This is a genomic window from Streptomyces sp. NBC_00354, assembly GCF_036106915.1.
Classification (GTDB): Bacteria; Actinomycetota; Actinomycetes; order Streptomycetales; family Streptomycetaceae; genus Streptomyces.
In genome coordinates this window covers 2,797,222-2,854,892 of sequence record NZ_CP107983.1, presented here as the reverse complement: position 1 = coordinate 2,854,892, position 57,671 = coordinate 2,797,222, and the positions used below count along the sequence as shown (strand labels likewise).

44 protein-coding genes (2 of these 44 only partly in view) are annotated in these 57,671 nt (G+C 71.7%); 23 read left to right on the top strand and 21 right to left on the bottom strand.

Annotation, left to right across the window (positions count from 1 at the left end; genetic code table 11):
- Nucleotides 1-390: the 5' portion of an ArsR/SmtB family transcription factor gene (locus tag OHT74_RS12425; protein ID WP_328620266.1), read on the bottom strand. Its footprint begins 606 nt before the window's first position; 390 of the gene's 996 nt are visible here — the first part of the coding sequence; it begins with the start codon at nt 388-390; its stop codon lies beyond the left edge, outside the window.
- A 251-nt stretch (nt 391-641) separates the two neighbouring features.
- Between OHT74_RS12425 and OHT74_RS12420 the strand changes: the two genes are divergently transcribed.
- The 4 genes from OHT74_RS12420 (at nt 642) to OHT74_RS12405 (ending at nt 4,657) form a co-directional block, all read left to right on the top strand.
- Nucleotides 642-1,934, top strand: coding sequence for an MFS transporter (locus OHT74_RS12420; protein ID WP_328620265.1), 1,293 nt, complete (start codon nt 642-644; stop codon nt 1,932-1,934).
- A 21-nt stretch (nt 1,935-1,955) separates the two neighbouring features.
- Nucleotides 1,956-2,465 (top strand): MarR family winged helix-turn-helix transcriptional regulator, encoded by a 510-nt coding sequence (locus tag OHT74_RS12415; RefSeq protein ID WP_266663623.1) that lies wholly within the window; start codon nt 1,956-1,958, stop codon nt 2,463-2,465.
- A gap of 74 nt (nt 2,466-2,539) precedes the next feature.
- Nucleotides 2,540-2,869, top strand: coding sequence for a DUF3817 domain-containing protein (locus tag OHT74_RS12410; protein WP_266663621.1), 330 nt, complete (start codon nt 2,540-2,542; stop codon nt 2,867-2,869).
- Between the two features lie 87 nt (nt 2,870-2,956).
- The gene (locus tag OHT74_RS12405; RefSeq protein WP_266663619.1) at nt 2,957-4,657 is read left to right on the top strand and encodes an acyl-CoA mutase large subunit family protein; all 1,701 of its coding nucleotides are present in this window, start codon (nt 2,957-2,959) and stop codon (nt 4,655-4,657) included.
- 90 nt (nt 4,658-4,747) lie between these two features.
- On the opposite strand, the gene OHT74_RS12400 is transcribed toward OHT74_RS12405, so the two are convergent.
- Nucleotides 4,748-5,374 (bottom strand): TetR/AcrR family transcriptional regulator, encoded by a 627-nt coding sequence (locus tag OHT74_RS12400; protein WP_266663617.1) that lies wholly within the window; start codon nt 5,372-5,374, stop codon nt 4,748-4,750.
- 260 nt (nt 5,375-5,634) lie between these two features.
- Here OHT74_RS12400 and OHT74_RS12395 point away from each other — a divergent pair, with 260 nt between their 5' ends.
- The 4 genes from OHT74_RS12395 to OHT74_RS12380 all read left to right on the top strand — a co-directional run bounded on the left by OHT74_RS12395 (nt 5,635) and on the right by OHT74_RS12380 (nt 9,845).
- On the top strand, nt 5,635-6,639 hold the full coding sequence (locus OHT74_RS12395; protein ID WP_328620264.1) for a tetratricopeptide repeat protein: 1,005 nt from the start codon (nt 5,635-5,637) through the stop codon (nt 6,637-6,639).
- A 607-nt stretch (nt 6,640-7,246) separates the two neighbouring features.
- Nucleotides 7,247-7,885: a DUF6230 family protein gene (locus OHT74_RS12390; protein ID WP_266663613.1), complete on the top strand. Its 639-nt coding sequence runs from the start codon at nt 7,247-7,249 to the stop codon at nt 7,883-7,885.
- Between the two features lie 114 nt (nt 7,886-7,999).
- Nucleotides 8,000-8,572 carry a DUF6114 domain-containing protein gene (locus tag OHT74_RS12385; RefSeq protein ID WP_328620263.1) on the top strand — a complete coding sequence of 191 codons (573 nt, stop codon included), beginning with the start codon at nt 8,000-8,002 and terminating at the stop codon, nt 8,570-8,572.
- Nucleotides 8,562-9,845 carry a hypothetical protein gene (locus tag OHT74_RS12380; protein ID WP_443047365.1) on the top strand — a complete coding sequence of 428 codons (1,284 nt, stop codon included), beginning with the start codon at nt 8,562-8,564 and terminating at the stop codon, nt 9,843-9,845. The genes OHT74_RS12385 and OHT74_RS12380 overlap by 11 nt, the downstream gene beginning before the upstream one ends.
- A gap of 156 nt (nt 9,846-10,001) precedes the next feature.
- Here the strand turns inward: OHT74_RS12380 and pyk are convergent, their stop codons facing one another.
- The 3 genes from pyk to pta form a co-directional block, all read right to left on the bottom strand.
- Nucleotides 10,002-11,432, bottom strand: a complete 1,431-nt coding sequence (pyk, locus tag OHT74_RS12375) for a pyruvate kinase (RefSeq protein ID WP_266663602.1) — start codon at nt 11,430-11,432, stop codon at nt 10,002-10,004.
- 61 nt (nt 11,433-11,493) lie between these two features.
- Nucleotides 11,494-12,711: an acetate kinase gene (locus OHT74_RS12370; protein WP_328620261.1), complete on the bottom strand. Its 1,218-nt coding sequence runs from the start codon at nt 12,709-12,711 to the stop codon at nt 11,494-11,496.
- A gap of 71 nt (nt 12,712-12,782) precedes the next feature.
- The gene (gene pta / locus OHT74_RS12365) at nt 12,783-14,867 is read right to left on the bottom strand and encodes a phosphate acetyltransferase (RefSeq protein ID WP_328620260.1); all 2,085 of its coding nucleotides are present in this window, start codon (nt 14,865-14,867) and stop codon (nt 12,783-12,785) included.
- Between the two features lie 308 nt (nt 14,868-15,175).
- Here pta and OHT74_RS12360 point away from each other — a divergent pair, with 308 nt between their 5' ends.
- Nucleotides 15,176-16,201, top strand: coding sequence for an ATP-dependent 6-phosphofructokinase (locus OHT74_RS12360; RefSeq protein WP_266663596.1), 1,026 nt, complete (start codon nt 15,176-15,178; stop codon nt 16,199-16,201).
- Here OHT74_RS12360 and OHT74_RS12355 read toward each other — a convergent pair.
- On the bottom strand, nt 16,198-16,890 hold the full coding sequence (locus OHT74_RS12355) for a helix-turn-helix domain-containing protein (protein ID WP_328620259.1): 693 nt from the start codon (nt 16,888-16,890) through the stop codon (nt 16,198-16,200). The two genes, OHT74_RS12360 and OHT74_RS12355, sit on opposite strands and share 4 nt — an antisense overlap.
- A gap of 348 nt (nt 16,891-17,238) precedes the next feature.
- Between OHT74_RS12355 and OHT74_RS12350 the strand changes: the two genes are divergently transcribed.
- Nucleotides 17,239-17,634, top strand: coding sequence for a MerR family transcriptional regulator (locus tag OHT74_RS12350; protein ID WP_053784736.1), 396 nt, complete (start codon nt 17,239-17,241; stop codon nt 17,632-17,634).
- Complete coding sequence (trxA, locus tag OHT74_RS12345) at nt 17,631-18,008, top strand: thioredoxin (protein ID WP_328620258.1); 378 nt, start codon at nt 17,631-17,633, stop codon at nt 18,006-18,008. The genes OHT74_RS12350 and trxA overlap by 4 nt, the downstream gene beginning before the upstream one ends.
- On the opposite strand, the gene glgB is transcribed toward trxA, so the two are convergent.
- From glgB to OHT74_RS12325, 4 genes are all read right to left on the bottom strand, one after another.
- Entirely contained in the window at nt 17,998-20,325 is a 2,328-nt protein-coding gene (gene glgB / locus OHT74_RS12340) for a 1,4-alpha-glucan branching enzyme (protein ID WP_328620257.1), read from the bottom strand. The two genes, trxA and glgB, sit on opposite strands and share 11 nt — an antisense overlap.
- Complete coding sequence (locus tag OHT74_RS12335) at nt 20,322-21,845, bottom strand: maltokinase N-terminal cap-like domain-containing protein (protein ID WP_266663588.1); 1,524 nt, start codon at nt 21,843-21,845, stop codon at nt 20,322-20,324. The genes glgB and OHT74_RS12335 overlap by 4 nt, the downstream gene beginning before the upstream one ends.
- A 153-nt stretch (nt 21,846-21,998) precedes the next feature.
- On the bottom strand, nt 21,999-23,693 hold the full coding sequence (treS, locus tag OHT74_RS12330; RefSeq protein ID WP_328620256.1) for a maltose alpha-D-glucosyltransferase: 1,695 nt from the start codon (nt 23,691-23,693) through the stop codon (nt 21,999-22,001).
- Nucleotides 23,690-25,684: an alpha-1,4-glucan--maltose-1-phosphate maltosyltransferase gene (locus OHT74_RS12325; RefSeq protein ID WP_266663584.1), complete on the bottom strand. Its 1,995-nt coding sequence runs from the start codon at nt 25,682-25,684 to the stop codon at nt 23,690-23,692. Before OHT74_RS12325 ends, treS begins: the two co-directional genes overlap by 4 nt.
- 962 nt (nt 25,685-26,646) lie before the next feature.
- Between OHT74_RS12325 and glgP the strand changes: the two genes are divergently transcribed.
- The gene (gene glgP / locus OHT74_RS12320) at nt 26,647-29,301 is read left to right on the top strand and encodes an alpha-glucan family phosphorylase (RefSeq protein WP_266663582.1); all 2,655 of its coding nucleotides are present in this window, start codon (nt 26,647-26,649) and stop codon (nt 29,299-29,301) included.
- 21 nt (nt 29,302-29,322) lie between these two features.
- Here glgP and OHT74_RS12315 read toward each other — a convergent pair whose 3' ends face one another.
- A complete protein-coding gene (locus OHT74_RS12315) occupies nt 29,323-30,327 on the bottom strand; it encodes an Lrp/AsnC family transcriptional regulator (RefSeq protein WP_266663580.1) in 1,005 nt (334 codons plus the stop codon).
- Between the two features lie 159 nt (nt 30,328-30,486).
- Here OHT74_RS12315 and OHT74_RS12310 point away from each other — a divergent pair, with 159 nt between their 5' ends.
- Nucleotides 30,487-32,034 (top strand): MFS transporter, encoded by a 1,548-nt coding sequence (locus tag OHT74_RS12310; RefSeq protein WP_328620255.1) that lies wholly within the window; start codon nt 30,487-30,489, stop codon nt 32,032-32,034.
- A 165-nt stretch (nt 32,035-32,199) separates the two neighbouring features.
- Nucleotides 32,200-32,994 carry a hypothetical protein gene (locus OHT74_RS12305; protein ID WP_328620254.1) on the top strand — a complete coding sequence of 265 codons (795 nt, stop codon included), beginning with the start codon at nt 32,200-32,202 and terminating at the stop codon, nt 32,992-32,994.
- Between the two features lie 108 nt (nt 32,995-33,102).
- Here the strand turns inward: OHT74_RS12305 and OHT74_RS12300 are convergent, their stop codons facing one another.
- Complete coding sequence (locus OHT74_RS12300; RefSeq protein ID WP_328620253.1) at nt 33,103-35,370, bottom strand: M4 family metallopeptidase; 2,268 nt, start codon at nt 35,368-35,370, stop codon at nt 33,103-33,105.
- A gap of 381 nt (nt 35,371-35,751) precedes the next feature.
- Between OHT74_RS12300 and OHT74_RS12295 the strand changes: the two genes are divergently transcribed.
- Nucleotides 35,752-37,239 (top strand): sugar transferase, encoded by a 1,488-nt coding sequence (locus OHT74_RS12295; protein ID WP_266663568.1) that lies wholly within the window; start codon nt 35,752-35,754, stop codon nt 37,237-37,239.
- Nucleotides 37,240-37,264: 25 nt separating this feature from the next.
- Here the strand turns inward: OHT74_RS12295 and OHT74_RS12290 are convergent, their stop codons facing one another.
- Nucleotides 37,265-38,209 (bottom strand): GDP-L-fucose synthase family protein, encoded by a 945-nt coding sequence (locus OHT74_RS12290; protein WP_328620252.1) that lies wholly within the window; start codon nt 38,207-38,209, stop codon nt 37,265-37,267.
- Nucleotides 38,210-38,556: 347 nt separating this feature from the next.
- Here OHT74_RS12290 and gmd point away from each other — a divergent pair, with 347 nt between their 5' ends.
- From gmd to OHT74_RS12270, 4 genes are all read left to right on the top strand, one after another.
- Nucleotides 38,557-39,570 (top strand): GDP-mannose 4,6-dehydratase, encoded by a 1,014-nt coding sequence (gmd, locus tag OHT74_RS12285; RefSeq protein WP_266663564.1) that lies wholly within the window; start codon nt 38,557-38,559, stop codon nt 39,568-39,570.
- A 246-nt stretch (nt 39,571-39,816) separates the two neighbouring features.
- The gene (locus OHT74_RS12280) at nt 39,817-42,597 is read left to right on the top strand and encodes a CBM96 family carbohydrate-binding protein (protein WP_266663562.1); all 2,781 of its coding nucleotides are present in this window, start codon (nt 39,817-39,819) and stop codon (nt 42,595-42,597) included.
- Between the two features lie 95 nt (nt 42,598-42,692).
- Nucleotides 42,693-43,370, top strand: coding sequence for a hypothetical protein (locus OHT74_RS12275; RefSeq protein WP_266663560.1), 678 nt, complete (start codon nt 42,693-42,695; stop codon nt 43,368-43,370).
- 120 nt (nt 43,371-43,490) lie between these two features.
- A complete protein-coding gene (locus OHT74_RS12270; protein ID WP_266663558.1) occupies nt 43,491-43,703 on the top strand; it encodes a DUF6458 family protein in 213 nt (70 codons plus the stop codon).
- A 137-nt stretch (nt 43,704-43,840) separates the two neighbouring features.
- Here OHT74_RS12270 and OHT74_RS12265 read toward each other — a convergent pair whose 3' ends face one another.
- Nucleotides 43,841-44,956, bottom strand: a complete 1,116-nt coding sequence (locus tag OHT74_RS12265) for a glycosyltransferase (protein ID WP_328620251.1) — start codon at nt 44,954-44,956, stop codon at nt 43,841-43,843.
- Nucleotides 44,953-45,492 (bottom strand): WcaF family extracellular polysaccharide biosynthesis acetyltransferase, encoded by a 540-nt coding sequence (locus OHT74_RS12260; protein ID WP_030295168.1) that lies wholly within the window; start codon nt 45,490-45,492, stop codon nt 44,953-44,955. The genes OHT74_RS12265 and OHT74_RS12260 overlap by 4 nt, the downstream gene beginning before the upstream one ends.
- Before the next feature lie 109 nt (nt 45,493-45,601).
- On the opposite strand from OHT74_RS12260, the gene OHT74_RS12255 reads away from it, so the two are divergent.
- The gene (locus OHT74_RS12255) at nt 45,602-47,101 is read left to right on the top strand and encodes a hypothetical protein (protein ID WP_443047701.1); all 1,500 of its coding nucleotides are present in this window, start codon (nt 45,602-45,604) and stop codon (nt 47,099-47,101) included.
- Nucleotides 47,102-47,122: 21 nt separating this feature from the next.
- Here OHT74_RS12255 and OHT74_RS12250 read toward each other — a convergent pair whose 3' ends face one another.
- Genes OHT74_RS12250 through OHT74_RS12240 form a run of 3 tightly spaced genes read right to left on the bottom strand, consistent with a single transcriptional unit; the run spans nt 47,123 to nt 51,335 of the window.
- Nucleotides 47,123-48,349 (bottom strand): hypothetical protein, encoded by a 1,227-nt coding sequence (locus tag OHT74_RS12250; protein ID WP_328620250.1) that lies wholly within the window; start codon nt 48,347-48,349, stop codon nt 47,123-47,125.
- Entirely contained in the window at nt 48,346-50,133 is a 1,788-nt protein-coding gene (locus OHT74_RS12245; RefSeq protein WP_328620249.1) for a lipopolysaccharide biosynthesis protein, read from the bottom strand. The genes OHT74_RS12250 and OHT74_RS12245 overlap by 4 nt, the downstream gene beginning before the upstream one ends.
- Nucleotides 50,130-51,335, bottom strand: coding sequence for a glycosyltransferase family 4 protein (locus OHT74_RS12240; RefSeq protein WP_030295159.1), 1,206 nt, complete (start codon nt 51,333-51,335; stop codon nt 50,130-50,132). Before OHT74_RS12240 ends, OHT74_RS12245 begins: the two co-directional genes overlap by 4 nt.
- A 172-nt stretch (nt 51,336-51,507) precedes the next feature.
- Here OHT74_RS12240 and OHT74_RS12235 point away from each other — a divergent pair, with 172 nt between their 5' ends.
- A complete protein-coding gene (locus OHT74_RS12235) occupies nt 51,508-51,978 on the top strand; it encodes an adenylyltransferase/cytidyltransferase family protein (protein WP_266672680.1) in 471 nt (156 codons plus the stop codon).
- A 16-nt stretch (nt 51,979-51,994) separates the two neighbouring features.
- Here OHT74_RS12235 and OHT74_RS12230 read toward each other — a convergent pair whose 3' ends face one another.
- Nucleotides 51,995-52,717 carry a CDP-alcohol phosphatidyltransferase family protein gene (locus tag OHT74_RS12230; protein WP_266663549.1) on the bottom strand — a complete coding sequence of 241 codons (723 nt, stop codon included), beginning with the start codon at nt 52,715-52,717 and terminating at the stop codon, nt 51,995-51,997.
- Between the two features lie 61 nt (nt 52,718-52,778).
- Nucleotides 52,779-53,978 carry an MFS transporter gene (locus OHT74_RS12225; protein WP_266663547.1) on the bottom strand — a complete coding sequence of 400 codons (1,200 nt, stop codon included), beginning with the start codon at nt 53,976-53,978 and terminating at the stop codon, nt 52,779-52,781.
- Between the two features lie 73 nt (nt 53,979-54,051).
- On the opposite strand from OHT74_RS12225, the gene OHT74_RS12220 reads away from it, so the two are divergent.
- Nucleotides 54,052-54,564, top strand: coding sequence for a MarR family winged helix-turn-helix transcriptional regulator (locus OHT74_RS12220; protein ID WP_266625274.1), 513 nt, complete (start codon nt 54,052-54,054; stop codon nt 54,562-54,564).
- Nucleotides 54,565-54,612: 48 nt separating this feature from the next.
- On the opposite strand, the gene glgX is transcribed toward OHT74_RS12220, so the two are convergent.
- On the bottom strand, nt 54,613-56,988 hold the full coding sequence (gene glgX, locus OHT74_RS12215; protein ID WP_443047363.1) for a glycogen debranching protein GlgX: 2,376 nt from the start codon (nt 56,986-56,988) through the stop codon (nt 54,613-54,615).
- Nucleotides 56,989-57,171: 183 nt separating this feature from the next.
- On the opposite strand from glgX, the gene OHT74_RS12210 reads away from it, so the two are divergent.
- Nucleotides 57,172-57,671 carry the beginning of a L,D-transpeptidase gene (locus OHT74_RS12210; protein WP_266672676.1) on the top strand. The gene runs 721 nt beyond the window's last position, so 500 of the gene's 1,221 nt are visible here — the first part of the coding sequence; the start codon lies at nt 57,172-57,174; its stop codon lies off the right edge, out of view.

The window sequence follows — 57,671 nt, the reverse complement described above, 5'->3', positions numbered from 1 at the left end:
GGCCGGATCCGCGAGCATCCGCCGCCCGAGGCCGCTCTCGGCGGCTCCCGGTGTGCAGACGAGGGCGCGCCGCAGGTCCTCGCGCAGCGCCTCCGGATCGGCGGCCGAGGACCGTACCCGGGCCAGCTCCTCCTCGAAGGTGACGGAGGGGCCGACCGGCGGCGGGCTCAGGAAGTCGGGGTTGTGGCCGGTGCGCGGCATCAGCAGCCACAGCGGCCGCAGGTCCAGCCCGTCGGCGGCCGCGCGGATCTGCCGCAGCCAGGGCAGGTGGTACGCCTGCCGGGCGGGCATCATCAGGGTCCGGACCGCCTCCTGGGTCTCCCAGCGGGGCGAGATCGAGAACCGGCAGCGCAACAGGTCCCCCGGCCCGAACCGGAAATGGAACACCATGCCGCTCCCTCCGGGGTGGTCTGCGGTTTCCGCTGCGCGGAGCCTCTCCCCGCCCCGCCCTTTCGCCGTTTCCCGGGGCACGGCCCCGGGCCCCGCGCCCGGCCGCGGCGCCGCTGTCGGGGGTGCCGGCCCCGAACCCCCGCGCCTCAAACGCCGGCGGGGCTGGTCGGTGGCGGGCGAGGCTGGGCCCAGTGATTCGGCAGAGGACGAATCACTGTTGCACCCCCACTGTAGCCCCGCAGGGTCAGCGCATGTCCACCGCCAACGAGGCCTCGTCCGGACCGTCCGCCGGACCGTCTGCCCAGCCCGCCCCGACCGGCCCCACCGCCGGCTACCGGTCCGTCTTCCGGGTCCGGGAGTTCCGGCCCGTCTTCGCCGCGCACCTCATGTCCGTCCTCGGCATCGTCGTCGCCGAGATCGCCCTCACCGTCCTCGTCTTCCGCACCACCGGCTCGCCCCTGATGAGCGCGCTCACCTTCGCCCTGGGCTTCCTCCCGTACGCCCTCGGCGGCACGCTCCTCGCCGGGATCGCCGACCGACGGCCCGCCCGCCGGGTCCTCGTCGGGTGCGACCTCGTCTGCGCAGCCTGCGCGGCGGCCATGGTCCTGCCCGGCACCCCCGTCGCGGGGCTCCTCGTCCTGCGCTGCGCCATGGCCTTCGTCGCACCGCTGTTCCAGGGCACGCGCAACGCCTCCCTCGCCGACATCCTCGGCCCCGGCGACGCCTTCGTCCTCGGCCGCTCGCTGATGCGCATGGTGGCCCAGAGCGCCCAGCTCATCGGCTTCGGCCTCGGCGGGCTGCTGCTCACCGTCCTCGCCCCGCGCGCGGCCATCGCGCTGACCGCCGCCGGGTTCCTGTGCTCGGCCCTGCTGCTGCGCTTCGGCACCCGGGCCCGGCCGGCCCGCGCCGCCGCCGACCGCACGTCCCCGCTCGCCGGGCTGCGCGCCGTCCTCGGCGACCGCCGGCTGCGGGCGCTCACCCTGCTGTTCTGGCTGCCGCCCGTCTTCGTCATCGCCCCCGAGGCGCTGCTCGTCCCGTACGCCGACGGCATAGGCGCCGGCACCGTCGCGCTGGGAGTGATGATGTGCGCCCTGCCCGTCGGCACCATCGCGGGTGAACTGTGGGCCGGCTCGGCGCTCGGCCCCCGTGCCCGCTCCCGGCTCGTGGCCCCGCTCGCCGCCGCCGGCCTGCTGCCGCTGCTCGTGTACGCCGTCCGGCCCGGGGTGGTGACCGTACTGGCCGCCCTGCTGCTCGCCGGTCTGGCGCACGCGTACACCCTCGGCCTCGACCAGTGGTACGTCGACGCCGTCCCGGACGAGCTGCGCGGCCGGGCGATGACCCTGCTGAGCACCGGTCTGATGACCCTCCAGGGCGTCGGCATGGCCCTGGCCGGGCTGGCCGCCGAGTTGCTGCCGGTGCACGTGGTCGTCGCCGGCGCCGCGGTGCTTGGCACGGCGGTGGTCCTGCTCCTCCTCGCCGAACTGCGGTCCGCGAACCGGCGGGAGGGCGGACCGAAGAATGAGACGGGGCCCACGGCCAAATGACCGCCCGGTAGGGTCGGGTACGTGTCCAAGCCGCTCAGCCTCCCCTTCGACCCCATCGCCCGCGCCGACGAACTGTGGCAGCGCCGCTGGGGGCCGGTGCCCTCGATGGCCGCCATCACCTCGATCATGCGCGCGCACCAGATCCTGCTCGGCGAGGTCGACTCGGTGGTCAAGCCGTACGGGCTGACCTTCGCGCGCTACGAGGCGCTGGTCCTGCTCACCTTCTCCAAGGCCGGCGAGCTGCCGATGTCGAAGATCGGCGAGCGGCTGATGGTCCACCCGACGTCGGTGACGAACACGGTGGACCGGCTGGTGCGGTCCGGGCTGGTGGCCAAGCGGCCGAACCCGAACGACGGCCGCGGCACGCTCGCCTCCATCACGGACAAGGGCCGCGAGGTCGTCGAGGCGGCGACGAAGGACCTCATGGCGGTCGACTTCGGGCTGCGCGCGTACGACGCCGAGGAGTGCCAGGAGATCTTCGCGCTCCTGCGCCCCCTGCGGATCGCCGCCGCGGACTTCGACGAGCAGTAGCAGCCGGGCAGTAGCGGCCGCCGTCACCGGGCCCCCGTCAAGATCGCGCAAAACGGATCGTTACGCTCGTATCCATGAAACGAAGCGTGCTGACCCGCTACCGCGTCATGGCCTACCTGACCGCGGTCATGCTGTTGATCCTCTGCACCTGCATGGTTTTCAAGTACGGCTTCGACACCGGCGCCGACCTGACCCTGGCGGTCTCCCAGGTGCACGGTGTGCTGTTCATGATCTACCTGGTGTTCGCCTTCGACCTGGGCTCCAAGGCCAGGTGGCCGTTCCCGAAGCTGCTCTGGGTGCTCGTCTCCGGCACGATCCCGCTGGCCGCCTTCTTCGTCGAGCGCAAGGTCCGCGCCGAGGTCGAGCCGCTGGTCGTGGACGCCGTGGCCACCGTCGACGCCTAGAGCGCCGCTCGCCCATCGGGTACCCCGGGGATACTCCCCGGGGTTTCCCATCGACATTTACTAGGACGTCCTAGTAAATTCGTGGGTATGGACGCTGACGCCATCGAGGAGGGCCGCCGCCGCTGGCAGGCCCGTTACGACAATGCCCGCAAGCGCGAGGCCGATTTCACCACGCTCTCCGGGGATGACGTCGATCCCGTCTACGGGCCCCGGCCCGGTGACTCGTACGAGGGATTCGAGCGCATCGGCTGGCCGGGGGAGTACCCCTACACCCGCGGCCTGCACGCCACCGGATACCGCGGCCGGACCTGGACCATCCGCCAGTTCGCCGGGTTCGGCAACGCCGAGCAGACCAACGAGCGCTACAAGATGATCCTGGCCGCCGGCGGCGGCGGGCTCTCCGTGGCCTTCGACATGCCGACCCTCATGGGGCGCGACTCCGACGACCCCCGCGCCCTCGGCGAGGTCGGCCATTGCGGGGTCGCCATAGACTCCGCCGCCGACATGGAGGTCCTGTTCAAGGACATCCCGCTCGGCGACGTGACCACGTCGATGACGATCTCCGGCCCGGCCGTGCCCGCCTTCTGCATGTACCTGGTCGCCGCCGAACGGCAGGGGGTGGACCCGGCCCAGCTCAACGGCACCCTCCAGACGGACATCTTCAAGGAGTACATCGCCCAGAAGGAGTGGCTCTTCGAACCCGAGCCGCACCTGCGCCTCATCGGCGACCTCATGGAGTACTGCGCGAAGGGCATCCCGGCGTACAAGCCGCTGTCCGTCTCCGGCTACCACATCCGCGAGGCCGGGGCCACGGCCGCGCAGGAGCTCGCGTACACCCTGGCCGACGGCTTCGGCTACGTGGAACTGGGCCTCTCCCGGGGCCTGGACGTGGACCACTTCGCCTCCGGCCTCTCCTTCTTCTTCGACGCGCACCTCGACTTCTTCGAGGAGATCGCCAAGTTCCGCGCCGCCCGCCGGATCTGGGCGCGCTGGATGAAGGAGGTGTACGGGGCGCAGAGCGAGAAGTCGATGTGGCTGCGCTTCCACACCCAGACGGCCGGCGTCTCGCTGACCGCGCAGCAGCCGTACAACAACGTCGTACGCACCGCGGTCGAGGCCCTCGCGGCCGTCCTCGGCGGCACCAACTCCCTGCACACCAACGCCCTCGACGAGACCCTCGCGCTGCCCAGCGAGCAGGCGGCCGAGATCGCCCTGCGCACGCAGCAGGTGCTGATGGAGGAGACCGGGGTGGCCAACGTGGCCGACCCGCTGGGCGGTTCCTGGTACGTGGAGCAGCTCACCGACCGCATCGAGGCCGACGCCGAGAAGATCTTCGAGCAGATCAGGGAGCGCGGCCTGCGCGCCCACCCGGACGGGCAGCACCCGATCGGACCGATCACCTCGGGCATCCTGCGCGGCATCGAGGACGGCTGGTTCACCGGGGAGATCGCCGAGTCGGCCTTCCAGTACCAGCGGTCCCTGGAGAAGGGCGACAAGCGGGTCGTCGGCGTCAACGTGCACCACGGGTCGGTGACCGGGGACCTGGAGATCCTGCGCGTCAGCCACGAGGTGGAGCGCGTGCAGGTCCAGGAGCTGGCCGCGCGCAAGGAGCGGCGCGACGACGCCAAGGTGAAGTCCTCGCTGGACGCCATGCTGGCCGCCGCCCGCGACGGGTCGAACATGATCCCGGCGATGCTGGACGCGGTGCGCGCCGAGGCCACGCTCGGCGAGATCTGCAACGTGCTGCGCGACGAGTGGGGTACGTACACGGAGCCGCCGGGCTTCTAGCCCGCCCCCGTTCGGCGGAAGGCCGGTCGTGGCGGCCCCTGCGGGGGCGGCCGGGACCGGCCTTTCCGTTCGCCCGGGCCGATCCGGGGCTCAGGCGTGGGCCGGGCCCTGGAGGCCGTGCATCAGGAGGGCCGTGAAGGTGGACACCCAGGCCTCGTCCACCGGCTCGCAGCTGACCAGCGCGCGGTGGACCACCGTGCCCGCGATCACGTCGAAGATCAGATCCGTGGTGCGGCCGGTGAGGCTCTCGTCCTCCTCGTACGGGAGTTCGCCGCGGGCCTGGGCCCGTTCGCGGCCCAGTACGACGAGACGTTTCTGCCGGTCCACGATCGCCGACCGGATCCGGTCGCGCAGGGCCTCGTCCCGGGTGGACTCGGCGACGACGGCCATCAGGGCCGTACGGGCCTCCGGCCGCCGCAGCAGCGCCGCGAACTGGAGGACCACGTTCTCTATGTCGGCTTCGAGGGAGCCCCGGTCGGGGAGCTCGAGGGAGTCGAAGAGCTCCGCGACCGCGTCCACGACCAGCTCGTTCTTGCCCGCCCAGCGGCGGTAGAGGGTGGTCTTGGCGACCCCGGCCCGGGCCGAGACGTCGCCCATCGTCAGCTTCGACCAGCCCAGCTCGACCAGCGCGTCCCGCGTCGCGGCGAGGATCGCCGCGTCCGCAGCGGCGCTGCGGGGGCGGCCGGTGCGTCCTGTCGGGGGGCTGGGCTTGCGCATGGCGCAGACCATACCCGTCGGTAGCGCAACCGGAGGTCCGCGAAATGCTGTGCTTGAGATCACGGGGCGCGAAGGGCCGCGAGGAGTTACGCTACGGCTCGTAGCGTAAGAGCGACGACCACGCGAAGAGCTACCGGCGCCAGGTGGGGACCCGGCGCCACACCACATGACTACCGCACAACCGATCGGTCCGACGAGGGCAAGAAGGCATTTCGGCCGATCTTTTTCGTCGGTGCGCACACACGGGGGAGGATGTACGCATGCAGCCCAGAAACATGTCCATGAGCGGCGTCGTCGACCTTGCCGCGGTGAAGGCGGCCGGCGAGGCCAAGGCGAAGGCCGAACAGGCCCGTGCCGAAGCGGCCCGGCAGTCCGCCCAGGGTGGCGCACCCGCGTCCGCGGGCGCCGTGCCGCCGTCCGCGCTCGTGATCGACGTCGACGAGGCCGGCTTCGAACGCGACGTCCTCCAGCTCTCCGCCGAGGTCCCGGTCGTCCTGGACTTCTGGGCCGAGTGGTGCGAGCCGTGCAAGCAGCTCAGCCCGCTGCTGGAGCGCCTGACGATCGAGGCGAACGGCCGCCTCCTGCTCGCCAAGGTCGACGTCGACTCCAACCAGATGCTGATGCAGCAGTTCGGCATCCAGGGCATTCCGGCCGTGTTCGCCGTGGTCGCGGGCCAGGTGCTGCCGCTGTTCCAGGGCGTGGCGCCCGAGCAGGAGATCCGCGCGACCCTGGCGCAGCTGGTCCAGGTCGCCGAGGAGCGCTTCGGGATCATCGGCATCGAGGTGGACCCGAACGCCGAGGGCGCTCCTGCGGGCGCCCCGGCCGCCGAGGCCGAGGCCCCGGCGGGCCCGTACGACGCGCTGCTCGAGGCGGCGGTCGTCGCGCTGGACGCCGGTGACCTGGGCGGCGCGGTGCAGGCGTACAAGAACGTACTGGCGGACGACCCGGCCAACAGCGAGGCCAGGCTCGGCCTGGCCCAGGCCGAGCTGCTCGCCCGGGTCAAGGACATGAACCCGCAGGCGGTGCGCGCCGCGGCGGCCGAGGACCCGAAGGACCCGGCGGCCCAGATCGCCGCCGCGGACCTGGATCTGGTCGGCGGCCACGTGGAGGACGCCTTCGGGCGCCTGGTGGACACGGTCCGGGTGACGGCCGGCGCCGACCGCGACGCGGTACGGGTGCGGCTGCTGGAGCTGTTCGAGGTCATCGGGGCGGACGATCCCCGGGTGGCGGCGGCGCGTACGGCGCTCGCGCGGGTGCTGTTCTAGAGCCCGCTCCGTGTCCCTTCCGGAAGCATCCGGGAGACCGCCGGACCACCGGCGATTTGTTGACACGGAGATAAACAGCGGCCGCACTTTGCCAAAACTTGGCAATTGCGGCCGCTGTTACTCGCAGTAAGAGGAACCCCGCGATCTGTCCGGTGTGTTCATAAATCCGACGCTCTGTCGTGGCCCTTGGTGACACCCTGCGTCGTCACCCGATGGCGCCGGGTCGATCCCCGGTTATCTTGCCGTTACCCGCCAGTAACGAACCCCCTTGTGTCCCGGCCTGGAATGGACCACGATCGGCGACGCTCGGTCCTTCCCGCAGAGCCGCTCATCCGGAGCCGCGTGGAGGGTCCCCACCGGGCCGGCCGGTGCCAGTGGCGCCGGCTGCGGGACAGGGGGGTCTTCGCCACACCGGCGGAGCCTGTCCTCCTGGTTGCGCGAACGCGTGACCCAGTGGTTGTCGCTCGGGGGTGAACGCCGGTGTACCGGACGCGGCTCTGTCGCGGCTCGGCCGCCTGCGCTTCTTCCCGAGGACGTAGCACTTCTCCCATCCCAGGACGGGTACGGCCCGGACCGGAGATGTACGTCCGAGAAGGAGGAACGAATAATGAGTTCTCAGGTTCGTGGCGGGACCAGATGGAAGCGCTTCGCGCTCGTCATGGTGCCGAGCATCGCGGCAACCGCCGCGGTCGGTGTGGGTCTGGCGCAGGGTGCCCTCGCGGCGTCCTTCGCCGTGTCCGGCCAGGACTTCAAGGTCTCGGCCGACAAGCTCGACGGTGACAACCTCATTCAGTACGGCGGTATCGCCGAGGGTCACGACCTCAAGGGCAACGCTGCGCACCACCCGGTGACCATCTCCGGGTTCAGCCACGCCGAGATCACCAACATGTGCCAGTCGCTGGTGACCCCGACCCCGCTGGGCAACATCACGCTGCAGCTGCGGACGGGCCACAAGGGCAAGCCGGCCGTCGCCGACAACATCTACCTGGATGTTGCGGAGCTCGACACCGACGCCGAGTTCAAGAACCTGGACATCGGTGTCGCCGTGGGCGACGCGAGCCACAAGACCAAGCCGCAGGCCGGTACGGTCGCGAGCCCCTACGCGTTCTCCCAGCGCGCCGACAAGGCGATTCTGTCGAACGTGCGCCAGAAGGCGTGGGCGACGACGGCGGGTACGTTCAAGCTGCCCGACCTCAAGCTGCGCCTGCTCGGCGGCGACCAGCCGTGCTACCAGGACGAGAAGTAATTCGTCCCGGAGCGTGACCGGAGGGGCGGTCGGTGCCGGCTGCAGCCGATTCCGCCCGCCCGTCCGGGGCTCCACCTAGTTCTCCGTACCACCGTTTCCAGGGAGCTGTAGTCCATGAACCACCAGGCCCCGGTCTACGTTCGCCGCTCTGATGATGCTTGGCTCACCGTGGTGTATTACCACTTCTTCGCCTGGCGCGGCCGCCGTCCCTTCTGGGCAGGCCTGTTCACGCTCCTCGGTGGTGTCCCGATCGTGTACTTCCCGTACGCGGACATGCGATTGGGCAACGTCACTCTCGCGATGGCGACGACGACCGGATCCGGCTCGCTGATCATCGGCATCCTGCTGATGACGCTGGGCCTGGCCCTCTGGTTCCAGCAGAGCATCCGCGTCTTCGCCGGGGTCGCCTCGATCCTGCTGGCCCTGGTGTCCCTGCCGGTGTCCAACCTCGGCGGGTTCTTCGTGGGCTTCATCCTCTCCATGGTCGGCGGCGCCCTCGCACTGTCGTGGGTCCCCGGCAGCCCCGTGGAAGAGACCGCCGTCCCGGACGGCGGAGCGGGCAAGGCGGCGGCCATGGCGGGCAACCCCCAGGGCATCCCGGGCGTCCCGGCGCCCCGCGAGACGGAAACGGCATACGCGAGCGAGACGACTGCCCACGCCGATGGCGGGAGGAACAGTGCGGGGTGACGAGACGCAGCGGGGCGTGGCCCCGAGCGCAGAGTCCCGTGAAAGAAGGGGACCGCGGCACGCCGCGCCCCGGAAGTCGCTGCTGAACAAGATCCAGATACCCGTCGGCAAGACGATGGCGCTGGCGGCCATGCCGACCGCGGTCTTCGTCGGGATGGGCGTGGCCCCGAAGCTGGCCCTGGCCGACGACCACGAGATCCCCTTCGCGCCCGGCCCGTGCGTGACGCGGTCCGACGCACCCGCGGAGTCGGCCTCGCCGAGCCCCTCCACGTCGCCCTCGCCGAGTTCGTCGCCCAGCGCGACGCCCTCGCCCGGTGCGTCCAAGGCCCCGAAGCCCGGCGTCACCCCGCCGGCCCCGAAGCCTTCCGCCAGCAACCCGGCCGGTCCCACCACCGCGTCGAAGCAGACGGAGCCGTCGGCCCCGGCCGCCGCGCCGTCCGCGTCCAAGACCCCGAACCCGCTGGACCCGCTGGGCGTCGGAGACGCGCTCAAGGGCATCGTCGACGGGATCACCAAGCCGCTCGAGACCGCGAAGCCGTCGGTGACCCCGACGCCCACGCCGTCCAAGCCGGCCACGGCGACGCCGACCCCGACGAAGCCCGCCCCGGATCCGGCTGCGGACGCGATCCGCGACGCGGCGAAGAAGGCCGGCGTCGACGTCAAGGAGCTGTCGCAGGACGTCAAGGACACCGCGGCGAAGCCGAAGGACGAGACGGGCAAGACGGCGGACGAGGACGCGGACAAGCCGAAGGCCGAGGAGACGAAGGACGCGGACGGGAAGCAACCCTTCCCCTGCCCGACGTACGACGCCAAGGCGCTGGCCGACGCCGAGCTGGAGCCGGGCATCCCGCTCCTGCCGGACGAGCCCTGGTACCTCGACAGCTCGCTGCTGACCCTCTACGGCCTGGACTACCACGGCATCGTCGAGGTGAAGACGGCAGGCGGCAAGACGAAGAAGGTCCTGAAGTTCACGGCGGACTCGCTGGACATCAAGGACCTCTACCAGACGGTCGGCAAGAGCGGGAACGTCGCCCACCTGAAGTCCCGCTCCGGCTCCACTTCCAAGATCCGCGGCGGCACGGTGACGATGTACACCGAGAGCCTCAAGGGGAACCTCTTCGGCCTGATCCCGATCGAGTTCACCCCGAACAGCCCGCCGCCCCTGAACGTCCCGTTCGCGTTCTTCACGAACGTCAAGGTCGTCCAGGCCGGCCAGTTCGGCGGCACGCTCACCGTCCCGGGCCTCAAGAACTACATCGGCCCGCCGGAGTAGTCCCGTAGTCCCGTACGGGGCCGTCCCGTACGGCCCCGCGCAGGGCGTTCGCGCCCCGCGCACCGCGTCCGATGCACCGAGGGCGGCACCCCGGATCCTTGTCAGGATCGGGGTGCCGCCCTCGGTCTCTGTGCGGCAGAGTCACACCGTGCGGTGTCAGCCCTGGGACTGGCCGCCCAGGTGGTGGACGCGGACCATGTTGGTCGTGCCCGGGACGCCGGGGGGCGAGCCGGCGGTGATGACCATCGTGTCGCCCTCGTTGTAGCGGCCCAGCTTCAGCAGCTCGCCGTCCACCAGGTCGACCATCGCGTCGGTGGTGTCCACGTGCGGGACGATGTAGGAGTCGACGCCCCAGCTCAGCGTGAGCTGGTTGCGGGTGTTGACATCGGTGGTGAAGGCCAGGATCGGCTGGGTCACGCGGTAGCGCGACAGCCGGCGGGCGGTGTCACCGGACTGCGTGAAGGCGATGAGCGCCTTGCCGTCGAGGAAGTCCGCGATCTCGCAGGCCGCGCGGGCGACGGAGCCGCCCTGGGTACGGGGCTTCTTGCCGGGGACCAGCGGCTGGAGGCCCTTGGAGAGGAGCTCCTCCTCGGCCGCCGTGACGATCTTCGACATCGTCTTGACCGTCTCGATCGGGTACGCGCCGACCGAGGACTCGGCCGACAGCATGACCGCGTCCGCGCCGTCGAGGATCGCGTTGGCGACGTCGGACGCCTCCGCGCGCGTCGGACGCGAGTTGGTGATCATCGACTCCATCATCTGGGTCGCGACGATCACCGGCTTGGCGTTGCGGCGGCACATCTCGATGAGCCGCTTCTGGACCATCGGGACCTTCTCGAGCGGGTACTCGACGGCCAGGTCGCCACGGGCCACCATGACCGCGTCGAAGGCGTCGACCACGGCCGCCATGTTCTCGACGGCCTGCGGCTTCTCGACCTTGGCGATGACGGGGACCCGGCGGCCCTCCTCGTCCATGACCTTGTGGACGTCCTTGACGTCGTTGGCGTCGCGGACGAAGGACAGGGCGACCATGTCGCAGCCCATCCGCAGGGCGAAGCGGAGGTCGTCGACGTCCTTCTCCGACAGGGCGGGGACGTTCACGGCGGCACCCGGCAGGTTGATGCCCTTGTGGTCCGAGATGACACCGCCCTCGATGACGATGGTCCTGACCCGCGGGCCCTCGACCTCGGTGACCCGCAGCTCGACGTTGCCGTCGTTGATCAGGACCTGGTCGCCCTTGGTCACGTCGCCGGGCAGGCCCTTGTAGGTGGTGCCGCAGATGGACTTGTCACCCGGGACGTCCTCGGTGGTGATGGTGAACTCGTCACCGCGCACCAGCTCGACGGGGCCCTCGGCGAAGGTCTCCAGACGGATCTTGGGACCCTGGAGGTCGGCGAGGACGCCGACCGCACGCCCGGTGTCCTCGGAGACCTTCCGGACGCGGTCGTACCGCTCCTGGTGTTCTGCCTGGGACCCGTGGCTGAAGTTGAATCGGGCCACGTTCATACCTGCCTCGATGAGCGCTTTCAGCTGCTCATACGAGTCGACGGCGGGGCCCAGCGTGCAGACGATTTTGGAACGGCGCATGACTGGATCCTATCGGTTTGTTTCGTAGCGGAATATTCCGTCTGGTGGAAAGTCCAAGTGACTACTGAGTAACGAGGGCGTACGCCTGGGTGGCGATCTCCAGTTCCTCATCCGTCGGGACCACGGCCACCGCCACCCGCGCGTACTCCGGCGACACCAGCCGCGGCTCCGGGGAGCGCACCGCATTGGCCTCCGGGTCCAGGACGAGTCCCAGCTCCGCGAGGCCGTCCACGGCAGCTTCCCGGACCTGGTGCGCGTTCTCGCCGACCCCGGCCGTGAACGCCACCGCGTCCACCCGGCCGAGCACCGCCGAGTAGGCGCCGATGTACTTCTTCAGGCGGTGGACGTACGCCGCGAAGGCGAGCCGCGCCGACTCGTCGCCCTCGCCCGCCCGCCGCAGCACCTCGCGCATGTCGTTGTCGCCGCACAGGCCCAGCAGACCGCTCTTCTTGTTCAGGAGCGAATCGATCTCATCCACCGAGAAGCCGCCCACCCGCGCCAGGTGGAAGACGACCGCCGGATCCAGGTCGCCCGAACGGGTGCCCATGACCAGACCCTCCAGCGGGGTCAGGCCCATGGACGTGTCCACGCACACCCCGCCCCGGACCGCCGAGACCGAGGCCCCGTTGCCCAGGTGCAGCACGATCACGTTCACCTCCTCCACCGGCCGGCCGAGCAGCCCCGCCGTCGCCCGCGAGACGTACGCGTGGGAGGTGCCGTGGAACCCGTACCGCCGGATGGCGTACTTGTCCGCCGTCGCGGCGTCGATCGCGTACCGCGCCACGTACTCCGGCATCGTCGAGTGGAAGGCCGTGTCGAAGACCGCCACCTGCGGGAGGTCCGCGCGCAGCGCGCGGGCCACCTCGATACCGGTCACGTTCGCCGGGTTGTGCAGCGGGGCGAGGGGGATCAGGCTCCGGATCTCCGCCAGCACCTCGTCGTCGATCACCGTCGGCTGCGTGAACCGGGTCCCGCCGTGCACCACCCGGTGCCCGACGGCGGCCAGTTCGGGCGAGTCCAGGCCCAGCCCGTCGGCGGCGAGCTCCGCCGCAACGGCCCGGAGCGCGGCCTCGTGGTCCGCGATCGCGCCGAGCCGCTCGCGCTTGCCGCCCTCGGCGCCCGGACCGGTGAGCGGCTCGTGCACGAGCCGCGAGGTCTCTTCGCCGATCCGCTCCACCAGGCCGACGGCGAGGCGGGCGGAGTCCGCCATGTCGAGCAGCTGGTACTTCACCGACGAGGAGCCGGAGTTGAGGACGAGTACGCGCGATGCGGTGGTCACGATGAGGGTCTTTCCTTCGGGGTGAGGGCCCGGTGGCGGGGGCCGGGCGGGCTGTGCGGGCCGTGCGGGGGTCAGGCGGTGGGGGCCGGGGCGCCCTGCGCCTGGATCGCGGTGATCGCCACGGTGGTGACGATGTCCTGCACCAGCGCGCCGCGCGAGAGGTCGTTGACCGGCTTGCGCAGACCCTGGAGCACCGGGCCGACCGCGACGGCGCCCGCCGAGCGCTGCACGGCCTTGTACGTGTTGTTGCCCGTGTTGAGGTCGGGGAAGATCAGCACGCTCGCCCGGCCGGCCACGTCGGAGCCGGGCAGCTTCGTCGCGGCGACCGAGGGCTCGACGGCGGCGTCGTACTGGATCGGGCCCTCGATCAGCAGGTCCGGGCGCTGCGCGCGGACGATCTCGGTGGCCTTGCGGACCTTGTCCACGTCGGCGCCGGAGCCCGAGGTGCCGGTCGAGTACGAGAGCATCGCGATCCGCGGCTCCACGCCGAAGGCGGCCGCGGTCGCCGCCGACTGGATGGCGATGTCGGCGAGTTGATCGGCGCCCGGGTCCGGATTGACCGCGCAGTCGCCGTAGACGAGGACCTGGTCGGCGAGGCACATGAAGAAGACCGAGGAGACGATGGAGGCGTCGGGCTTCGTCTTGATGATCTCGAAGGCGGGGCGGATGGTCGCGGCGGTGGAGTGCACCGAGCCCGAGACCATGCCGTCGGCGAGGCCCTCCTGGACCATCAGCGTGCCGAAGTAGTTGACGTCGGTGACCACGTCGAGGGCCAGCTCGAAGGTCATGCCCTTGTGGGCGCGAGCCTGGGCGTAGAACTCGGCGAAACGTTCCCGCAGCGGGGAGGTCGCCGGGTCGATCAGCTGGGCGCCGGAGATGTCGACGCCCAGGTCGCCGGCCTTCTTCAGGATCGCCTGCTCCTCGCCCAGCAGGGTCAGGTCGCAGACCCCGCGGCGCAGCACCACGTCCGCGGCGCGCAGCACGCGCTCCTCGCCGCCCTCGGGCAGCACCACGCGGCGCCGCTCGGAGCGGGCCCGCTCCAGCAGCTCGTGCTCGAACATCATCGGCGTGACGCGCTCGGAGCGGGCCACCGACAGCAGTCCGCGCAGCTCGGCGGTGTCCACGTGCCGCTCGAACAGGCCGAGCGCGGTCTCCAGCTTGCGCGGGGTCGCGGAGTTCAACCGGCTCTGCAGCGAGAACAGTTCGGTGGCCGTCGGGAAGCTGTTGCCGGCCACGGAGACCACCGGGGTGCCCGGCGCCAGCTTCGAGGCCAGCGTCAGGATGTCGGGGCCCGGACGCTCGTTCAGGGTCAGCAGCACACCGGCGATCGGCGGAGTGCCCGAGGCGTGTGCGGCCAGCGCCCCGATGACCAGGTCGGCCCGGTCCCCGGGGGTGACGACCAGGCAGCCGGGGGTCAGGGCGTTCAGGAAGTTCGGCAGCATGGCGCCGCCGAAGACGAAGTCCACGGCGTCGCGGGCCAGCCCGGCGTCGTCGCCGAGGAGCACCTCGCCGCCGAGCGCCCGGGTGATCTCGGCGACGGTCGGGGCGGCGAGCGACTTGTCGTCCGGCAGCACGTAGCAGGGGACGGGCAGGCGGGCGGCCAGCCGCTCGGCTATGGCGTCCCGGTCCTCGGCGGCCACCCGGTTGACCACCATCGCGACGACGTGGCAGCCCAGGCTCTCGTACGCGCGGAAGGCGCTCTGGGCCTCGGCGCGCACGGCCTCGGCGGGGTGCTTGGTGCCGCCGACGACGGGCACCACCACGGCCCCCAGCTCGTTGGCGAGGCGGGCGTTCAGCGCAAGCTCGTCGGGAAGGTTCGTATCGGCGTAGTCGGTGCCGAGGACGAGCATGACCTCGTAGTCGCGGGCCACCCGGTGGTAGCGGTCCACCAGCCGGGAGACGAGCTCGTCGGTGCCCTTCTCGGCCAGGATGGCGGAGGCCTCGCGGTACTCCATGCCGTACGCCGCGTGGGCGTCCTGGTCGATCCGGTACCGGGCCTTGAGCAGGTCGAAGAGCCGGTCCGGTCCGTCGTGCAGCAACGGACGGTAGACGCCGACCCGTGCCGTCTGGCGGGTCAGCAGCTCCATGATCCCCAGCTCGACGACCTGTCGGCCGTCCCCCCGCTCGATACCGGTCACGTACACGCTGCGCGTCACGCGTGCTCTCCGTCCCATGGTCTGGATGTGGGTGCCGCCCGCCGGGCCGGCGGGCGGATCCGAGTCGATTTTCCCCGATAGGGTGGGCTTGACCTCTTGACAATACCCCGGCGGGCAGATAGGGCGCCCGCCGGAAGAATGAAGGTCGGAGGGGCCGAAAGGCCTGGTGGGCGGAGCACCACAGAACGCGCCGCATCCCCGGCCCGTGGAACAATCGGACAGGGCTTCACCAATACGCCCTTCAGATGTACGGCCGTCCGCCCGCACGCGTACGGCCCGGTACGACCAGGAGCAGGAGACACAGCACGATGCGTATCGGAGTTCTCACCGCAGGCGGCGACTGCCCGGGCCTGAACGCTGTCATCCGTTCGGTCGTGCACCGCGCCGTGGTCGGCCACGGCGACGAAGTCATCGGCTTCGAGGACGGCTTCAAGGGCCTCCTGGACGGCCACCACCGGCCCCTCGACATCAACGCCGTCAGCGGCATCCTCGCCCGCGGCGGCACGATCCTCGGCTCGGCCCGCATGGAGCGCGCACGGCTGCACGAAGCCGCCGAGAACGCGCAGGAATTGGCGACGCGCTACGGCATCGACGCTCTCATCCCGATCGGCGGCGAGGGCACGCTGACCGCCGCCCGGATGCTGTCGGACGCCGGGATGCCGGTCGTCGGCGTGCCGAAGACCATCGACAACGACATCTCCACCACCGACCGCACCTTCGGTTTCGACACCGCCGTCATGGTCGCCACCGAGGCCATCGACCGTCTCAAGACCACCGCCGAATCGCACCAGCGCGTGATGGTCGTCGAGGTCATGGGCCGGCACGCGGGCTGGATCGCCCTGGAGTCCGGCATGGCCGGCGGCGCCCACGGGATCTGCCTGCCGGAGCGCCCCTTCGAGGTGGACGACCTGGTGAAGATGGTGGAGGAACGCTTCTCCCGTGGTAAGAAGTTCGCCGTCATCTGCGTCGCCGAGGGCGCGCACCCCGCCGAGGGCTCGATGCCGTACGAGCGGGGCGCGATCGACGCCTACGGCCACGAGCGTTTCGCCGGCATCGGCAACCGCCTCGCCACCGAGCTGGAGCACCGCCTCGGCAAGGAGGCCCGCCCGGTCATCCTCGGCCACGTCCAGCGCGGCGGCGTCCCCACCGCGTACGACCGGGTCCTGGCCACCCGCTTCGGCTGGCACGCGGTGGAGGCCGTCCACCGCGGCGACTTCGGCAACATGACCGCCCTGCGCGGCACCGACATCGTGATGGCCCCGCTGGCCCAGGCGGTCACCGAACTGAAGACGGTCCCGGAGGGCCGCATCTACGAGGCCGAGTCCGTCTTCTAGCGGGCGCCGCCCGCGAAGGCCCAGAAGTGGGCCACGATGTTCGCGAGGAACTCCCGGCCCGCGTCGCCCGCGCCGGCCGTGCCCGAGGCGCCGCCCCAGCTCAGGGTGGCCACCATCTTCGACTGGTAGTCCGCGTGCAGCTGCTCCAGCACCGGCTCCAGGTGCTGCTTGGGCACCGGGAGCAGCTTGGCCAGCGGCTTCACGTACGCCTGCCAGCGCGTGGTCACCGCATTGCGCAGCAGCTCGGCGAGCTCGTCCTGCTTGCCGGTCGCTGCCACGAACTGGGCCAGTGTCAGCCCGAGCACCTGCGCCAGGGCCACGGACTGCCGTTCGTTGCCCTTCCAGCGCCCCGTGTCCTCCATCTTCTGGTACGCGCTCGTCTCCAGCCCGATCCGCCGGGCCAGCTCGTCCGCCGCCATGCCGCGGGCCATCCGGTGCTCCCGCAAGGTCACGGGCTCGGCGAGCAGCTCGCCGGGGGCGCACCAGAGCACGCCCGCGAGCGCCGTGAGCTCTGCGGAGCTGGGCGATATCTCGCCACGCTCCCAGGCCATCACGGTCTCGGGCTCGACGATCAGTCCGTACTGGGCGCGCAGGCCATAGACGACATGACCGGGAGCCATGCCCAGGGCTGCGCGGAGGCGACGCGCGGCGGGGGCATTGAAGGGAGGGCTGGAGTGCACAGGGCACACCGTAGGAGTGCCCAAGGCGTGGCGACTACAGACCGTTCAAACAAGCCCAGAACTCGTAGGAAAGTCCTATGGAGTTCGACGCTTTGGCCGGGTTTCCCTGCGACCGTCCGGTAATCGGATCATTTCTAGATCCATTGGCAAGCGTACGGTTCCGGCCGGCCGTTGCGATACCCCTGCGCACGATCTCCACGGATCTCCACCGATCTCCCCCACCGTTCCTGAACCGGCCGCCCTCCCCGCCCGTGATCCGTATCGGGGGCCCTCGCATACGGGGGTGGCGAGGGCCCCACCCCTCACCCCGGAGCCGCTCCTTGCCTTGACCTCGGCGTCAAGGATTACCGTCGGGGCATGCGCATCGGCGAACTGGCGGAGCAGGCGGGGACCACCACGCGGACCCTGCGGTACTACGAGTCGCGCGGACTGCTGCCCGCGCGCCGCACCGGCAACGGCTACCGCACCTACGACGAGGACGACCTGCGGCTGCTGCGCCAGATCCGCATGCTCCAGGACTTCGGCTTCGAGCTGGAGGAGACCCGCCCGTTCGTCGACTGCCTGCGCGCCGGCCATCCCGCCGGGGACTCCTGCCCCGCGTCCCTGGCCGTGTACCGGCGCAAGCTCGCCGAGCTCGACGGGCTGATCGGCCAGCTGGCCGACGTACGGGAGCAGGTCGCGAGGCAGCTCACCGCCGCCGAGGAGGCCGCCGGCGAGGCGGCGTCGCCGCGCTGCGAAATGACCGGACCGTGAGAAGGGAAAGGGAAGAGATGATCCACGCCAAGGGTGTCGCCGAAGTGACCGACCTGGACTTCGAGGCGGAGGTGCTCGCCGAGCGGGGCCGGCCCGTCCTCGTGGAGTTCACCGCGGACTGGTGCGGGCCCTGCCGGCAGCTCGCGCCCGTGCTGTCCGCCGTCGCCGCCGAGGAGGCCGGCCGGCTCAAGGTCGTGCAGATCGACGCGGACAGCAACCCCGCCACCGTCGTCCGGTACGGGGTGCTGTCCATGCCGACCCTGCTCGTCTTCCGCGACGGCGAGCCCGTCAAGCAGATGGTCGGCGCCCGCGCCAAGCGCAAACTGCTTCAGGAGCTCGAGGAGGTCACCGGGGTCACCGGCGTCACGGCCTGAGCCAGACCGTCGCCAGGGGCGGGAGGGTCATGCGCAGGCTCGCCGGACGGCCCTGCGAGGGCACCGGCTCGGGCCGCACGGGCTGCAGATGGCGTACGCCGCTGCCGCCGTACTGCTCCAGGTCCGTGTTCAGGACCTCCCGCCACCACGGCACCTCCTCCGGGACGCCGATCCGGTAGCCGTGCCGGACCACCGGCGAGAAGTTCGACACGCACAGCAGCGGCGAACCGTCCTGCGCGTACCGCAGGAACGCGAAGACGTTGTCCTCCGCCGCGTCCGCCTCCACCCAGGCGAAGCCCTCCGGCACGGTGTCCCGCTCCCACAGCGCGGGCGCCGCCGCGTACGTGAGGTTCAGGTCGCGCACGAGGTCGCGTACGCCCCGGTGGTCGGCGGCCGCCCCGTACGAGGAGTCCAGCAGCCACCAGTCCGGCCCGTACCGCTCCTGCCACTCCGAGCCCTGTGCGAACTCCTGGCCCATGAACAGCAGTTGCTTGCCTGGATGGGCCCACATGAAGCCCAGGTACGCGCGGTGTATGGCCCGCTGCTGCCACCAGTCCCCGGGCATCTTCGACACCAGCGAGCCCTTGCCGTGCACCACTTCGTCGTGCGAGATCGGCAGCACGTAGTTCTCGCTGTACGCGTAGATCATCCCGAACGTCATGTCGTGGTGGTGGTACTTGCGGTGCACCGGATCCTTCGATGCGTACCGCAGGGTGTCGTGCATCCAGCCCATGTTCCACTTCAGCCCGAAGCCGAGCCCGCCGCCGTCCGTCGGCCGGGTCACGCCCTCCCAGGCCGTGGACTCCTCCGCGATCGTCACCACGCCCGGACAGCGCCGGTACACCGTCGCGTTCATCTCCTGGAGCAGCGCCACCGCGTCCCAGTTCTCCCGCCCGCCGTGCTCGTTCGGCGCCCACTCGCCCTCGCCCCGCGAGTAGTCCAGGTAGAGCATCGAGGCCACCGCGTCCACCCGCAGCCCGTCCACGTGGAACTCCTGGCACCAGTACACGGCGTTGGCGACGAGGAAGTTGCGGACCTCCTTGCGGCCGTAGTCGAACTCCAGCGTCCCCCAGTCCGGGTGGGCGGCCCGCCGCGGGTCGTGGTGCTCGTACAGCGGCCGCCCGTCGAACTCCGCCAGCGCCCACTCGTCGCGCGGGAAGTGCGCGGGCACCCAGTCGACGATCACCCCGATCCCCGCCCGGTGCAGCGCATCCACCAGCATCCGGAAATCGTCCGGGCCGCCCATCCGCGAGGTCGGCGCGTAGAACCCCGTCACCTGGTAGCCCCACGAGCCGCCGAAGGGGTGCTCGGCGACCGGCATCAGCTCCACGTGCGTGAAGCCCAACTCCTGGACGTACGGGGGGAGCTGCTCGGCCAGCTGCCGGTACGAGAGCCCCGGCCGCCAGGACGCCAGGTGCACCTCGTACACCGAGAAGGGGGCCCGGTGCGCGGGGAGTCTCCCGCGCTGCGCCATCCACTCCGCGTCCTGCCACTCGTACCGGGACGCGGTGACCACCGAGGCGGTGGCCGGCGGGACCTCCGTGTGCCGGGCCATCGGGTCGGCGCGCAGGGTGTGGCTGCCGTCCGGGCGGGTGATGTCGTACTTGTAGAGCGTGCCCTCGCCCACGCCCGGCAGGAACAGCTCCCACACCCCGGAGGCGCCCAGCGAGCGCATCGGGTACGCGACCGAGTCCCAGTACGAGAAGTCCCCGGTGACCCGCACCCCTTGGGCGTTCGGCGCCCACACCGTGAACCGGGTGCCGGCCACGCCCTGGTGCTCCATCGGGCGGGCCCCGAGCGCCGTCCACAGCTCCTCGTGCCGGCCCTCGCCGATCAGGTGCAGGTCCAGCTCACCGAGCGCGGGCAGGAACCGGTACGGGTCGTGCACCTCGAGCTCGTCGCCGTCGTACGCGACCAGCAGCCGGTAGTCCGGCACGCCGGTCAGCGGCAGCAGCCCCGAGAACAGCCCGTCGCCGTCGTCGAAGAGCTCGGCCCGCAGCCCCTTGGCGACGATCGTGACCGCCTTGGCGTACGGGCGCAGCACGCGGAAGGCCACGCCGTCCCGCCGGGTCCGGGCGCCCAGCACCCCGTGGGGGTCGTGGTGGCGGCCCTCCAGCAGCCGGGCCCGTTCCTCGGCCCCGAGCGCGGGCGCCGGCCGTACCCCGTGCGAGGGCGCCCGCCGGGCGCGCGGTGCCTGGGCCTTGCGAGGCGCCGCCGCGGCCGGCGCTCCGCGGCCCGAAGCGGCGGCCGGGGCCGGAGCCGTGGCCGGAGCCGCGGACGGCGGGGTGGTGGAGGGTGACTGACGGGCGGGGCTCACGTGTGCGGCCTCCTAGGCGGCTGCGGGCGGGGGTGCGGGGAGAGGGAGGAGAAGCCTTCGCCGGGGCCGGCCCCGGGGCCCGGGCCGGGTCCCGCGGCGGCGCCGGGGCCGGGCCGGTGGGACTGCCCCGGGCGGGCTGCGGACCCGGGGCCCGGCAGTGCCCGGCCGAATCCCCGGTCCGCGCCGGAGGCGAGGCGCCGGATCGCCGCCATGGGGACGTGCAGCCAGTCGGGGCGGTGCCGGGACTCGTAACGCGCCTCGTACACCGCCTTGTCGGTCTCGTACGCGCGCAGCAGGACGGGATCCTCCCGCGGGTCGCGGCCGGTGGTGCGGGCGTAGCCCTCGCAGAAGGCGGCCCGGCAGGCGTCCGCCCAGGCGGGCGCGAACGGGCGGTGCGAGCGGGCCGCGTAGTCGAACGAGCGCAGTATCCCGGCGATGTCGCGGACGGCGGGTTCGGGGCGGCGGCGGTCGGCCAGCGGCCGGGCCGGCTCGCCCTCGAAGTCGATCAGCGCCCAGCTGCCGTCGGCGGTCCGCAGCGTCTGGCCCAGGTGCAGGTCCCCGTGGATCCGCTGTGCGGGCACCCCGGCCCCGCGGGAGGCGGCCAGCGCGTCGAACGCCCCGCGCAGCCCCGCCTCGTAGGGCCGCAGCGCGGGCACCTCGCGGGCGGTGGCCGCCAGCCGGGCCGTCATCCCGGAGGCGAGCCGGGCGGTCTGCTCCGGGCCCAGCGCGACCGTGGGCAGGGCGGCGGCGAGCGCACTGTGCACCTCGGCGGTGGCCCGGCCCAGCGCATGTGCCTCGGCGGTGAAGTCGGCCCCGGCGCCGAGCCGGCGCAGCGCGAGCTGCCAGCCGTCGTCGGAGCCCCGCAGATAGGGCTGGAGCACGCCCAGCGTCAGCGGCTCCGCGCCGGGCAGCTCGGCCTCGTACCAGGCGACCGGCGCGGGCACGCGGGCGCATCCGGCGGCGGCCAGCGCCCTGGGCAGCTCCAGGTCCGGATTGACCCCGGGGCCGACCCGGCGGAACACCTTCAGGATGTGCGAATCCCCGTAGATCAGCGAGGAGTTGGTCTGTTCGCCGGACAGCGGCCGGGGGGTGAGCGCCGCCGGGATCAGCGCCATCGGGTCGCGGTCGAACCGCAACGGGCCGAGGGTGCCGGGCGCGCGCAATCGTTCCAGCAGCAGGGCCGCCAGCCGTGGGTCGCCCAGCCCCTCGTACACGTACTGGCCGGCGTACGGGCCCTGCTCGGCGCGCCCGATGAGGGCGGGCGCCAGGGCCGGCGGAAGCGCGGCGCGGACGCCGAGCAGCAGTTGGTAGCAGTCGCCGTCGACGTCGAGGAGCAGGTGGACCAGCCCGGGGGAGGATCCCGGCGGCAGCAGATCGGCCGCCGAGATCATCCGGAGCCGGCCGATGCGCCGGCCCTTGCCGGCGAACCAGCGCTGGACCGGAAGCCAGTCCCGCAGCATCGGCTCCAGCGGACTGAGTCCGGTCGTGCTCGTCGTCCCGGCGGATGCAGCCTCCGACATGGCGTCGCGTCCTTTCCCCGGGCCGTCACAGAATGCGGAGAGTGTCCCGGATCGCGTCAGTGCTTCTCCGGTGGTATACGAGTGTCGGGTCAGGATGATCCGTACAGGGGCGGGCGATTGACCCATTCGCGCCGCCCACCCCGTACCCGGCGGCTACTCGTTGCGCAGACGGAACCAGTAGAAGCCGTGTCCTGCGATGGTGAGCAGGTACGGCCACTCGCCGATCGGCGGGAAGCGCACGTCACCCGTGAGCTCCACCGGGACCCGCCCGTTGAACGACCGCAGATCCAGCTCGGTGGGCTGCGCGAAGCGGGAGAAGTTGTGCACGCACAGCACCAGGTCGTCCCCGTACTCGCGCAGGAAGGCGAGCACCGCCGGGTTGGACGAGGGCAGTTCGGTGTACGAGCCGAGTCCGAAGGCGGGGTTGGCCTTGCGGATCTCGATCAGCCTGCGGGTCCAGTGCAGCAGTGAGGAGGGCGATGCCATCGTGGCCTCGACATTGGTGACCTGGTACCCGTAGACCGGGTCCATGATGACCGGCAGGTTCAGCCTGCCCGGATCGCAGGAGGAGAAACCGGCGTTGCGGTCCGGGGTCCACTGCATCGGCGTGCGGACGCCGTCGCGGTCGCCGAGCCAGATGTTGTCGCCCATGCCGATCTCGTCGCCGTAGTAGAGCACCGGCGAACCGGGCAGCGACAGCAGCAGGGCGGTGAACAGCTCCATCTGGTTGCGGTCGTTGTCGAGGAGCGGGGCGAGCCGGCGCCGGATGCCGATGTTGGCCCGCATCCGCGGATCCTTGGCGTACTCGGCGTACATGTAGTCGCGCTCTTCGTCCGTGACCATCTCGAGGGTGAGCTCGTCGTGGTTGCGCAGGAAGATGCCCCACTGGCAGCGGTCCGGGATCGCCGGGGTCTTGGCCAGGATTTCGGAGACGGGGTAGCGCGACTCTCTTCGTACGGCCATGAAGATGCGCGGCATGACGGGGAAGTGGAAGGCCATGTGGCACTCGTCCCCGCCCTTCGCGAAGTCGCCGAAGTAGTCGACGACGTCCTCGGGCCACTGGTTGGCCTCGGCGAGCAGCACGGTGTCGGGGTAGTGCGTGTCGATTTCGGCGCGGACCCGCTTGAGCAGCTGGTGGGTGCGCGGCAGGTTCTCGCAGTTGGTGCCCTCCTCCGCGTACAGGTAGGGCACCGCGTCGAGTCTGAACCCGTCGATCCCGAGGTCCAGCCAGAACCGGAGGGCGGAGACGATCTCCTCCACCACGGCCGGGTTCTCGTAGTTGAGGTCGGGCTGGTGCGAGAAGAACCGGTGCCAGTAGTACTGCTTGCGGACCGGGTCGTACGTCCAGTTCGAGGTCTCGGTGTCGATGAAGATGATGCGGGCGTCCTGGTACTGCTTGTCGTTGTCGGCCCACATGTAGTAGTCGCCGTACGGCCCGTCCGGGTCCTTGCGGGACTGCTGGAACCACTCGTGCTGGTCGCTCGTGTGGTTCATGACGAAGTCGATGATCACCCGCATGCCGCGCTGGTGCGCGGCGTCCACGAACTCCACGAAGTCGGCGAGGTCGCCGAACTCGGGGAGGACCGAGGTGTAGTCGGCCACGTCGTAGCCACCGTCGCGGAGCGGCGAGGCGAAGAACGGCGGCAGCCAGAGGCAGTCGACGCCCAGCCACTGGAGGTAGTCGAGCTTGGCGGTGAGTCCCTTCAGGTCCCCTACGCCGTCTCCGTTGCTGTCGTGGAAGGACCGTACGAGCACCTCGTAGAAGACCGCCCGTTTGAACCAGTCGGGGTCGCGGTCCTTCGCGGGGGTGTCCTCGAACGTGTCGTGGACGGGATCGTTGATCATCATGTGGTGGGTGACCCTCCGGTGGGCGGGGACGGTCGCAGGGCCGCCAGTACGTGCGCGGGCGTGCGGCCCGGTTCCAGGCGCACGTAGTTGGCCCTGCCCCAGTGGTAGGTCTCGCCGGTGAGCTCGTCGCGCACCGCGAGGGACCCGTGCCAGTCGAGGCCGAGTACCGGCATGTCCAACGAGACCGTCGCCTCCTGGGTGTGGTGCGGATCGAGGTTGACGACCACCAGTACGGAATTGGCGCCGGCATGCTTCGAATAGGCGATCACCTGGTCGTTGTCGGTCGTGTGGAAATGGATGTCGCGCAGCTGCTGCAGCGCCGGGTTGCGGCGGCGCATCCGGTTCAGGGCGGTGATCAGCGGGGCGATGGTGCGGCCCTCGCGGTCCGCGGCCGCCCAGTCGCGCGGCCGGAACTCGTACTTCTCGGAGTTCAGGTACTCCTCGCTGCCCTCCCGGACCGCGGCGTTCTCGCACAGCTCGTAGCCGGCGTAGACACCCCAGGTGGGGGAGAGGGTGGCGGCCAGGACGGCGCGCACCTCGAAGGCCGGACGGCCGCCGTGCTGGAGGTACTCGTGGAGGATGTCGGGCGTGTTGACGAAGAAATTCGGCCGCATGACGGCGGCGGAGCGGGTGTCCGCGAGCTCGGTCAGGTACTCGGTCAGCTCGGCCTTGGTGTTGCGCCAGGTGAAGTACGTGTACGACTGCTGGAAGCCGATGGCGGCGAGCGTGCGCATCATGGCGGGCCGGGTGAAGGCCTCCGCCAGGAAGATCACGTCGGGGTCGGACTTGTTGATGTCCGCGATCACCTTCTGCCAGAAGACGACCGGCTTCGTGTGCGGATTGTCCACCCGGAAGATGCGGACGCCGTGGTCCATCCAGTACCGCAGGATCCGGGCCGTCTCCTCGACGAGGCCGGCCATGTCGGTGTCGAAGTGGATCGGGTAGATGTCCTGGTACTTCTTCGGCGGGTTCTCCGCGTAGGCGATCGTCCCGTCGGCCCGATGGCGGAACCACTCGGGGTGCTTCTCCACCCAGGGGTGGTCCGGGGAGCACTGGAGTGCGAAGTCGAGCGCGATCTCCATGCGCAGCTCGCGGGCGCGGGCGACGAAGGCGTCGAAGTCCTCGATCGTGCCGAGGTCGGGGTGGACCGCGTCGTGGCCGCCCTCGGTGGAACCGATGGCCCACGGCACCCCGGGGTCCCAACTTCCAGCCGAAAGAGTGTTGTTCGGGCCCTTGCGGTACGTACTCCCAATGGGGTGGATCGGTGGCAGGTACACCACGTCGAAGCCCATCGCGGCGATGGCCGGCAGCCGGTCGGCGGCGCTGCGGAACGTGCCGCTCACGGGCTGCTCGCCGGGCTCGACGACGGCTCCCTCGGAGCGCGGGAACATCTCGTACCAGGAGCCGAAGAGGGCCCGCTTGCGCTCCACGACCAGCGGCAGGGCCTTGGACGCGGTGACCAGCTCCCGGTACGGGCGCCGGGCGAGCGCGGCCTGCACCGGGACGGCGAGGGCGGCGGAGTACCGAAGCGACACCGGGCGGTCCTCGTCGCGCATCGCCTCGGCGGCGGCCAGTACGTGCTCGCGCCCGTCCTTCTTGGGGATCCTGGAGCCCGCCCGCTCGTAGAGCTCGGCGCCCTCGAGCAGGGTGAGCCCGGGGTCGATGCCCGCGGGGATCTTGATGGCGGCGTGGGCCTGCCAGGTGGCGACGGGGTCGCTCCACGCCTCGACGGTGTACGTCCACCTCCCCTCGACCTCGGTGGAGACACGCGCCCCCCACCGGTCGGTGCCGGGCGCCAGCTCGCGCATCGGCACGGGGGGCCGCAGCCGCCCGCTCGGATCGCGGAGTACGACATGGGCGGCGACGGCGTCGTGGCCCTCGCGGAACACGGTGGCGGAGATCTCGAAGACCTCGTCCACGACCGCCTTGGCGGGTCTGGCCCCGCAGTCGACGGCGGGGTGGACGTCCAGCACGGGAATACGACCGATCATGATGGGATCACCTGGAGGCAGTTCGCAGGGCTCGGTGACATCAGCCCAGCCGGAGCACCGGCTGGTCGTGCACGCTCTGTTCGCTCTGTTTCTAGCCGCTCAGAAGACGGCTGGGCTGCGGGCATGGCCGCTCCTGTCCGCGTTCACTCGGGTGGCGGGAGAGGTGGTGGGGCGGGGGTGCCGTGCGTGTACGCGGGGAGCCCTGCCCACTCTCACCCCGCCCAATCCGTGCGCTTGGTTAACTACTCGTACGTAGTCGCGCGGCCCAGACCAAGCCCCTGGCCGACATCCGCCGAGGCTCAGTCAAGTCGGTTGGGACTACCGGATGTACGTCGTGACACCCCCGCCCCACGAGCACCACAGGCATCATCTGTGACTGGCGGTTTGGGGCGGTGAGGGCGGAATATCCGGAGTGGCAGCGCCCTCCGCGGAAGGGATCACGGGGCCCATCTCTGCGGATTTCATGTGTGCTTCCGGCCGCCGGAATGTCCTGAATTCACATCACCTTTTTCGAAGGAACGCTCCTGTTGCGTCCCGCTCGTACGGTGGTCCTGCTCGCCGCGGGCCTCGTCACCCTGCTCGGTGTCCCGGGCGCTGCGCCCGCCGATACACCACCCTCGCTGTACGTCGACGACGTTGACGCCAACTGCTCCGACGCCGGATCCGGTAGACAGGCCGCCCCGGCCGTCGCCCACCGTCGGCATCGTCAACAGCTACGGTGGCAGCACCCGCGTGATCACCGACCTGCCCGGCCGCTTCACCCAGCCCCGACCCGACCGGCCCGTCAGACACAGCCGCCCCGGCCACCCGTGCAGCGCACGCGGCGCCGTTGCGGCGCCGTTCGGCGCGCGAGGCACCGTGGCAGGGCGGGGCGCAGTGAAGCTAGCCTTCCCGGGGTGATGCGCGGACGCACAGCGTGGTGCGGCCGCTTCGATCCGTAATCGCCTGCGAAGGTAGAACGTGTGAAGGCTATCCGTCGATTCACCGTGCGCCCCGTTCTCCCGGAACCATTGCTGCCGCTCGCCGACCTCGCGCGCAATCTGCGCTGGTCGTGGCATGCCGAGACCCGTGAACTCTTCCAATCCGTCGACCCCGAGGGCTGGCAGGCCGCCAGCGGCGATCCCGTCCGGCTGCTCGGCGCAGTCTCCGCCCCCCGGCTCGAGGAACTGTCCGGCGACCGGCGGTTCCTGCGCCGGCTCGCCGTCGTCGCCGCCGACCTCGACGACTACGTCCGCGGCGGGAGGTGGTACCAGAGCCATGAAAACGGCGCCGAGCTGCCCGCCGGGATCGCCTATTTCTCCCCCGAGTTCGGGATCACCGCCGCCCTGCCGCAGTACTCCGGCGGGCTCGGGATCCTCGCCGGGGACCACCTCAAGGCCGCCAGCGACCTCGGCGTCCCGCTGATCGGCGTGGGACTGCTGTACCGGCACGGGTACTTCCGCCAGTCCCTCTCCCGTGACGGCTGGCAGCAGGAGCACTATCCCGTCCTCGACCCCAACGAGCTCCCCGTTTCCCTGCTGCGGGACACCGACGGGGCACCGGCCCGGGTGTCCCTGAGCCTGCCGGGCGGCCGGGCCCTGCACGCGCACATCTGGCAGGCCCGCGTCGGCCGGGTGCCGCTGCTGCTCCTGGACTCCGACGTCGAGGACAACGACGCCGGCGCCCGGGAGGTGACCGACCGGCTCTACGGCGGCGGCAGCGACCACCGCCTCCTCCAGGAGATGCTGCTCGGCATCGGAGGCGTGCGCGCGGTGCGCACGTACTGCCGGATCGCCGGGCATCCCGACCCCGAGGTGTTCCACACGAACGAGGGACACGCAGGATTCCTCGGGCTCGAACGCATAAGGGAACTGGAAGGGGAGCAGGGGCTCGGCTTCGACGCCGCCGTCGAGGCGGTGCGCGCCGGGACCGTGTTCACCACGCACACGCCGGTGCCCGCCGGCATCGACCGCTTCGAGCGGGCCCTGGTCGCCCGGCACTTCGGGCCCGGGGCGGAGCTGGCCGCCCTCCCGGTCGACCGGATCCTCGAACTGGGCGCCGAGTCCTATCCCGGCGGCGACCCCGGCGTGTTCAACATGGCGGTGATGGGGCTGCGCCTGGCCCAGCGCGCCAACGGCGTCTCGACCCTGCACGGGGCGGTCAGCCGGGGCATGTTCGCCGGGCTGTGGCCGGGCTTCGACCCGGCCGACGTGCCCATCACCTCCGTGACCAACGGGGTGCACGCCCCGACCTGGGTGGCTCCCGAGGTCGTCCGCCTCGGAGCCCGCCAGATCGGCGCCGGGCGGACCGAGGACGCGCTGTCGGTGGGCGGCTCCCAGCGCTGGGACGCGGTCGCCGACATCGCCGACCAGGACATCTGGGACCTGCGGCGCGGGCTGCGCGAGCAGCTGGTGCAGGAGGTGCGCGACCGGCTGCGGGCCTCGTGGCTCCAGCGCGGGGCCGCCGAAGCCGAACTCGGCTGGGTGGACTCCGTACTCGACCCGGACGTGCTCACCATCGGGTTCGCCCGGCGCGTGCCCTCGTACAAGCGGCTCACGCTGATGCTCCGCGACCCCGACCGGCTGCGCAGGCTGCTGCTCGACCCGGAGCGGCCCGTGCAGATCGTCGTCGCGGGCAAGGCGCACCCGGCCGACGACGGGGGCAAGCGGCTCGTGCAGGAGCTGGTGCGGTTCGCGGACGACCCGCGGGTGCGGCACCGGATCGTGTTCCTGCCCGACTACGGCATGGCCATGGCGCAGAAGCTCTACCCGGGCTGCGACGTCTGGCTGAACAACCCGCTGCGGCCGCTGGAGGCCTGCGGGACGAGCGGGATGAAGGCGGCGCTCAACGGCTGTCTCAACCTGTCCGTGCTGGACGGCTGGTGGGACGAGTGGTTCGAGCCGGACTTCGGCTGGGCCATCCCGACGGCCGACGGGCTCGGGACGGACGAGGACCGGCGCGACGACCTGGAGGCCAATGCCCTCTACGAGTTGATCGAGAGCCGGGTCGCGCCGCGGTTCTACGACCGGGCGGGCCGCAGCGGACTGCCGGTGCGGTGGATCGAGATGGTCCGGCGCACCCTCGTCTCGCTGGGTCCCAAGGTGCTCGCGGGGCGCATGGTGCGGGAGTACGTGGAGCGGCTGTATGCGCCGGCCGCGCGCGCACACCGGGCCCTGAACCCCGATGCGGCACGGGACCTGGCCTGGTGGAAGGGCCGGGTCCGGGCGGCCTGGCCGCGGGTCGGCGTCGAGCACGTGGAGGCGCTGGCCGCGGCTCCCGTGAACGGCACCGCCGAGCTCGGGGCCACCCTCACGCTGCGGGTGCGGGTGGCGCTCGACGCACTCACCCCCGAGGACGTGGAGGTGCAGGCCGTCGCCGGCCGGGTGGATCCGCAGGACGTGATCCGCGACGGGCGGACCTTCCCGCTGAAGCCGGCCGCCGGGCCCGACCTGGAGGGGCGCTGGATGTACGAGGGCCCGCTCGCCCTCGACCGCACGGGGCCCTACGGCTACACCGTGCGCATCCTGCCCGCGCACCCGCTGCTGGCGACGCCGGCCGAACTGGGGCTGGTCGCAGCCCCTGTGGAGGCCGACGCGGCCGGTGACACGGGCGCGGGGGGCGGCGTACTGCTGCGCTGAGCGGTCCCCGAGGCCGCTTCATCAGGGGGCGGGCGGCGGGTCCACCAGCCGCCCGCCCTCCACCAGCATCCCGGCCCGCTTGATGTTGCGCAGGGTCGGGATCACCTCCACGTGCCGGATGCCGGGCACCGAGCCGATCCGCTCGGTCAGGTACGTGTACAGCGCGTCGGTGTCCCGGCACACCACCGCGGCCATCAGGTTGGCCGTGCCGGTCACCGCGGCCGCGAACGGCACCTCCGGGTGGCCGGCGAGCGCGGCGCCCGCCTCCGCCAGCCGGGCCGGCTCCGCGGTCAGCATCAGCGTCGCCTCCGCCTCGAAGCCCAGGGTCGACGGGACGAGCTCCAGGTCGAAGTACAGCGCTCGCAGCTCCCGCAGCCGGTCCAGCCGGCGGCGCGCGGTGGACTCCGACAGGCCGGAGGCGCGGGCCAGCTCGGGATAGCCGGCCCGGCCGTCCTGGGCGAGCACCGCCAGCAGCGCGAGCTCGGCCTCGTCCAGGGCGTACCGCTCCTGCCCGGGCGCCCCGGGCGTCTGCGTCAGCGCCGCGACCTGCCCGGGCCGTAGGGTGTCCAGGCCGCACCACACCGTCGGGCGGCCGATGTACACCCGCAGGATGGTGTGGGCGCTGACCCCGGTCACCCGGCGCGTGCGCGGGAGCTTGTCCAGCAGCAGGCCGTCGCGGTCCTGCCGGGTCCGGGCCTTGGTCAGACAGTTGATCTCGGTGCCGCCGGAGCCGAGTTTCACCCAGGAGATGTCCGGCCGCCGGGCCAGCGCCCCGGCCACCGCGAGCGCGGCGTCGGGCGTGCACTGCACCCGCAGCCAGGACTCGAACAGCCCTACGCGGCTGCCGAGCGGCAGCCCGACCACCCGGATCAGGCCCGAGGTCCGCAGCCGGCGGTAGCGGCGCACCACCGTCTGGTCGGAGACCTCGAGCACCTCGGCGATCCGGCTGAAGGGGGCCCGGCCGTCGATCATCAGGGCCTGCATCAGCCCCTGGTCGAGGGCGTCCAGCTGTACGGGTGCGGTCATGGAATCCATCATGGCAGGGGCTGCCATGGGTGAAATCCAGCAGTCGGGGGTGTGTGGATGGGGGATCGGCCGTGCGGCTGAGAGTTTGGAGCCACCGCCAACCCCCTGCCGGCCCTGCCCGGCCCCTGCCGGGCCTTCGGGTCCCCGAGGAGAACCCACATGCGTAAATGGCTCCCGCTGACCGCGGTGTGCCTCGGGGCGTTCATGCTCCTGGTCGACGTCACGATCGTGATGGTCGCCCTGCCCGACATGACCGCCGACATGCACACTTCCTTCTCCGCACTCCAGTGGGTCATGGACGTCTACGCCCTGGCCCTCGCCGCCCTGCTGCTCGGCGCCGGCTCCCTCGCCGACCGGATCGGCCGCCGCCGCGTCTACCTCGGCGGGCTCGGGCTCTTCGCCGCCGCCTCCCTCGCCTGCGGGCTGGCCACCGGACCGGCGACGTTGATCGCTTTCCGCGCCGTCCAGGGCATCGGCGGCGCCGCGATGTTCGCCACCACCATGGCCCTGCTCAGCAGTGCCTACCAGGGGCGCGACCGCGGGATCGCCTTCGGCGTCTGGGGCGCGGTCAACGGCGCCGCCGCCGCGGCCGGCCCGATCATCGGCGGGCTGCTGACCGAGCACTTCGGCTGGCGCTGGATCTTCTTCATCAACCTCCCGGTCTGCGCCCTGGCCGTGTACGTGACCCTCCGGTCGGTCGCCGAGTCCCGGGACCCGCGCGCCAAGGGCCTCGATCTGCCCGGCATGGCCGCCTTCACCACCGGCGCGGCGGCCGTCACGTACGCCCTGATCCGGGTCGGCGAGAACGGCTGGACCGGTGCCGCCACCCTCGGCCTGCTCGGCCTCGGCGCGGCCGCCTTCGCCGCCTTCGTCCTCGTCGAACTGCGCAGCTCCCACCCGATGCTGGACCTCTCGCTGTTCCGCAGCCGCTCCTTCGTCGGCGTGATGGCCGGGGCGCTGCTGCTGTCCGGCGCCGCGTTCTCGTACCTGATGTACGTCTCCCTCTGGCTGCAGTCCGCCGAGGGGATGGGCCCGGTCTCCGCCGGCCTGGTGCTGGTGCCGCTGAGCCTCGCCGCGTTCGCGGTCTCGGCGGTGGCCGGCCGGCTGCTGCACGGGGCCCCGGCGCGGCTGACCATCGGCGGCGGGCTGCTGCTGATCGGGGCGGGCGCACTGCTCCAGGCCTGGATGACGGATGCCGGGGACGGCTGGCAGGCCCTGGTCCCGGGTCTGGTGGTGACCGGCCTCGGCGCGGGCACGGCCACCCCGGCGCTGGCGGCCGCCGCGATGGGGGCCGTGGCCCCGGCCCGGGCGGGCATGGCCGGCGGGGCCCTCAACACCGCCCGGCAGCTGGGCATGGCGCTGGGCATCGCGGTGCTCGGCGCGGTCTTCCAGGCCGGGCTGAAGGACGGGCTCGGCGGCTCGGGCCAAGGGCCCGGCACGGCCGAGGCGCTGGCCTCCGGCCGGGCCGGGGAACTGCTGGCCGCGGGGCCGGCCGCCCGGGTCTGGGTGGAGGAGGCCTTCGCGAGCGGGCTGCGGGGGACGTTCCTGGTCTCGGGGCTGATGGGGCTGGCCGGCGCGCTGGTGGTGCTCGTCCTGGTCCGAACGGCGGCGCAGGCTCCGGCTGCCGTCCCGGTTTCGGCTCCGGTACCGGCTCCGGCGGGCCCGGACGGTGCGGCCGATCAGGCGTCCGAACGCGCGTCCGCGTAAGGGGTGCTGGGCGGGACCGTACGGGCGCAGGCCGCCGATCCGGGCGGGTGAACCTTCGAACGCGCTGCGCATGCCGAATCGTTTCGGCATGGGGGATCGCTCCTACGCTGCCCGCTGGATGCCACCGGACCGGCATTCATTGCCCACAGAACGGACTTCCTCCCCATGCGTCTTCGCCCCTCCGCCGCAGCGCTCCTCGGCGCCCTCGCCCTCGTCCTGCCCACCGCCGGCCCGTCGATGGCCGGCGGCAACGACGACCTCGGCCGGCTGGAGTACATCATCGACAACGACGGGCGCGCGCAGATCCGCCCGTCGGACAACGACACCTGCTACGAGCTGACGGACACCTCGAGCAACCGCCCCGCGACGGCGGTGCACAACGACACCGAGTCGCGAGCCGTGCTCTACCCGAACCACGGCTGCAACGGCCGGGTGGAGCGGGAGCTGCAGCCGGGCGACACGGTGCACAACGTTGCGGTCCTCTCGGCGACCTTCGTGCCGGTCCACGGCCGCCGTGACGACTTCCGTGACGACCGCGACGACTTCCGCGACGACTTCCGCAACAACGATGACGACTTCCGCTCCCACCGCACGCCGATGGACGACCCGGAGCAGAAGCAGGGTCAGGAGCAGGAGCAGGGTCAGGACCAGCCGCAGGACCAGCCGCAGGGCCAGGACCAGCCGCAGGACCAGCCGCAGGGCCAGGACCAGCCGCAGGGCCAGGACCAGCCGCAGGGCCAGGACCAGCCGCAGGACCAGCCGCAGGGCCAGGAGCAGGGTCAGGACGAGGGGAAGCAGCAGGGTCAGGACGAGGGCAAGGAGCACGGTCAGGACGAGGGGAAGGAGCACGGCCAGGACGAAGGGAAGGAACACGGCCAGGAGCAGGGCCGGCACGAGGGCGGCCACAAGCAGCACGGGAAGCACGACCTGTTCGACTTCATCTTCAAGGGCATCGGCTGACCTTCGGACCCGATGAGCACATGGAACAGGGCCGCCCGGGAGGGTCTCTCCCGGGCGGCCCCGCGTTTTCATGGGGTCAGCCGCTTCGCTTCACCTGCCCCGGTGGGGTCAGAAGGTGAGCTTCCAGCTGTTGATGTAGCCGGTGTCCAGGCTGGCGAGGTCCGCCACGCGGAGCTTCCAGGTGCCCTGGGCCACCTCGGACGAGGCGTTCACGGTGAAGCTCTGGACGATGTTGTCCGCGCTGCCGCCGGTGCGGTTGCGCAGGTTGTAGACGGTGCCGTCGGGGGCGACCAGGTCGACCCGGAGGTCACCGACGTAGGTGTGGACGATGTTCACGTCCACCTTGAGGGTGCTCGGGGCGTTGCCCGTGCGGGTCACGGCGAGCGGCGACTCGACGGTCGCGTTGTCCGCGATCTGGTAGTCGTTCGTGTTCTCGAACACGTTCTGCTGGGACGTGCCGACGGTCCAGGTGAAGGACGCCGTGCCCGTCTTGCTCGCCGAGTCGGTCACCGTCACGGTCACGTTGGACGTGCCCGCGGTGGTCGCCGTGCCCGAGATCAGACCGGTCGAGGAGTTGATCGACAGGCCGGCCGGCAGGCCGGTCGCCGCGTAGCTCAGCGCACCCGGGTTGGTGCTGGTCGCCTGGACCTGAAGGCTCACAGCGGTGTTGATCTGGGTGGTCTGGTTGGCGATCGGGGTGACCGAGACGCCGGAGACGATGCGCGCACCGACGTTGATGCCCGCCCAGGCGTTGGCCACGTTGTTGTACGTGGTCGAGCCGGCGCCGTACAGGTCGGCAGCGGCCTGCAGGGTCGCGGTACGGGCGGCCGCGTAGTTGGTGTTCGACTTGAAGTAGCCCACCGTCAGCGCGCGGAACCAGATCTTCGAGGCGGCGTCACGGCCGATCGCGGTGACCGGGAGGCCGTCGGAGGTCGGCGAGTTGTAGCTCACACCGTTGATGACCTTGGCGCCGGAGCCCTCGGAGGCCAGGTAGTACCAGTGGTTGGCCGGGCCCGAGGAGTAGTGGACGTCGATGCCGCCGATGCCCGAGTACCACGCGTCCTTGGAGCCGCCGTCCTTGCTCGGCTTGTCCATGTAGCGCAGCGGGGTGCCGTCGCCGTTGATGTCGATCTTCTCGCCGACCAGGTAGTCGCCGACGTCCTGCGGGTTGTTGGCGTAGAACTCGACGGCCGCCGCCATGATGTCGGAGGTCGCCTCGTTCAGACCGCCGGGCTCACCGCTGTAGGTCATGTTGCCGGTGACCGAGGTGAGGCCGTGGGTCATCTCGTGGGCGGCCACGTCGATGGACGTCAGCGGGTGCGTGTTGCTCGTACCGTCGCCGTACGTCATGCAGAAGCAGGAGTCGTCCCAGAACGCGTTCACGTACGCGTTGCCGTAGTGGACCCGGCTGTACGGGGCCACGCCGTCGTTGCGCAGACCGTTGCGGCCGTGCACGTTCTTGTAGTAGTCCCAGGTCAGCTGTGCGCCGTAGTGCGCGTCCGCGCCGGCGGTGGCCCGGTTGGACGCGGCGCCGTTGCCCCACACGTCGGTCGTGTTGGTGAAGAGGCTGCCGGTGCCGGAGCTGCCGCCGTTGAGGTCGTACGTCTTGTGGCTGCCGCGCCCGGCGTCGGTCAGCGTGTAGTTGCTGCCCGACTGCGAGGTGCCCATCGTGACCTGGCCGCTGTACATGGTGTTGCCGGTGCCGGTCTCGATGGCCTGCCACTGGGTGATCTTCGCGCCGGTCTTGGCGTTGGTGATCACGTGCAGCGCGCTCGGGGTGCCGTCGTCCTGGAGGCCGCCCACGACGGTCTCGTAGGCGAGGACGGGGGCGCCTTCGGCGGCCCAGATCACCTTGCGGGCGGTCTTGGAGGCCTTGGCGTCCTTGGAGCCCTCGGAGTTCGCGGCGGAGACGGCCTGGCCCTCGGCGGCGGCCGGGGTGACCGTGGCCGTGGTGTCCGCGACCTTGATCTCGTGGTTGGTGGCCTTGGTGATGCTCTTGGTGACGCCGGCCTTGGCATGGACCGTCAGGTCGCCGCCGAGCACGGGGAGTCCGCCGTAGGTGCGCTCGTATGTGGTGTGCGTGGTGCCGTCGGCGTCCTTGACGACGTCCCGGACGACCAGCTTCTCCTGCTCGCCGAGGCCGAGGGCCTTGGCCGCCTGGACAGTGGTCGAGTTGGCGTCGGCGATGAGCGTCGCACGCTCGGAGGGGCTGAGATTGACGGCGGCCGCGCCCGGGTTGGGCTGAGCGGCGTTGCGGGCCTGCGACGCGGTGGCGTCGGCGGATGCGGTGCCGGCCTGTATGCCGACGGCGAGCAGCGCTGCGGCGGCAACGAGCGCGCCGGCCGCGGTGGCACGCCTGTGGGGGGTGGGACTCAACGCAGACTCCTTCTGCAAGGGGGGTTCCGGACGGCTGGGTGGGCCTCCGGGCAGAGCAGGCTGGTGCGAAGAACGGATCGAAGAGTGCCAGCTGTCGGCTCCAATGTCAGGGCCGCGTCAAAAGGTTGGCTGGAAACGGTTCGTTGACCGATGAGACGTATCCGGTATCCGAACCATTCACCTTCGCGTGCGAAAGAGGGCTCCGATATCTGGAACGGTTGGTACCGGTTGCTAACACTTGCGCAACAAGAGGCCCCGTTCGGGCAATCGGCATTTGTCGTACGGGTGTTTGTCGTACTGTTTCCCGGTGCGCCAGTTGTCCGTCGCCAGGGGAAGCCATGGGCACGCGCCACTGTCATAGACCACGTGCCAGGGGGGCCCATGAGGCATGTCCATTTTCCTGCGCAAAGACTGGCCGCAGCCGTCGCCGATCCGGCGCGGCTCGCGGCCGCCCCGGCGAGGCGGCTCGGCGACAAGGCCCGCTGGTACCTGCCCGCCGCCCTCACGGCCGACTTCCTCGGCGCCGCAGTCCCCGTAGGACTGGTCTTCCACGCGGCGCAGCAGGTCCGGCCGGTGTCCTGCGCCCTCGGCGCGGCCCTGGCATGGACCGGCGTGCAGGCGGTGCGCCGGCGGTACGCGGCCCGCGTGCTCGGAGAATCACGCGGTGTGCTGCCCGTCGTACATGACTGGCTGATTCTTATCGGTGTCCTGGCCGTGGCCCGCGTGGTGACCGGTGAGAGCACTCCCCGGCTGTCCGCGCTCGGCGCCCTGCTGCCCGCTCTCCTCATCACCGTGGCCTGCCACAAGCTGACCTACCGCCACCTCTCGGCGGCCCGCCGCGAGGCGCACGCCGTCAGCCGGGTCCTGGTGGTCGGCGAACCCGGTGCGGCCGAGTCCGTCATCGAGCACCTGGCCGCGCGCACCGACCATCCGTACGTCGTCGTCGGCGTGGTGCCGGTCGGCGCCGGCCCGATCGAGGGCGGGGTGCCCGTCGCGGCCCGGCTCGACGCGGCCGCGCCCGAGGCCCCGAACGCGGACTCCGCCGCCGTGCTCGGCGCCGTCCGCAGCCACCACGCCGACCTCGTGCTGGTCGCCCCCGGCGCGCGGATCGCGGGGGAGCGGCTGCGCAGGGTCGCGTGGGCGCTGCACGACGCGGGCCTGGAACTCGCCGTCTTCCCGGGCCTCGTGGAGGTCTCCGTCAAGCGGCTGGAGACCCTGTCGGCAGGCGGGCTCGCCGTGCTGCGGGTGGTGCCGCCGCTGAGCCGCGGCATCCAGACCCTGCTCAAGTCGGCCCTCGACCGCACGGGGGCCGCGCTCGGGCTGCTGCTGCTCTCCCCGGTCTTCCTCGGCATCGTCCTGGCGATCCGCCTCGGCTCCCGCGGCCCGGCGTTCTACTGCCAGCGCCGGATAGGGCGCGACGGGGTCCCGTTCGTCATGTGGAAGTTCCGCACCATGGTCGTGGACGCGGACCGGCTCAAGAACGAGCTGTCCGGGGCCAACGAGAACGACGGGCTGATGTTCAAGATCCGCCGCGACCCCCGGGTGACCCGGGTGGGCCGGCTGCTGCGCCGCACCTCCATGGACGAACTGCCCCAGCTGTTCAACGTGCTGAGCGGGCACATGTCGCTCGTCGGGCCGCGCCCGCCGCTGCCGGAGGAGGTGGACCGGTACGACGAGGTCGAACTGCGCCGGCTCACCGTGCGGCCGGGCATGACCGGGCTGTGGCAGATCAGCGGCCGGTCCGACCTGTCCTGGGACGAGACGATCCAGCTCGACCTGCAGTACGTCGACAACTGGTCCTTCACCAGCGACGTCGACGTCATGGGCCGTACCCTCCGCGCCGTCGTCGACGGTCGCGGAGCGTACTGAGGGGCCGCGCCACGTGCCGTCGCGTTCAGCCCTGTTCGCGCCACCACCGGTAGGTGGCGGCGATGCCGTCCCGCAGCCCGATCTCCGGCTTCCAGCCGAGCGAGGTCAGGCGGGTGACGTCCAGGAGCTTGCGCGGCGTGCCGTCCGGCTTGGACGTGTCCCAGACGAGCCGGCCGCGGAAGCCGGTCACCTCGGCGACGGTCTCGGCGAGGGCCTTGATGGTGAGGTCCTCGCCGCAGCCGATGTTGACCGGCTCGTCGCCGTCGTAGCTGCCCAGCAGCACCGCGCAGGCGGCCGCCAGGTCGTCCACGTGCAGGAACTCCCGGCGCGGGGTGCCGCTGCCCCACAGGGTGACCTCGTCGCGCCCCTCGGCGGCGGCCTCGTGGAAGCGCCGGATCAGGGCGGGCAGCACGTGCGAGGTCTCGAGGTCGAAGTTGTCGCCCGGCCCGTAGAGGTTCGTGGGCATCGCCGAGATGTACGAGGCCCCGTACTGCTTGCGGTACGACTGGACCTGGACGATGCCGGCGATCTTCGCCAGGGCGTACGCCTCGTTGGTCGGCTCGAGCGGGCCCGTCAGCAGGGCGTCCTCGCTGATGGGCTGCGGGGCGAGCTTCGGGTAGATGCACGAGGAGCCCAGGAACAGCAGGCGGCCGATCCCGGCGGCGTGCGCGCCGCCGATGACGCTGAGCTGGATCTTGAGGTTGTCCTCGAGGAACTGCACCGGGTAGGTGCTGTTGGCCATGATCCCGCCGACCTTGGCGGCGGCCAGTACGACGGCGTCGGGGCGGACGTCCTTCAGGTACGCCTCCGTCGCGGCGGCATCGCGCAGGTCGAGGTCGGCGCGGCCCCGGGTGAGCACCTCGTGGCCGTCGGCGGCGAGCCGGCGGGCGACCGCGGACCCCACGAGGCCGCGGTGGCCCGCGACGAAGACCCGGGCGTTCGGGGGCAGGAGCGGCAGCGAACTTGTCATACCGCCGATGATGCCAGTCCGCTGCCGCGGCCAGCAGACGAGGTCCGGCCCCGCCGCCGGCGGCGGCCGGCTCCGCGGGCCCGGGCCCGGCCCCGCGCCGGCTCGGCCCGGCACGGTGCAATCCGCCCGAAGGGGGCGGGGGAACGCCGTGTACGGTACGCATCCAGCCCCTTGGGCCCCGCGGCCGTACGCGCGCCGGCAGGTCCGGCGCGAAAACCGGGGCGCAGCCCGGCCGGGCGGGCGGGACCCCGTCACCCGCGAGGTACGGCCCCACCGGCGGGCCGCACCGCCGCCCCCGAGGCCCTGCCTCACCAGAACAGACCGATACGACCCCCAGGGGGACCCACATGGGCAAGACCGCACTGATAACCGGCGTCACCGGGCAGGACGGCTCCTACCTCTCCGAGCTGCTGCTCTCCAAGGGCTACACGGTGCACGGCCTCGTGCGGAGGTCCTCCAGCTTCAACACCGAGCGCATCGACCACATCTACCAGGACCCGCAGACCGCCAACCGGTCCTTCGTCCTGCACCACGCCGACCTCTCCGACGGCGTGGCGCTCGTGAACCTGCTCCGCGAGATCAAGCCCGACGAGGTCTACAACCTCGGCGCCCAGTCGCATGTGCGGGTGTCCTTCGACGCCCCCCTCTACACCGGCGACGTGACCGGCCTCGGCGCCCTGCGGCTGCTCGAGGCGATCCGGGCCAGCGGTGTCGACACCCGGATCTACCAGGCCTCGTCCTCGGAGATGTTCGGGGCCACCCCGCCCCCGCAGAACGAGCAGACCCCGTTCCACCCGCGCAGCCCGTACGGCGCCGCCAAGGTCTTCGCGTACTGGACCACGGTGAACTACCGCGAGGCGTACGACATGTTCGCCGTCAACGGGATCCTCTTCAACCACGAGTCCCCGCGCCGCGGCGAGACCTTCGTGACCCGCAAGATCACCCGCGCGGTCGCCCGTATCAAGGCCGGTCTGCAGGAACACCTCTACCTCGGCAACCTCGATGCGGTCCGCGACTGGGGCTACGCCCCCGAGTACGTGGACGCCATGTGGCGGATGCTCCAGCAGGACGAGCCGACCGACTACGTCGTCGCCACGGGTGTGGCCGCCACGGTCCGCGAGTTCGTCGAGTCGTCCTTCGCCCACGCGGGCCTCGACTGGGCCGAGCACGTGCGCTACGACCCCAAGTACGAGCGCCCGAGCGAGGTCGACGCCCTCATCGGCGACGCCTCCAAGGCCAATGAGCTGCTTGGCTGGAAGCCGACGGTGCTGGTGGCCGAGCTGGCGCAGATCATGGTCGATGCCGACATCCGGCATGTCGAGGACCAGCTGGCGGGCGTGACGGTCCGCATCGACCGCTAAAGGCCTTATATTTCCCCTACGATTTGCCGTGTCCCGGTCATCTCCACTGGTATCGGTGGGTGTGGCCGGGGCAAACCTGCCGTATGTCCGCCGTGCGCCCTCCAACCTGAACCGTTCATTCCAAGTTGGTATGCAATGGGTCAAGGGAGGTGACCGGGTCCTCGCACGAGCCCTAGTCTGCGCCAAGTACATATGGCTGTTCGGATAGTTCAAGCCATCAAACCGGGCGATTGCCCTGGGGGGCTCATGCGTAGATCCAGAGGGCTGACTGCTGCCCTCGTCCTGTCACTGGCCGGCGCCGGCACCGGCATAGGGCTGGTGCTGATGCCCGAGGCGTCCGCCATCACGCCTCCCGTGGCATTCACCGCCGACGAGCTGCCCACCTGGCAGCCGAACGGCATCGTCTTTGCGATGGCCCAGGCGAACGGCACCGTCTTCGCGGGCGGCACCTTCTCGGCCGTCCGTCCGCCCGACGGCACCAGCGGCGCCGAGCAGGAAGCCGTGAACTTCGTGGCGCTCGACGCCGCGACGGGCAAGCCGACCTCGTGCAAGCTCGCCTTCACCATCGGCGACGGCAGCGCGACCGTGCGCGCGCTGGCCGTCTCGAAGGACAAGAAGACCCTGTACGCGGGCGGCTACTTCGGCGCCGTCAACGGCACCCCGGTCTCCAGCGTCGCGGCGATCGACATCGAGAGCTGTACCCCCAAGGCCGCCTTCCACCCGGGCTTCCCCGCCACCGTGCGCGACCTCGCCGTCACGGACGACACCCTGTACGCGGCCGGCGACTTCGGCGCCGTCGAGGGCCAGACCCGCGAGCGGTTCGCCGCGGTCGACGCCGGCTCCGGTGCGCTCAAGCCCTTCGTCGCCAACGCCGACGAGCCCGGCCGCGCGGTCGAGGTCACCCCGGACGGCAAGAACGTGCTCCTGGGCGGTGACTTCTTCTCGGTCAACGGCTCCAACACGCACGCCCTGGCCGTCGTGAACGCCACCACGGGCGCGGTCGCCAAGACGTACAGCAACATCCCGTCGAACTCCGTGGTCAAGGACATCGCCACCGACTCGACCGGCTTCTACACCGGCAACGAGGGCTCCGGCGGCGGCGTCTTCGACGGCCGCATCGGCCTCAAGCTGAGCGACTTCAGCGAGAAGTGGCGCGACCGCTGCCTCGGCGCGACCCAGGCCGTGCTCCCGTACGACGGTGTGCTCTACAGCTCCTCGCACGCGCACGACTGCTCGCTCGAGGGACAGTTCCCCGACGGCAAGCGCAACTTCTTCAACGCGCAGCTGACCAACTACGACGGCGCCGCCCCCGCGCCCGTGGACGGCTTCGTGCGCAGCCCGCGCAAGCTCGGCTGGCACCCCACCGCCAACGACGGCCTCGGCGAGGGCATCGGCCCGCGCGCCATGACGATCGCCGAGAAGGGCGACGTCAAGTACATGTGGGCCGGTGGCGAGTTCACCGCCATCAACGGCAAGCCCCAGCAGGCGCTCACCCGATTCGCCTCCACCGGCGACGTCGGCGCCCCGACCACCCCGGTCGCGAGCGCCGGCAGCGTCAAGCCCGGTGAGGCGCAGGTCCGCTGGCGCACCAGCTACGACGCGGACGACAGCAAGCTGACGTACCGGATCTACCGCAACGGCTCCGCCAGCCCGATCGCCACGGTCGCCGCCGAGTCCCTGGAGTGGGAGCGTCCGCAGGCCTCCTGGAACGACACCACGGTCAAGGCCGGCCAGTCGTACACCTACCGCGTGACGGCCACCGACGCGGCGGGCAACACCAGCGCCCTGTCGGCCACGGCCTCGGTCACGGTCCCGAGCTCGGTGCAGTCGTACCCGAACCAGGTCCGCGCCGACGGCGCCAACCTGTACTGGCGCTACGACGACACCGTCAGCCCGTACGTCGCCGACTCCTCCGAGAGCGGCAACACCAGCGGCATCCAGCTCAACGCCCCGGCCCTGCGCCAGACGCCCGGCGCGATCAGCGGCGCCAGCACGGCGATGGGCTTCAACGGCACCAGCCAGCAGGTGTACAGCGACCACCGCCAGACGGTGGGCAGCGCCTTCTCGGTCGAGACCTGGTTCAAGACGAACACCACGCGCGGCGGCAAGCTGATCGGCTTCGGCAACAACACCACGCGCAACAGCGGCACGTACGACAAGCAGATCTACATGACCAACACCGGTCGTCTGGTCTTCGGCGTCTACAACGGCTCGACGCGCACGGTCTCCACCGGTCTGTTCGACACGTACAACGACAACAAGTGGCACCACGTCGTCGGAACCCTGGGCGCGGGCGGCATGGAGCTGATCGTCGACGGCCAGAGCAAGAGCACGCTGAACAACGTCACCAGCGCCATCTCGTACGAGGGCTTCTGGCACGTCGGCGGCGACAACCTCGGCAGCTGGCCGACGAAGCCGACGAGCAACTTCTTCGCCGGCCAGATCGACGAGACGGCCGTCTACCCGAAGGCGCTCACCGCGGCCCAGGCCAAGAACCACTACGACCTGGCCAAGGCGCCCTCCGACACGGTCTCCAAGGTCTCCGCGACCGAGGACACCTACATCAACCAGGGCGCTCCGAGCGCGGCCAACGGCGCGAGCACCTCGCTGGCCGTCCGCGGCACCTCGGCGTACGAGACGTACCTGCGCTTCAACCTGCCGGCCGCGCCGGCCGGGCAGGTCCTGAAGTCCGCCGCGCTCCAGATCAAGACGTCGACCCAGGCGAACGCCGGTACGGCCGACAAGGTGTCCGTGGTTCCGGTCACCGGCACCTGGAGCGGTGCGAGCACGACGTTCAACAACAAGCCGACCCTGGGCACCACGGCGCTCGGCTCGTTCGCGAGCGTGCCGGACGGTTCGGCGGTCCAGAGCACCCCGCTGGACACCGCCGCCCTCTCCTCGGTGCTCGGCAGCAGCTACAGCCTGGCCCTGACGAGCACGGGCACCGACCCGCTGTGGATCTGGTCCATGGAGTCGACGGCAGCGGACGCCGCTCCGCAGCTCGTCCTCACCTTCGGCCCGAAGTAACCGTCTGACGGATGCGGGGCCCGGCGCGAAACTCGGCCGGGCCCCGCACCCCTATCCCACTCGATCAACCGGCACGTAATACAGGAGCCCTAGAGATGTACCGACGCTCCGCCGCGGCTGCTGTTCTGCTGGCCGCAGCTCTGACCCTGACCGCCTGCAGCTCGGGCGGCGACGGCAAGTCCGACGCCGCGGCGGCGAAGCCGAAGCCGCCGGCCTCGTCGGCGGCCCCGGACCCGGCGGACGCCACGGCTCCGCCGGCCTCGCCCGACGCGAAGCCGACGGGCCCGGTCCTGCCGGACGCGAAGCTCACCCCGAAGACGGGCAGCTTCAAGCCCAACGAGAAGCAGTACCTGAGCGGGCGCGTCCCGGAGAAGATGGACCCGGCGGCGGTCCTGCAGAGCGGCCAGGAGGCCTGCCAGCGGGTGGAGCGCACCGCGAAGCGCGACAAGGACGCGGCGATCGGGTCCATCGTCGCGGGGGAGATCCCGGGGGCGAAGGACGCGATCACACACCTGTGCCCGGAGCAGAAGCCGGTCCTGGACGCGGCGTCCAAGGGCTTCGCCGACGGCACCCGCGAGTCGCCTGCGGCGGGCACGTACCGGGCGCTGACGCAGAGCACGACGTGCACCTGGGACGCCAAGGGCAAGGACGGCGCCGTCCTGGCCTCGGGCCCGGAAACCACCCCGAAGGCCGGCGACAAGATCACGGCCACGATCCCGGCGGGCACGGCGACGTTCACGTCGACGGGCTGCTACGCCTGGATCCCGGCGTAGCCTCCCCGCACGTACGAGGACGCCGCCCCCGACCCGGACTCCGGGCCGGGGGCGGCGTTTTCGTATGCGCTTCCCGGGTAGCCGCGGGGTCAGACGACCACGACTGTGGAGGCGAATCACATGGGAGGCATCGGCGGCTGCATCGCGCTGATCGTGGTGGGAGCCATCCTCACCTTCGCTACGGACTGGAAGATGGAGAGCGTCAACCTTGACGTCGTCGGCCTGATCATGATGGCCGCAGGCGCCATCGGACTCGCCGTCTACGCGAGCGTCTTCAAACGCCGCCGCACGGCGGCCCTCCCGGTGGTGGACGAAACCCACCGCGAGCTCTAGGCCGGGCGGCCGGCAGGGGACGGCAAGTGCCGGATCCGCGGTAGCCGTTCCGCTGTTGCCGGGTTCCGGTACCAGGGACTGCCGCAGCAGTTCCGCATCCGGGTATCGCCCACCGGATCGATGTGGACCCGTGCCGCCTATCGCCGGATGGCCTCGTAGACCGGGAGCAGGGTGTCCAGAACTGCGTTCATCGAGAAGGACTCCGTGGCCAGTTTGCGGGCCGACAGGGAGGCCTCCGCGTTGGACTGCGGGTCCAGGAGGGCCAGGACGGCCTCCGCGACACCCGCCGGGCCCGGGGTGACCGCCCGGCCGGCGCCGGCGGACGCGATGTCCCGGGCCAGGCCGTTCGAGTGCGTGACCACCGAGGGGACGCCCACCGAGAGGGCCTCGAGCACCGACATCGGGAACGGCTCGTCCACCGAGGGGAGGACGTAGACACGGGCCCGGCGCAGCTCCGCCAGGACCTCGGCGCTGGAGAGCGCGCCCGGGACCGTGAAGCGGGACGTGAGCCCCAGCTCCGCGATGCGCGCGCGGACCGCCGGCAGCTCGCCCTCGTCCGGGCCGGCCACCACGAACTCCGCGTCCGGGTGCGCCGCCAGGATCGCCGGGGCCGCGTCCACGAAGTCCACCGGGCGCTTACGGGCCTGCAGGCGCGCCGAGTACAGGATGCGCGGGGGACCGGCGAGCGCCGGCCGCTCCTCCTGCGCCGGGGTGCCGTTCACCAGCCGGACCGCCCCCGGCAGCGGGGCGCCCACCACCGCGTCGAGGCCCTCCCGTTCGTGCGGGGTCAGGTACAGCACCGCGTCCGCGCCGCGCAGCAGCCGGCGTACGGCCACCGCGTCCAGCACCTTGGCCAGCAGCTTCTCGCTCGGGTCCACCATCCCGTGGGTCTGCAGCACCAGCGGCTTGCCGGCCCGCAGCGCCGCCAGGGCCACCGGCAGCGTCACCAGGTCCCGCGCCAGGTGGACGTGGACCACGTCCGCGTCCCGGACCAGCCGGCCCGCCGAGGCCAGCAGGGCCGGCGAGGTCATCCCGCTGAAGCCCAGGGGCAGGATGCGCCGGGCCGGGAACAGCTTCGCCGGCACCTCCTCCACGGAGGTCGGCCACGGATCCGGGAAGCCTTCGCCGAGCGCCAGCAGGCCGGCCTCGTGGCCGCGTGCCCGCAGCCCCTTGGCCAGGTTCAGCGCGACCCGCACCGGCCCGCCGAAGGCGTGCGAGGGCGAGTGGAGCGTGACGGCGTGCAGGACTCTCACTTCGGCTCCTCGACCGGGCGGCGCTGCCCGTCCATCGTCTGCAGGGTCAGTGCAGGAAGGTTTCTGTGGACCACGGAACCGGCGCCCGCCACCGCGCAGCGGCCCATCGTGACCCCGGCCAGCACGGTCGCCCGTACGGCCACCCACGCGCCGTCCTCGACCACGATCGGAGCGTTGCGGTACCGGAAGTCGGCGGCCCGGTGGTCGTGCGAACCGGTGCACAGCATGGCTTCCTGCGAGATGCACACGTTCGCCCCGATGGTCACCGGCTCCAGGTTCAGCAGCCAGGCGCCCTCGCCGATCCACGTGTGGTCCCCGACGGTGAGCTTCCAGGGCCACAACACCCGCACCCGGTGCCGGATCAGCACGCCCTCGCCGATCTGCGCGCCGAACGCCCGCAGCAGCGCCACCCGCAGCCGGGCCGGACAGAACCACGCCATGAACAGCGTGTTCATCACGGCGAACCAGAGCGCCTGCGTCAGCAGCCCGCGCCCTTTGTCGTACCCGGCCAGCGTGAAGGCAGGAAGATCACGCAACTGTCGCCCCTCATCGTGCTCCGCAGGCGTGCCTCCCCGGGCGCCGCCCGCTCAGACTAGACTGCGCGCGGACCAGGCACATGGGGTGGGGGCAGCAGTGGCAACGGACATACGCAAGCCCTCCGTGACCCCGCCGGTTCCCGAGCTCGAGGACGAGCACAAGTGGGGCCGGGTCACCACCCCGCGCACCCTGCTCTCGCGCGCCCTGTCCGTCCCGCTCATCCTCGGCTTCACCGTCTTCCTGCCGCTCTTCGTCGCCGTCCAGTCCGGCGACGGCCAGCGTGACGCTGCCTTCTGGCTCCAGCTCCTGCTCACGATGTACGCGGGCGCCCGGCTCTCAGCGATGGTCCTGACCAGCCGACGCAAGCTGCTCCAGGGCTCCTTCTGGCTGTTCGTCTACATGGCGATGGGCGTCGCCCCGCTCGCGCAGGCCGTCCTCGGCCGGGTACCGACCCCGGTGGTCGGCCCCCGCTCCGACCTCACCATCGCCATCGGCCTGGTCCTGCTCGGCTGCACGGCGTTCGACGTCGGCGTCCTGCTCGCCCGCCACCGGCCGGCCGGCCGGGCCGGCGGCTCCCAGAAGGAGCCGCGCCCGGTCATGGCCCACCGGCGCCGCCTCCAACTGCTCACCGGGCTCTCCTTCCTGTGCAGCGCGGCCTTCATCATGAAGCTCGGCGGCCCGGCGGTCTTCTTCTCCAGCCGCCAGGAGATCATCGCGGGCATCGAGGAGGCGGGCGTCTCCAACGGCGACGGCCAGGCCGGCCAGGCCCTGCTGCGCGGCTTCGGCACCGTCCCGGCGCTGCTCGCCCTGCTGCTGTACACGCGCTGGCTGATCACCTCGACGTACGCCCGCCGCAAGGTCTCGATCATCGTCACCTGGGGGGCGCTCGCCCTGCTGAACCTGGTGGTCAACAACCCGATCTCGAACCCGCGGTACTGGTTCCTCACGGTCATGTTCGCGCTGCTCTTCACCGTCTTCCCGGTGAGCGCCGCGATGTACCGGGTCGCGCTGTCGATGGCCGTCGTGATCGCCCTGCTCGTGTTCCCCTTCGCGGACCGCTTCCGGTACGACGAGAAGAACTACAAGCCGGTCGAGACGACGTCGTTCCTGGAGCCGATGGCGCTGAAGGACTACGACCAGATCGGCATGTTCGCGAACACGATCACCTTCTCGAACTCCGGGCCCGGGCACTACTACGGGCGCCAGCTCGCGGGATCGGTCTTCTTCGCGGTGCCGCGCTCGGTGTGGCCGGGGAAGCCGCGGGACACGGGCGTGATGGTCGGCCAGTGGATGGGGACGGTCAACACCAACCTGTCGTCGCCGATCTGGGCCGAGCTGTGGCTCGACTTCGGGCCGCTGGGGATGGGCGCCGGGCTGCTCGGCATGGGCTACGCGTCCGCGCGCGTGGACCGCCGGTACGCGAAGCGCGCCACGCGCAGGTCCCCGCCGGGGAGCCTGATCTCGGTGGTGGTCCCGCTGGTGGCGGGCTACTCGTTCATCCTGCTGCGGGGGCCGCTGCTCCAGGCCTCCGGCCGCGTGGCGATAGCCGCCCTCTGCCTTGCGCTCGTCGCGACGTACCGCCGGGACAAGTCCACCAACCTCCGCTGACCCCGCTCCGCGGGCCCAGGGTCAGGCTGCGGTCGTGACCGGGGCCGGCGTCGGGGCCGGGGCCGGGACGCGGGAGACGCGGAGCCAGGCCGCCGCGGCCTTGAGGGCCGAGCCCGCCGCCAGGCCCCAGGCGGCGCCGGCCACGCCCCAGAGCACGTACCCGCCCAGGAGCAGCGCCACCGAGAGGAGGGAGAAGGCGACCTGGAGCGACAGCGTCGCCTTCGGGTTCAGCACCCGCAGGGTCAGCAGGGCGCACGTGCCCAGGCCCATCACCGCGTACTGGGCACCCGTGGCCGGGAGCAGCGCAGCAGCCGCCCCCCACGTGTCGCCCAGCAGCTGGCGGCCAACCCCCTCCGGCAGCGCGTACAGAACGGCACCCCATCCGGCACCGAGCACCGCCAGCACACCGCCCGTCAGCAGCGTCAGCCGGACCACGCCCCGCTTGCCCGAAGCCCGCCCCACCACCGGCGGCCCGAACGCGTTCGCCGAGTTGAACAGCACGTTCAGCGGCCCGAAGAGCGTGGTCGCCCCGCGCAGCGCGCCCACCGCCAGCGGGGTGGCGAACAGCCCGAGGCCGAGCACCGCGAGCTGGCTGGAGCCGTTGCCCACCGCGAACTCGACCACGAACCGCTGCCCCAGGTGCCCGCGCCGCAGGTACGGCCGAAGGTCCGCGGCAGCGCCCCGTACGTACGGGCGCAGCAGGAACAGCCCCAGCGCCAGCGCCGGCAGCGCCGAGACACCCCACACCAGCACCAGCCGCCCCGCCGAGGCCCCTTCGGGCTGCAGCAGCAGCGCAGCGACCACGCACGCCAGCCGCAGCGCGTCCGCGGCCAGCGCCCGCTCGGGGGTGCGCAGCGCGGAGAAGCAGTACCGCAGCCCGTCCTGGACGAGCACCAACGGCAGTACGAGGCCCAGCGCGAGGAAGGCCCGGCCGCCGGCCCCGGGCAGGGCGAGGCCTACGACGACCAGCACTGCGCCCACCGCCGCCGAGGCGGCCGCGGTGAACGCGAGGCCCGAGCGGCACACCGAGCCCAGCCGGTCCTCGGCCTTCTCCAGCACCACCGTCTGCCCGACGTACGCCATGTTCAGCCCGAGGAGCACGCTGAAGGTCACGTACACCATCGAGAAGTCCGCGAAGCCGGACGCCGAGGACAGCCGGGCGGCCAGCACGAGCACCAGGATGTTGGTGGCGCTGGACGCGGCCTGGTCCAGGACCGAGGAGACGGCGGCGAGGCCGCGCCGGCTCATCTGCGGCCCATGCGCACCGTGCGCAGGGCCACCGTGTCCGTGCCGTCGCCCGGGATGTGCTGCTCCGGCTCGGCCTGCCGGTTCGCCTCGTGGGCCTGGTTCGGCTGCCGCGTGAGCGGCTGCGGCTGCGGCGCGGACGGCCGGGCCGCCTGGGCCGGGGCGGCTGCGGCATTCGACTTGCCGCCGCGGCCCCCGCGGCCGCGCTTCTCGCCCGGCAGCGGGGCGTGCAGCACCGCGCCGAGCACCGTGCCGCCGGCGCCGCTGATCAGCTCGCGGATCCGGGACAGGTCGCTGCGGTGGACGGCGCGCGGGTTGCAGACGACCAGGACCCCGTCGACGCGGTCGACCAGCGCGAGGGCGTCGGCGTACGAGAGCACGGGCGGCGCGAGCACGACGACGGTGGAGTTGGGGGAGTCGGCCTCGGAGATCAGCCGGGTGGCGCGCGGAGAGGTCAGCGCACGCGCCACGTTGCGGACCGGCTCGCCCGGGATCAGGTCGAAGGCGCCCGACTCCCCGGCGTCGACGACGAGCTGGCGTCCGTCGGGCCAGTCGGAGTCGCCCTGCGCCGCGGCGTGCCCGCCGGCGGCCGGGCCGCCGGGCGTCTGGCTCCAGCGCGGCCGCCCGCCCGCGCCGGTCGGCAGCTGGCTTGCCAGCACCGGGGTGCGCAGGTCGGCCTCGATGAGCAGGACGTCCTTGCCGGTCTCCGCGAAGGAGGCGGCCAGGTTCACGGCCGCCGCGGCGGCGGTCTCGCTGCTGCCGCGCGGCGCGACGACGAGCAGCCGGCGCCGGTCGGCGAAGCGGGAGTCGTAGGCGAGCCGGAAGGCCACCGAGCGGAACTCCTCGGCGAGCCGGGGGTCCTCCTCGCCGGCCGCGAGCAGCGGTCCGCCGATGGTCTTGGCCCGCGGCAGGTAGCCGAGCACGGGGGCGCGCAGGGCCCGCGCGACATCGCCCTCGGAGCGCGGCGCTGGGTCGAAGACGAGCCTGACCCACGCGGCGAGCAGGCCGAGCGCGAGGCCCACGGCCGCGCCGAGCGCGAGCGACATCGGGATGCCCGGGCCGTCGGTGTCGGACGGCGGGGTCGCGGCGCTGGTGACCCGGCCCGGGGTCATGTCCAGGGCCTGGAGCTTGGCGATGTTGCTGTTGAGCGTGTTGACCTTGCTCTGGAGGTCCGTCTTCGAGGAGTACGCGGCGTCGCGCCCCGGACCGGCCGGCATGGCGTTGATCTGCTTGACGAGCTCGTCGAGGTTCTTGGCGACCGGATCGCGCTGCTCCTGGTAGCCCTTGACCATCTTGTCGCGGGTGACGTCGAGGGATTCCTGCCGCTTGAGCAGGTAGGCCTCGGTCATCGCGTTGGCGCGGGTCGAGGCCTCCTTGGGGGAGGACGCGGTGTACGTGAAGCGCAGCACCATCGTCTGCGGCGGGTTGGTCACCTGGAGGCCGCTGCGCAGGCCGGCGAAGTCCTTCGCGGACACGCCGAGCTTCTTCGCGGCCTCGTTGGCTATGGAGGAGCTGAGCGCGACCTGCCGCTCCGAGCCGATGTTGATCGCCTTGTCGGGCGCGAGGCTCGGGTTGAACGGGTCGTCGGTGGGTGCGCGCAGCACGATGTCCGCGGTCGCGACGTAGGTGTCGGCCGTGGAGATGCCGAGGTAGACGCCGCCCAGCAGGCCGATGCCGACGCCCGCGCCGAGGAGGCGCCGGTAGCGCAGGAGCTGCTTGAACTGGTCCCTGAGGAGATCCGGTTCGTCCTCCGCCGGGACCGCTGCAGGGCGATTCGTCTCGATCACGGCTGCGGACCCCCAAGTGCTTCGTCTATCAGTGCGTCGATGCGGGCCAGGCCCGCGTCACGGCTCAGGTGGGCCGCCACGTGGCGGGGCCCGGCCGCCCCCAGTGCATCCGCGCCCTCGGGGTCCTCGGCGAGGGCCCGTACGGCCTTCAGCAGGGCGTGGGGGTCCTCCGGTGGTACGAGCACCCCTGCGCCCGAGCGTTCCACTTCCTGGGCGGTACCGCCTTCCGCCGCGACGGAGGCGACGACGGGCCGGCCGGCCTGGAAGTAGGAGGTCAGTTTGGACGGCACGCTCATGTCGAGCACGGCCGCGTGCTGCGTCACGGCGAGCACATCCGCCGCCGCGAGGATATCCGGGAACTCTCCGTCGGCGGCAGGGGGGATGATGTCCAGATTCGGTACGTCGGCCGCGAGGTCGGCGAGGGCCGAGCGCTGGCTGCCGTCTCCCATGAGGACGAAACGGACGCCCGGATCGAGGCGGGCGGCGCCGACGAGTACCTCGAGGCCCTGCTTGAGGCCCATGTTCCCGGAGTGCAGGACGACCGGCTGGCCGGGTGCCCAGCCCAGGTGGCGGCGGGTCTGGCCGCGCGGCCTGGTGGGCTGCGGGACGTGGGACCAGTTGGGGACGAGGCGGATCTTCTTCGGGTCCACGCCCATGCCCACGACCCGGTCCACGAAGGTCTCGTGGATGACGCCGACCAGGGTGGCCCGCTTCAGGGCGTACGCCTCCGCGCGCCCGGCGATCGCGGCCGCCTTGTCGCCGCCGCTGATCCCGCTCTGCGCGGCGGCCGCGCCCATCAGGTCCTGGACGACGGGGATGTACGGGACCTTCCAGCGCGCGGCGAGGCGGGCGGCGACGACGCCGCCGGCCAGGCTGGGCATCTGGGCCATGACCGCGTCCGGGCGCGGCATCCGGGGCGGAGCCACGGTGCCGTGCAGCAGAATCGATCCTTCAAACAGGGCCCGCTTGACGGCGGTCTGACGGGGCGGCACGGTGTGTGCACGCCGGTGCACAGTGACCCCCGCGCGCCGTTCCGTGCGCCGGAGCGCCCCCTTGTACTCCGGCTCCAACGACCATGACGGATAGTGCGGCATGCCGGCGAGGACGTGGGTGTCGTGGCCGAGATCCGCCCAGTGCTCCGCGATCTGGGTGGCGTACGGCCCAATCCCCGCGTGCTCGGGAGCGTAATTGGTGGAAACCAGCAGTAGGCGCCGGTGACCGGATCTCGACACTGAACGTCCCCTTCTCCCCTGGATGATGCGCTCGTCACCCTATTCGTTCACCGACAGGGTGCGGAACGTGCACGCTATTGTCTGCTAATCCGCCACACCGGGGGGTGTGGCCGCTGGGGGGTAACTCATGACGGAGCACGACATGTCCGAACTTGGCGCACCTGCGCGCAGACCGTACCGAGTCGGGTATGCCCCGGGTGCTTACGATCTGTTCCATATCGGACATCTCAATATCCTTCGGCACGCCCGGAGTCAGTGCGACTACCTGGTGGCCGGGGTGGTCTCCGACGAGATGGCGGAACTGGCCAAGGGCCGGCGCCCGATGATCCCGCTCGTGGAGCGCCTCGAAATCGTCCGCAGCGTGAAATATGTGGACGCCGCGTTCGTCGAAACGGTCCCGGACAAGGTGGAGACCTGGAAGCAGGTCCGCTTCGACGTGATCTTCAAGGGCGACGACTGGCGGGGCACGCCCAAGGGCGGCAAGCTGGAGAAGGACTTCGCCGCCGTCGGCGTCGACGTCGTCTACTTCCCCTACACGGTGCACACCTCCAGCACCCAGCTGCGCCGGGCGCTGGACGCGCTGTCCGAACCGCTCAGCGCCGAGCGCCGCTGAGCGGGTACGGAAACGCTCAGCGCGGTACGGCGCTGAGCTCCCGGAACCACTTCGCGAGGAACGCCAGCAGGAACAGCGCGGCGACGGCGCCGAGCCCCGCGTACGCCCAGCGGAACAGCCCCCCGCCCCCGAGCGCCAGGAACACCAGGCAGAACACCCCGTAGTCCACGGGCAGCAGCGCCACCGCACGCACGGTCGACGGTGCGGCGGCGGGGCTCCCCGGCGCCGGCTTGGGCTTGAGCTTCTCGGTCAGCAGCCCGCCGAAGAAGGTGACGACCGAGGCGAACTGGAAGCCCAGCGGCACCAGCAGCCAGCCGTCCCCGCCCGTCCCGTACGCCTCCGGGAAGCGGTAGAACGCGATCAGCACGCAGGTGTGCAGGGCGGTCAGCTTGGCGCAGTCCACGACGTGGTCGAGCCATTCGCCCGCCGCGCTGCCGCCCCCGCGCAGCCGGGCCAGCTGTCCGTCGGCGGAGTCGAACGCGAAGCCGACGGCGAGCGCGGCCCATACGGCGATGCCCAGCCCCCACGAGGGCGCGGCGAGCGCGACGGCGGCCACGGCGGCGAAGCTGAAGGCGGCGCTGACCAGCGTCACCTGGTTCGGGGTCAGCCCGAGCGCGTACGACACGGCGGCCAGATACCGCCCCGCGGGCCGGTTGACGAACCGCGAATAGAGCGACACCCCCTTCGCGGACTTCTGCGCCCCGCGCAACTCCCGCAGCGCGGTCCCGACTTTCGCCATGCGTACCCCTGATTTCCTGCGGCGGCACACGTGTACGGGTGCACGTGTGTACGAGAGCACATCATCGCAGGGCGAGTGAGGGTTCCCGCTCCGGTTCCCTGCGGACGTCCGGGAGCAGCAGTACGGACAGGTTCGCGGCGGCGCTCAGGGCGGCCGCCACCAGCAGCGGCGCCGCGGTCCCGGTGACCCCCGCCAGCGGCGCCGCCACCGCCAGCCCCAGCGGCCGGGCGGCGAAGGAGATCAGGGTGTCGAAGGAGCCGACCCGGCCCAGTGTCTCCAGCGGGATCCGGCGCTGCATCTCCGTCTCCCACAGGGGACTCAGCACGCCCAGGCCGAACATCGCCACGAAGAAGGCCGTCGCCGTCACCGCCACGGGCAGCCGCAGCGCGAGGGCCGTGAGCGGCAGGGCCTGCGCCGAGGCCCCGACGGCCACCCCGTACAGCGGCCGCCGCACGGGCAGCCGGCCGGCGGCCCAGACCCCGACGAGCATGCCGGCGGTGCCGACCTGGGCGATGACCACCCAGGTCGCCGCACCGCCCAGGCTCTGTACGGCGATCAGCGGTCCCAGGGTGAGCAGCAGGCCGGCCGCGAGATGCCAGACGCCGTGGGCGAGCACATTGGCCAGGAACCAGGGGTGGCGCCGGGTCTCGGACCAGCCGGCCCGCAGCTCGGCGGTGAACCCGGCACGGGTGCGCACGAGCGGCGCCGGGGCGGTCCGCAGCCCGCCGAGGGTGAGCGCGGAGGCGGCGAACAGCGCGCCGGTCAGCAGGGAGGACCAGCCGGCCCCGAGGGCCAGCATCATCGTGCCCGCGGCGGCGGGCCCCGCCATCTGTGCGAGCCCGGTCGCCACCCCGAGCCGGGAGTTGACCCGCAGCCGGGCCTCGGCGGGGACGACCGCGGCGACGAGCGTGCGGGCCGAGGGGTTGCCGAAGGCGACGCCGGCGCCGGTGACCGCCGCCAGGGCCGCGAGCTCGGGGATCCGCACCGGACCGGCCAGCAGCAGCACCCCCGTTGCGCCCTGCGCGGCGGCGCGCACCAGATCGGCGGCCAGGACGACCCGCCGGGCGGGGAAGCGGTCGGCGGCCACGCCCGCGACGGGCAGCAGGAGCAGCATCGGGAGCAGTTCGCTCGCGAGCACGATGCCGAGGTCTCCGGCCGAACCGGTGCGCACGACGGCCAGGGTGAGGGTGGTGGGGATCAGGGCGCTGGCGAAGGCCGCGAAGGTGCGCCCGGCGAGAAGCCGCCAGATCGACGAGGTCATGACAGCAGACAATATTTCGCCAGCGAATGATTCGTCAACGAACTATTGAGCCCGGGGTGAGATACTTCCGACCATGGACACGGAGTACGCCGAGGATTCGGTCGACCGGCACATCGCCCGCTGGAGCGGCAAGGTCCCCTTCGACGTGCCCACCGAGGCGGTCATCACGCGGATCCAGCTCCTGGCCAAGCACGTGAAGTACGGCAAGGAACGGGCCCTGGCCGAGACCGGACTGCAGGAGTTCGAGTTCGAGACCATGCACCGGCTCGCCTCCCGCGGCACGCCCTGGCGGGCCCCCTCCGCCGAACTCGCCGCCGAACTGCTGCTCTCCCCGGCCGGGATGACCGGCCGCCTCGACACCCTGGAGAAGTCCGGGCTGGTCCGCCGGGTGCGCGCCTCCGGGGACCGGCGCCGGGTCGACGTGGAGCTGACCGACGACGGCCACCGGCGCTGGACCGAGGCCATGCGCTGGCGCGGGATCGCCGAAGCCGAGATGGTCGACCCCCTCGACGACGGGGAGCGGGCCGCGCTCTCCGCCCTCCTCAAGCGGATGCTGCGGCACGTCGAGGAGAAGCAGGAGAAGTAGCGGCCGCCACCTCCGCCCCCTCGGCCCGCGCCCCTCGGCCCGCACCCCTCAGCCCGCCACTCGCAGCAGCAGTACCGACCGGGCCGGCACCGTCAGCGTCTCACCGCCCCGGAACCGGGTGCCGGGAGGCGCCGCCTGGTCCTCCCGCGCGGTGTCCAGCACCAGTTCGTACCCCGCCGCCCACGGCGCGCCCGGCAGCACCCACGCCACCGGCCGGTCCCCGGCGTGCAGCAGCGCCAGGAAGCTGTCGTCGCTCACCTGGCGCCCCCGCTCGTCGCGCCCCGGGATGTCCCGCCCCGACAGGTACATCCCGAGCGCGGCTGCCGGCGCGTACCAGTCCCGCTCGGTCATCTCCACGCCCGCCGGGGTGAACCAGGCCAGGTCCCGCAGCCCGTCCGCGCCCTGCGGCCGTCCCGAGAAGAACGCCCGCCGGCGCAGGACCGGATGCTCCTGGCGCAGCGCCACCAGCCGCGCGGCCAGCGCGCACAGGTCCCGCCAGGCCGGGTCCTCCAGCAGCGACCAGTCCACCCATCCCGTCTCGTTGTCCTGGCAGTACGCGTTGTTGTTGCCGCCCTGCGTCCGGCCGAACTCGTCCCCGGCGACCAGCATCGGCACCCCGGTGGACAGCAGCAGCGTGGTCAGCAGGTTGCGCAGCTGCCGCCGCCGCAGCACCCCGATGCGGGCGTCGTCCGTCTCTCCCTCCACCCCGCAGTTCCACGAGCGGTTGTCGTTGGTCCCGTCGCGGCCCGCCTCCCCGTTGGCCTCGTTGTGCTTGCGCTCGTACGACACCAGGTCGCGCAGGGTGAAACCGTCGTGCGCCGTCACGAAGTTCACCGAGGCGTACGGCCGCCGCCCGCCCCACGCGTACAGGTCGCTCGAGCCCGACAGCCGGTACCCGAGATCCCGTACGTCGGGCAGCGCGCCCCGCCAGAAGTCCCGTACGGCATCCCGGTACCGGTCGTTCCACTCCGTCCACAGCGGCGGGAACGCCCCCACCTGGTAGCCGCCCGAGCCCACGTCCCACGGCTCGGCGATCAGCTTGACCCGGCGCAGCACCGGGTCCTGGGCGATGACCGCGAGGAACGGCGAGAGCATGTCCACGTCGTGCATCGAGCGGGCCAGCGCCGCCGCCAGGTCGAAGCGGAAGCCGTCCACCCCCATCTCCGTCACCCAGTACCGCAGGGAGTCCGTGATGAGGCGCAGCACGTGCGGCCGCCCGGCGTGCAGGGTGTTCCCGCAGCCCGTGTAGTCGGCATACCGGCGCTGGTCGGACTGGAGCCGGTAGTAGCCCCGGTTGTCGATGCCGCGCAGCGAGAGCGTCGGGCCGAGCTCGCCCGCCTCCGCCGTGTGGTTGTAGACCACGTCGAGGATGACCTCGATCCCGGCCGCGTGCAGGGCCTTCACCATCCGCTTGAACTCGCCGACCTGCTGCCCTGCCGTACCGGACGAGGAGTAGCCGGCGTGCGGGGCGAAGTAGCCGATCGAGTTGTAGCCCCAGTGGTTGCGCAAGCCCCGGCGCAGCAGGTGGTCCTCGTGCGCGAACTGGTGCACCGGCAGCAATTCGACCGCCGTCACCCCGAGCCGGGTCAGGTGCTCGACCGCAGCCGGATGGGCGAGGCCCGCGTACGTGCCGCGCAGCTCCTCGGGAACACCCGGATGGCGCATCGTGAACCCGCGCACGTGCAGCTCGTAGATCACCGAATCGGCCCACGGGGTCTTCGGCCGGACGTCGTCCGCCCAGTCGTCGTCATCGTGGACCACGACCCCCTTGGGGACGAACGGCGCCGAGTCGCGGTCGTCGCGCACGGTGTCCGCGATGTACTGCTGCGGCCAGTCGCGGACGTGCCCGTACACCTCCGGCGGCAGCGTGAAGTCCCCGTCGACGGCCCGCGCGTACGGGTCCAGCAGCAGCTTCGCCGGATTGAACCGGGCCCCCGTCCACGGGTCCCAGCGGCCGTGCACCCGGAACCCGTACCGCTGCCCGGGGCGCACGCCGGGCAGGAAGCCGTGCCAGATCTCGTGCGTCAGCTCGGTCAGCGCGCACCGGGTCTCGGCGCCCTCCGCGTCGAAGAGGCACAGCTCCACCGCCTCCGCGCCCTGGGCCCACAGCGCGAAGTTCGTGCCCGCCGTCCCGTCCGGGCCGGTGCGATAACGCGCCCCGAGCGGGTGCGAGGACCCCGGCCACACCGGTGGCCCCGGGCGCGTGACGGCCCGTAAGGCCGGCTCGAGGTCCCGTGCCACCTTGCCGTTCACCCGGCCGTTGACGTGCGGGACGGGCGGCGCGGCCCCGCCGCTGCGGACCGCGTCCACGGCCTCCACCGAATCCAGGGCCTCCACGGCCTCCACGACCTCCACCGAATCCAACGACTCCACTGACTCCATGGCGGCGGCATCCACCGCCTCGTACTCGGCTGCGCTCGACACTGCCCGCCTCCACGGCTCCTGGGTACCGGCGGGGGGAGGGGAGAGTGCGGCCCCGGCGTCCCGGCCTGGGCCCGCCCCCGTCTGGTCCTTCCCACTGTTCTGCCCGGAGAGATCTGCCCGGAACGTGGCCCGCGCTCACGTTTCCCCCGGAGGGGGCCGGTCGTTGGAGGGACCGTGACACTTCTGACGAGGCGGGCAGGGGCGGGCTTGGCCGCCGTGGCGGCATGGGCGGCCCTGCTGGGCGGCCTGGCCGGATGCACCGAGAGCGGCGGTTCCCCGGTCGAGATCCAGCTCCCCGGCAAACCCCGGTCGCCCGACGAGGCCATCCGGATCACCCCCGAGGACAACGCCAAGGGGGTCCCGGCCGAAGGCCCGCTGACGGTCAGAGTGCCCGAGGGCCGCCTCGAGCGGGTCGTGGTCACCAAGGTCGAGGACGCCCAGGAGGAGCGCGTACCCGGCTCCATCGCCCCCGACGGCCTCAGCTGGAGCCCCGACCCCGCGGGCGGCAAGCTCGCGCTCGCCGCCAAGTACACCGTGGACGCGGTCGCCCTCGACGGGCACGAGCGCCGCCAGGCCCGGCACACCACCTTCACCACCTACGTCCCCGAGGAGCGGTTCATCGGCTACTTCAAGCCCGAGAACCGCTCCACCGTCGGCACCGGCATGATCGTCTCCTTCAACTT

Excerpts from the sequence above, each read along its gene's own strand:
- OHT74_RS12420 (WP_328620265.1), top strand. The coding sequence starts at position 642 with ATGTCCACCGCCAACGAGGCCTCGTCCGGACCGTCCGCCGGACCGTCT.
- OHT74_RS12410 (WP_266663621.1), top strand. The coding sequence starts at position 2,540 with ATGAAACGAAGCGTGCTGACCCGCTACCGCGTCATGGCCTACCTGACC.
- OHT74_RS12405 (WP_266663619.1), top strand. The coding sequence starts at position 2,957 with ATGGACGCTGACGCCATCGAGGAGGGCCGCCGCCGCTGGCAGGCCCGT.
- OHT74_RS12400 (WP_266663617.1), bottom strand. The coding sequence starts at position 5,374 with ATGCGCAAGCCCAGCCCCCCGACAGGACGCACCGGCCGCCCCCGCAGC.
- OHT74_RS12395 (WP_328620264.1), top strand. The coding sequence starts at position 5,635 with ATGCAGCCCAGAAACATGTCCATGAGCGGCGTCGTCGACCTTGCCGCG.
- OHT74_RS12390 (WP_266663613.1), top strand. The coding sequence starts at position 7,247 with ATGAGTTCTCAGGTTCGTGGCGGGACCAGATGGAAGCGCTTCGCGCTC.
- OHT74_RS12385 (WP_328620263.1), top strand. The coding sequence starts at position 8,000 with ATGAACCACCAGGCCCCGGTCTACGTTCGCCGCTCTGATGATGCTTGG.
- pyk (WP_266663602.1), bottom strand. The coding sequence starts at position 11,432 with ATGCGCCGTTCCAAAATCGTCTGCACGCTGGGCCCCGCCGTCGACTCG.
- OHT74_RS12360 (WP_266663596.1), top strand. The coding sequence starts at position 15,176 with ATGCGTATCGGAGTTCTCACCGCAGGCGGCGACTGCCCGGGCCTGAAC.
- OHT74_RS12350 (WP_053784736.1), top strand. The coding sequence starts at position 17,239 with ATGCGCATCGGCGAACTGGCGGAGCAGGCGGGGACCACCACGCGGACC.
- OHT74_RS12335 (WP_266663588.1), bottom strand. The coding sequence starts at position 21,845 with ATGTCGGAGGCTGCATCCGCCGGGACGACGAGCACGACCGGACTCAGT.
- treS (WP_328620256.1), bottom strand. The coding sequence starts at position 23,693 with ATGATGATCAACGATCCCGTCCACGACACGTTCGAGGACACCCCCGCG.
- OHT74_RS12325 (WP_266663584.1), bottom strand. The coding sequence starts at position 25,684 with ATGATCGGTCGTATTCCCGTGCTGGACGTCCACCCCGCCGTCGACTGC.
- OHT74_RS12315 (WP_266663580.1), bottom strand. The coding sequence starts at position 30,327 with ATGACCGCACCCGTACAGCTGGACGCCCTCGACCAGGGGCTGATGCAG.
- OHT74_RS12310 (WP_328620255.1), top strand. The coding sequence starts at position 30,487 with ATGCGTAAATGGCTCCCGCTGACCGCGGTGTGCCTCGGGGCGTTCATG.
- OHT74_RS12305 (WP_328620254.1), top strand. The coding sequence starts at position 32,200 with ATGCGTCTTCGCCCCTCCGCCGCAGCGCTCCTCGGCGCCCTCGCCCTC.
- OHT74_RS12295 (WP_266663568.1), top strand. The coding sequence starts at position 35,752 with ATGAGGCATGTCCATTTTCCTGCGCAAAGACTGGCCGCAGCCGTCGCC.
- OHT74_RS12290 (WP_328620252.1), bottom strand. The coding sequence starts at position 38,209 with ATGACAAGTTCGCTGCCGCTCCTGCCCCCGAACGCCCGGGTCTTCGTC.
- gmd (WP_266663564.1), top strand. The coding sequence starts at position 38,557 with ATGGGCAAGACCGCACTGATAACCGGCGTCACCGGGCAGGACGGCTCC.
- OHT74_RS12280 (WP_266663562.1), top strand. The coding sequence starts at position 39,817 with ATGCGTAGATCCAGAGGGCTGACTGCTGCCCTCGTCCTGTCACTGGCC.
- OHT74_RS12275 (WP_266663560.1), top strand. The coding sequence starts at position 42,693 with ATGTACCGACGCTCCGCCGCGGCTGCTGTTCTGCTGGCCGCAGCTCTG.
- OHT74_RS12270 (WP_266663558.1), top strand. The coding sequence starts at position 43,491 with ATGGGAGGCATCGGCGGCTGCATCGCGCTGATCGTGGTGGGAGCCATC.
- OHT74_RS12250 (WP_328620250.1), bottom strand. The coding sequence starts at position 48,349 with ATGAGCCGGCGCGGCCTCGCCGCCGTCTCCTCGGTCCTGGACCAGGCC.
- OHT74_RS12235 (WP_266672680.1), top strand. The coding sequence starts at position 51,508 with ATGTCCGAACTTGGCGCACCTGCGCGCAGACCGTACCGAGTCGGGTAT.
- OHT74_RS12230 (WP_266663549.1), bottom strand. The coding sequence starts at position 52,717 with ATGGCGAAAGTCGGGACCGCGCTGCGGGAGTTGCGCGGGGCGCAGAAG.
- OHT74_RS12225 (WP_266663547.1), bottom strand. The coding sequence starts at position 53,978 with ATGACCTCGTCGATCTGGCGGCTTCTCGCCGGGCGCACCTTCGCGGCC.
- OHT74_RS12220 (WP_266625274.1), top strand. The coding sequence starts at position 54,052 with ATGGACACGGAGTACGCCGAGGATTCGGTCGACCGGCACATCGCCCGC.